The sequence below is a fragment of the Burkholderia pyrrocinia genome (genome assembly GCF_001028665.1).
GTDB classification, from domain to species: Bacteria; Pseudomonadota; Gammaproteobacteria; order Burkholderiales; family Burkholderiaceae; genus Burkholderia; species Burkholderia pyrrocinia.
The window spans coordinates 2,817,947-2,873,632 of record NZ_CP011504.1 but is presented as its reverse complement, the minus strand read 5'-3'; the positions used below and the strand labels follow the sequence as shown (position 1 = coordinate 2,873,632).

Annotated in this window: 53 protein-coding genes and 2 pseudogenes (1 of these 55 running past the window's edge); 31 read left to right on the top strand and 24 right to left on the bottom strand. The window is 67.8% G+C overall.

Features of this window, described 5'->3' with window-relative positions; genetic code table 11:
• Together ABD05_RS28870 and ABD05_RS28865 are read left to right on the top strand one after the other, a co-directional pair.
• Window positions 1-1,127, top strand: the 3' portion of a protein-coding gene (locus ABD05_RS28870; RefSeq protein ID WP_047903350.1) for an APC family permease. Its footprint begins 280 nt before the window's first position; the window shows 1,127 of its 1,407 coding nt (coding positions 281-1,407); the start codon falls outside the window, past its left edge; it ends in the stop codon at window positions 1,125-1,127.
• A 64-nt stretch (window positions 1,128-1,191) separates the two neighbouring features.
• Entirely contained in the window at window positions 1,192-2,301 is a 1,110-nt protein-coding gene (locus tag ABD05_RS28865; protein WP_047903349.1) for a DmpA family aminopeptidase, read from the top strand.
• A 129-nt stretch (window positions 2,302-2,430) separates the two neighbouring features.
• On the opposite strand, the gene ABD05_RS28860 is transcribed toward ABD05_RS28865, so the two are convergent.
• Together ABD05_RS28860 and ABD05_RS28855 are read right to left on the bottom strand one after the other, a co-directional pair.
• Entirely contained in the window at window positions 2,431-2,643 is a 213-nt protein-coding gene (locus ABD05_RS28860) for a hypothetical protein (RefSeq protein ID WP_047903348.1), read from the bottom strand.
• Window positions 2,644-2,779: 136 nt separating this feature from the next.
• Entirely contained in the window at window positions 2,780-4,963 is a 2,184-nt protein-coding gene (locus ABD05_RS28855; RefSeq protein WP_047903347.1) for an FUSC family protein, read from the bottom strand.
• Between the two features lie 201 nt (window positions 4,964-5,164).
• On the opposite strand from ABD05_RS28855, the gene ABD05_RS28850 reads away from it, so the two are divergent.
• Window positions 5,165-6,112: a LysR family transcriptional regulator gene (locus tag ABD05_RS28850; protein WP_047903346.1), complete on the top strand. Its 948-nt coding sequence runs from the start codon at window positions 5,165-5,167 to the stop codon at window positions 6,110-6,112.
• Between the two features lie 132 nt (window positions 6,113-6,244).
• Here ABD05_RS28850 and ABD05_RS28845 read toward each other — a convergent pair whose 3' ends face one another.
• Window positions 6,245-6,547 (bottom strand): DUF4148 domain-containing protein, encoded by a 303-nt coding sequence (locus tag ABD05_RS28845; RefSeq protein ID WP_047903345.1) that lies wholly within the window; start codon window positions 6,545-6,547, stop codon window positions 6,245-6,247.
• A 215-nt stretch (window positions 6,548-6,762) separates the two neighbouring features.
• Complete coding sequence (locus ABD05_RS28840) at window positions 6,763-7,905, bottom strand: porin (protein ID WP_047903344.1); 1,143 nt, start codon at window positions 7,903-7,905, stop codon at window positions 6,763-6,765.
• A 309-nt stretch (window positions 7,906-8,214) separates the two neighbouring features.
• Between ABD05_RS28840 and ABD05_RS28835 the strand changes: the two genes are divergently transcribed.
• Window positions 8,215-8,676 (top strand): VOC family protein, encoded by a 462-nt coding sequence (locus tag ABD05_RS28835; protein ID WP_047903343.1) that lies wholly within the window; start codon window positions 8,215-8,217, stop codon window positions 8,674-8,676.
• Window positions 8,677-8,924: 248 nt separating this feature from the next.
• Window positions 8,925-10,259 (top strand): chloride channel protein, encoded by a 1,335-nt coding sequence (locus tag ABD05_RS28830; RefSeq protein WP_047903342.1) that lies wholly within the window; start codon window positions 8,925-8,927, stop codon window positions 10,257-10,259.
• A 313-nt stretch (window positions 10,260-10,572) separates the two neighbouring features.
• Here ABD05_RS28830 and ABD05_RS28825 read toward each other — a convergent pair whose 3' ends face one another.
• The 5 genes from ABD05_RS28825 to ABD05_RS28805 all read right to left on the bottom strand — a co-directional run bounded on the left by ABD05_RS28825 (window position 10,573) and on the right by ABD05_RS28805 (window position 15,717).
• The gene (locus ABD05_RS28825) at window positions 10,573-11,901 is read right to left on the bottom strand and encodes an MFS transporter (RefSeq protein WP_047903341.1); all 1,329 of its coding nucleotides are present in this window, start codon (window positions 11,899-11,901) and stop codon (window positions 10,573-10,575) included.
• A 225-nt stretch (window positions 11,902-12,126) separates the two neighbouring features.
• The gene (gene kce, locus ABD05_RS28820; protein WP_047903340.1) at window positions 12,127-13,059 is read right to left on the bottom strand and encodes a 3,5-dioxohexanoate:acetyl-CoA acetone transferase; all 933 of its coding nucleotides are present in this window, start codon (window positions 13,057-13,059) and stop codon (window positions 12,127-12,129) included.
• A gap of 36 nt (window positions 13,060-13,095) precedes the next feature.
• Window positions 13,096-13,902: an SDR family oxidoreductase gene (locus tag ABD05_RS28815; protein ID WP_047903339.1), complete on the bottom strand. Its 807-nt coding sequence runs from the start codon at window positions 13,900-13,902 to the stop codon at window positions 13,096-13,098.
• Window positions 13,903-13,973: 71 nt separating this feature from the next.
• Entirely contained in the window at window positions 13,974-14,684 is a 711-nt protein-coding gene (locus tag ABD05_RS28810) for a GntR family transcriptional regulator (RefSeq protein ID WP_047903338.1), read from the bottom strand.
• Between the two features lie 241 nt (window positions 14,685-14,925).
• Window positions 14,926-15,717 carry an IclR family transcriptional regulator gene (locus ABD05_RS28805; protein ID WP_047903337.1) on the bottom strand — a complete coding sequence of 264 codons (792 nt, stop codon included), beginning with the start codon at window positions 15,715-15,717 and terminating at the stop codon, window positions 14,926-14,928.
• A 164-nt stretch (window positions 15,718-15,881) separates the two neighbouring features.
• Here ABD05_RS28805 and ABD05_RS28800 point away from each other — a divergent pair, with 164 nt between their 5' ends.
• The 5 genes and pseudogenes from ABD05_RS28800 to ABD05_RS39565 all read left to right on the top strand — a co-directional run.
• Window positions 15,882-16,658 (top strand): ABC transporter substrate-binding protein, encoded by a 777-nt coding sequence (locus tag ABD05_RS28800; protein ID WP_047903336.1) that lies wholly within the window; start codon window positions 15,882-15,884, stop codon window positions 16,656-16,658.
• An 88-nt stretch (window positions 16,659-16,746) separates the two neighbouring features.
• A complete protein-coding gene (locus tag ABD05_RS28795) occupies window positions 16,747-17,403 on the top strand; it encodes an amino acid ABC transporter permease (protein WP_047903335.1) in 657 nt (218 codons plus the stop codon).
• Entirely contained in the window at window positions 17,400-18,155 is a 756-nt protein-coding gene (locus ABD05_RS28790) for an amino acid ABC transporter ATP-binding protein (RefSeq protein ID WP_047903334.1), read from the top strand. Before ABD05_RS28795 ends, ABD05_RS28790 begins: the two co-directional genes overlap by 4 nt.
• The gene (locus ABD05_RS28785; protein WP_047903333.1) at window positions 18,152-19,462 is read left to right on the top strand and encodes an NAD(P)/FAD-dependent oxidoreductase; all 1,311 of its coding nucleotides are present in this window, start codon (window positions 18,152-18,154) and stop codon (window positions 19,460-19,462) included. The genes ABD05_RS28790 and ABD05_RS28785 overlap by 4 nt, the downstream gene beginning before the upstream one ends.
• A 9-nt stretch (window positions 19,463-19,471) precedes the next feature.
• Window positions 19,472-19,555 (top strand): annotated as a pseudogene (locus ABD05_RS39565) (SAM-dependent methyltransferase); the annotation flags it as partial.
• A 57-nt stretch (window positions 19,556-19,612) separates the two neighbouring features.
• On the opposite strand, the gene ABD05_RS28780 reads toward ABD05_RS39565, so the two are convergent.
• The gene (locus ABD05_RS28780; RefSeq protein ID WP_047903332.1) at window positions 19,613-21,034 is read right to left on the bottom strand and encodes a cytochrome-c peroxidase; all 1,422 of its coding nucleotides are present in this window, start codon (window positions 21,032-21,034) and stop codon (window positions 19,613-19,615) included.
• 93 nt (window positions 21,035-21,127) lie between these two features.
• A complete protein-coding gene (locus ABD05_RS28775; RefSeq protein WP_047903331.1) occupies window positions 21,128-22,801 on the bottom strand; it encodes a phospholipase C in 1,674 nt (557 codons plus the stop codon).
• 348 nt (window positions 22,802-23,149) lie between these two features.
• On the opposite strand from ABD05_RS28775, the gene ABD05_RS28770 reads away from it, so the two are divergent.
• Window positions 23,150-24,061 carry an EamA family transporter gene (locus tag ABD05_RS28770; RefSeq protein WP_082146250.1) on the top strand — a complete coding sequence of 304 codons (912 nt, stop codon included), beginning with the start codon at window positions 23,150-23,152 and terminating at the stop codon, window positions 24,059-24,061.
• 39 nt (window positions 24,062-24,100) lie between these two features.
• On the opposite strand, the gene ABD05_RS28765 is transcribed toward ABD05_RS28770, so the two are convergent.
• Complete coding sequence (locus ABD05_RS28765) at window positions 24,101-24,574, bottom strand: Lrp/AsnC family transcriptional regulator (RefSeq protein WP_047903329.1); 474 nt, start codon at window positions 24,572-24,574, stop codon at window positions 24,101-24,103.
• A gap of 319 nt (window positions 24,575-24,893) precedes the next feature.
• Between ABD05_RS28765 and ABD05_RS28760 the strand changes: the two genes are divergently transcribed.
• The 6 genes from ABD05_RS28760 (at window position 24,894) to ABD05_RS28735 (ending at window position 29,262) form a co-directional block, all read left to right on the top strand.
• Complete coding sequence (locus ABD05_RS28760) at window positions 24,894-26,279, top strand: amino acid permease (RefSeq protein ID WP_047903328.1); 1,386 nt, start codon at window positions 24,894-24,896, stop codon at window positions 26,277-26,279.
• Window positions 26,280-26,325: 46 nt separating this feature from the next.
• Complete coding sequence (locus ABD05_RS28755) at window positions 26,326-27,528, top strand: amino acid aminotransferase (protein WP_047903327.1); 1,203 nt, start codon at window positions 26,326-26,328, stop codon at window positions 27,526-27,528.
• Between the two features lie 162 nt (window positions 27,529-27,690).
• The gene (locus ABD05_RS28750; RefSeq protein WP_047903326.1) at window positions 27,691-28,089 is read left to right on the top strand and encodes a DUF488 domain-containing protein; all 399 of its coding nucleotides are present in this window, start codon (window positions 27,691-27,693) and stop codon (window positions 28,087-28,089) included.
• A gap of 111 nt (window positions 28,090-28,200) precedes the next feature.
• Window positions 28,201-28,491: a DUF1488 family protein gene (locus ABD05_RS28745; RefSeq protein WP_039367343.1), complete on the top strand. Its 291-nt coding sequence runs from the start codon at window positions 28,201-28,203 to the stop codon at window positions 28,489-28,491.
• A 16-nt stretch (window positions 28,492-28,507) separates the two neighbouring features.
• Window positions 28,508-28,747: a hypothetical protein gene (locus tag ABD05_RS28740; protein WP_034191426.1), complete on the top strand. Its 240-nt coding sequence runs from the start codon at window positions 28,508-28,510 to the stop codon at window positions 28,745-28,747.
• A gap of 164 nt (window positions 28,748-28,911) precedes the next feature.
• Complete coding sequence (locus ABD05_RS28735; protein ID WP_047903325.1) at window positions 28,912-29,262, top strand: hypothetical protein; 351 nt, start codon at window positions 28,912-28,914, stop codon at window positions 29,260-29,262.
• Window positions 29,263-29,352: 90 nt separating this feature from the next.
• Here the strand turns inward: ABD05_RS28735 and ABD05_RS28730 are convergent, their stop codons facing one another.
• From ABD05_RS28730 to lhpI, 3 genes are all read right to left on the bottom strand, one after another.
• Window positions 29,353-30,132 (bottom strand): helix-turn-helix domain-containing protein, encoded by a 780-nt coding sequence (locus ABD05_RS28730; protein WP_047903324.1) that lies wholly within the window; start codon window positions 30,130-30,132, stop codon window positions 29,353-29,355.
• 16 nt (window positions 30,133-30,148) lie between these two features.
• Complete coding sequence (locus ABD05_RS28725; RefSeq protein ID WP_047903323.1) at window positions 30,149-30,553, bottom strand: response regulator; 405 nt, start codon at window positions 30,551-30,553, stop codon at window positions 30,149-30,151.
• 179 nt (window positions 30,554-30,732) lie between these two features.
• The gene (gene lhpI / locus ABD05_RS28720) at window positions 30,733-31,668 is read right to left on the bottom strand and encodes a bifunctional Delta(1)-pyrroline-2-carboxylate/Delta(1)-piperideine-2-carboxylate reductase (RefSeq protein ID WP_047903322.1); all 936 of its coding nucleotides are present in this window, start codon (window positions 31,666-31,668) and stop codon (window positions 30,733-30,735) included.
• A 264-nt stretch (window positions 31,669-31,932) separates the two neighbouring features.
• On the opposite strand from lhpI, the gene ABD05_RS28715 reads away from it, so the two are divergent.
• From ABD05_RS28715 to ABD05_RS28690, 6 genes are all read left to right on the top strand, one after another.
• Complete coding sequence (locus ABD05_RS28715; RefSeq protein ID WP_047903321.1) at window positions 31,933-32,670, top strand: FadR/GntR family transcriptional regulator; 738 nt, start codon at window positions 31,933-31,935, stop codon at window positions 32,668-32,670.
• 121 nt (window positions 32,671-32,791) lie between these two features.
• Window positions 32,792-33,913 (top strand): branched-chain amino acid ABC transporter substrate-binding protein, encoded by a 1,122-nt coding sequence (locus ABD05_RS28710; RefSeq protein WP_047903320.1) that lies wholly within the window; start codon window positions 32,792-32,794, stop codon window positions 33,911-33,913.
• 65 nt (window positions 33,914-33,978) lie between these two features.
• A complete protein-coding gene (gene lhpH, locus ABD05_RS28705) occupies window positions 33,979-34,986 on the top strand; it encodes a trans-3-hydroxy-L-proline dehydratase (RefSeq protein ID WP_047903319.1) in 1,008 nt (335 codons plus the stop codon).
• Between the two features lie 174 nt (window positions 34,987-35,160).
• Window positions 35,161-37,752 (top strand): penicillin-binding protein 1A, encoded by a 2,592-nt coding sequence (locus tag ABD05_RS28700; protein ID WP_047903876.1) that lies wholly within the window; start codon window positions 35,161-35,163, stop codon window positions 37,750-37,752.
• An 81-nt stretch (window positions 37,753-37,833) separates the two neighbouring features.
• Window positions 37,834-38,709: a PilZ domain-containing protein gene (locus ABD05_RS28695; RefSeq protein WP_047903318.1), complete on the top strand. Its 876-nt coding sequence runs from the start codon at window positions 37,834-37,836 to the stop codon at window positions 38,707-38,709.
• 224 nt (window positions 38,710-38,933) lie between these two features.
• A complete protein-coding gene (locus ABD05_RS28690; protein ID WP_047903317.1) occupies window positions 38,934-39,263 on the top strand; it encodes a DUF4148 domain-containing protein in 330 nt (109 codons plus the stop codon).
• Between the two features lie 128 nt (window positions 39,264-39,391).
• On the opposite strand, the gene ABD05_RS28685 is transcribed toward ABD05_RS28690, so the two are convergent.
• Genes ABD05_RS28685 through ABD05_RS28675 form a run of 3 tightly spaced genes read right to left on the bottom strand, consistent with a single transcriptional unit; the run spans window position 39,392 to window position 41,708 of the window.
• A complete protein-coding gene (locus ABD05_RS28685) occupies window positions 39,392-40,285 on the bottom strand; it encodes a DMT family transporter (protein WP_047903316.1) in 894 nt (297 codons plus the stop codon).
• An 8-nt stretch (window positions 40,286-40,293) separates the two neighbouring features.
• A complete protein-coding gene (locus ABD05_RS28680; RefSeq protein WP_047903315.1) occupies window positions 40,294-41,082 on the bottom strand; it encodes a DUF2182 domain-containing protein in 789 nt (262 codons plus the stop codon).
• A gap of 23 nt (window positions 41,083-41,105) precedes the next feature.
• On the bottom strand, window positions 41,106-41,708 hold the full coding sequence (locus tag ABD05_RS28675) for a DUF1326 domain-containing protein (RefSeq protein ID WP_047903314.1): 603 nt from the start codon (window positions 41,706-41,708) through the stop codon (window positions 41,106-41,108).
• Between the two features lie 341 nt (window positions 41,709-42,049).
• Between ABD05_RS28675 and ABD05_RS28670 the strand changes: the two genes are divergently transcribed.
• Window positions 42,050-42,454: a lysozyme inhibitor LprI family protein gene (locus ABD05_RS28670; RefSeq protein WP_047903313.1), complete on the top strand. Its 405-nt coding sequence runs from the start codon at window positions 42,050-42,052 to the stop codon at window positions 42,452-42,454.
• A gap of 73 nt (window positions 42,455-42,527) precedes the next feature.
• On the opposite strand, the gene ABD05_RS28665 is transcribed toward ABD05_RS28670, so the two are convergent.
• On the bottom strand, window positions 42,528-43,175 hold the full coding sequence (locus tag ABD05_RS28665) for a response regulator (RefSeq protein ID WP_047903312.1): 648 nt from the start codon (window positions 43,173-43,175) through the stop codon (window positions 42,528-42,530).
• Complete coding sequence (locus ABD05_RS28660) at window positions 43,172-45,286, bottom strand: PAS domain S-box protein (RefSeq protein ID WP_047903311.1); 2,115 nt, start codon at window positions 45,284-45,286, stop codon at window positions 43,172-43,174. The genes ABD05_RS28665 and ABD05_RS28660 overlap by 4 nt, the downstream gene beginning before the upstream one ends.
• Before the next feature lie 317 nt (window positions 45,287-45,603).
• Here ABD05_RS28660 and ABD05_RS28655 point away from each other — a divergent pair, with 317 nt between their 5' ends.
• From ABD05_RS28655 to ABD05_RS28635, 5 genes are all read left to right on the top strand, one after another.
• The gene (locus tag ABD05_RS28655; protein WP_047903310.1) at window positions 45,604-46,074 is read left to right on the top strand and encodes a universal stress protein; all 471 of its coding nucleotides are present in this window, start codon (window positions 45,604-45,606) and stop codon (window positions 46,072-46,074) included.
• Between the two features lie 385 nt (window positions 46,075-46,459).
• Entirely contained in the window at window positions 46,460-46,966 is a 507-nt protein-coding gene (locus ABD05_RS28650; protein WP_047903309.1) for a cupin domain-containing protein, read from the top strand.
• A gap of 187 nt (window positions 46,967-47,153) precedes the next feature.
• Window positions 47,154-48,179: a DedA family protein/thiosulfate sulfurtransferase GlpE gene (locus ABD05_RS28645; protein WP_047903308.1), complete on the top strand. Its 1,026-nt coding sequence runs from the start codon at window positions 47,154-47,156 to the stop codon at window positions 48,177-48,179.
• A gap of 442 nt (window positions 48,180-48,621) precedes the next feature.
• Window positions 48,622-50,004: an amino acid permease gene (locus tag ABD05_RS28640; protein ID WP_047903307.1), complete on the top strand. Its 1,383-nt coding sequence runs from the start codon at window positions 48,622-48,624 to the stop codon at window positions 50,002-50,004.
• 207 nt (window positions 50,005-50,211) lie between these two features.
• The gene (locus ABD05_RS28635) at window positions 50,212-51,147 is read left to right on the top strand and encodes a universal stress protein (RefSeq protein WP_047903306.1); all 936 of its coding nucleotides are present in this window, start codon (window positions 50,212-50,214) and stop codon (window positions 51,145-51,147) included.
• A 530-nt stretch (window positions 51,148-51,677) separates the two neighbouring features.
• Here the strand turns inward: ABD05_RS28635 and ABD05_RS28630 are convergent.
• Both ABD05_RS28630 and ABD05_RS38000 read right to left on the bottom strand, forming a co-directional pair.
• Window positions 51,678-52,112: a hypothetical protein gene (locus tag ABD05_RS28630; RefSeq protein ID WP_047903305.1), complete on the bottom strand. Its 435-nt coding sequence runs from the start codon at window positions 52,110-52,112 to the stop codon at window positions 51,678-51,680.
• A gap of 83 nt (window positions 52,113-52,195) precedes the next feature.
• On the bottom strand, window positions 52,196-52,684 hold the full coding sequence (locus ABD05_RS38000; RefSeq protein ID WP_148669157.1) for a hypothetical protein: 489 nt from the start codon (window positions 52,682-52,684) through the stop codon (window positions 52,196-52,198).
• Here ABD05_RS38000 and ABD05_RS28625 point away from each other — a divergent pair.
• Both ABD05_RS28625 and ABD05_RS28620 read left to right on the top strand, forming a co-directional pair.
• A complete protein-coding gene (locus ABD05_RS28625) occupies window positions 52,677-52,931 on the top strand; it encodes a DUF3562 domain-containing protein (protein ID WP_047903304.1) in 255 nt (84 codons plus the stop codon). The two genes, ABD05_RS38000 and ABD05_RS28625, sit on opposite strands and share 8 nt — an antisense overlap.
• A gap of 237 nt (window positions 52,932-53,168) precedes the next feature.
• Window positions 53,169-54,968, top strand: coding sequence for a methyl-accepting chemotaxis protein (locus ABD05_RS28620; protein WP_047903303.1), 1,800 nt, complete (start codon window positions 53,169-53,171; stop codon window positions 54,966-54,968).
• 30 nt (window positions 54,969-54,998) lie between these two features.
• On the opposite strand, the pseudogene ABD05_RS39080 reads toward ABD05_RS28620, so the two are convergent.
• A pseudogene (locus ABD05_RS39080) lies at window positions 54,999-55,103 on the bottom strand (helix-turn-helix domain-containing protein); the annotation flags it as partial.
• A 250-nt stretch (window positions 55,104-55,353) separates the two neighbouring features.
• Window positions 55,354-55,602 carry a hypothetical protein gene (locus tag ABD05_RS28615; RefSeq protein WP_047903302.1) on the bottom strand — a complete coding sequence of 83 codons (249 nt, stop codon included), beginning with the start codon at window positions 55,600-55,602 and terminating at the stop codon, window positions 55,354-55,356.
• Window positions 55,603-55,686 lie beyond the last annotated feature (84 nt).

The window sequence follows — 55,686 nt, the reverse complement described above, 5'->3', positions numbered from 1 at the left end:
ACGTGATGGCCAAGCGCGTGTTCGGCACGCTGCCCGGCTACCTGACCTTCATCACGGTGCTGTCCGTCAGCGTGTTCATCCCGGCCGTACTCGCGAGCGGCGCCGCGCCGTATCTGAACAACGCGCTCGGCACGCACTTCAGCAACCAGTCCGTCGCGCTGACGATCGTGCTGCTCAGCTACCTGCTCGGCATGCTGAACATCAAGACGAATGCGTGGATCACCGGCGCGTTCCTCGTCGTCGAGATCGGCGTGCTGATGCTGATCGCGGGCCTCGGTTTCGGCTCGCTGCATCGCGGCGCCGACGTGCTGGTCGCGCCGGTCGTCGCGAGCGGCAATGCGCTCGTGCCGGCGACGCTCGCGGCCATCGTGCCCGCGATCGGCACGGCGATCTTCTGCTACAACGGCTTCGGCTCCGCCGCTTACCTCGCCGAAGACCTGCGCGGCGGCAACCGCAACGTCGCGAAGGCGGTGATCTATTCGCTGCTCGTGATCCTCGTCGTCGAACTGGTGCCGCTCACTGCGATCGTGCTCGGCGCGCCTTCGCTGACCGAACTCACGAAGAGTGCCGACCCGATCGGTTATGTCGTGCGTTCGCTGAGCAATCCGGCCGTGTCGCGCGTGGTCAGCGCCGGGATCTTCCTGTCGGTGTTCAACGCGATCATCGCGATCGTGATCACGATGGGCCGCCTGCTGTACAGCAGCGGCCGGCACGCGCTCTGGTCGCGCACCTGCAACCGTGCATTCTCGACGATCCATCCGCGCCTCGAATCGCCGTGGCTCGCGACGATCGCGCTCGCGGTGCCGTCGGCGGGGCTCGTGTTCGTGTCGAGCCTCGACGAACTGACCGCGTTCACGGTCGACCTGCTGCTGCTGATCTACCTGGTCGTCGGGCTGGCCGCACTGGCGAGCCGGTTCGTGCGTCGCGACGTCGAACATCATTACCGGATGCCGCTGTGGCCCGTGACGCCGCTCGTCGCGGTAGCGGGCGCTGCATACACGCTCTACACGACGCTGGCGACGGCGACGAAGCCGACCGACCTGATCATCATCGCCGGGCTGCTGGTCGCCGCACTCGTGATGTATGTCGTCTGGGCGCGCCACAGCGAAGCATTCCGCGCGCTCTGAACGCCGGATCGCCACCTTGCAACACCGAAACACCGAACCATTGAAAGACTGGAGGAATTGCATCATGCGCACGAGGGATCTCGGCATCCGCATCGGACTCGGCACGCCGGGCCGCTTCAATGCGATCACGGACGTTCCGGGCGTGCGGGTCGGACATTGCACGCTGAACGTCGAGAACGGCGACGCATCGATCCGCACCGGCGTCACCGTCATCGAACCGCGTACGGGCGCCGCGCACGATTCGCCGTGTTTCGCGGGCGTGCACGTGCTGAACGGCAACGGCGACGCGACGGGGCTCGAATGGATCCGCGAGGCCGGCCTGCTGACGACACCGATCGCCTATACGAACACGCACAGCGTCGGCGCGGTGCGCGACGCGCTCGTCGCGAACGAGCGGGAAGCGGCGGCCGGCCGCGTGTACTGGTGCATGCCGGTCGTGATGGAAACCTACGACGGGCTGCTGAACGACATCTGGGGGCAACACGTCAACGCCGCGCACGTGTTGCGCGCGCTGGCCGCCGCGCAGTCGGGGCCGGTCGCCGAAGGCGGCGTGGGCGGCGGCACGGGCATGATCTGCCACGAGTTCAAGGGCGGCATCGGCACCGCGTCGCGTGTGCTCGCGGCCGATGCGGGCGGCTGGACCGTCGGCGCGCTCGTGCAGGCCAACTACGGCGTGCGCGAGATGCTGCGCGTGGCCGGCTATCCGGTCGGCGAAGTGCTGCGGCACGTGCATTCGCCGTTCCGCGTGCCCGACGCGACAGGCGAGGCCGGCATGGGTTCGATCGTCGTCACGATCGCGACCGACGCGCCGCTGTTGCCGCATCAGTGCACGCGCCTCGCGCAGCGCGCGAGCGTCGGGCTCGCACGCGTCGGCGGCGGCACCGAGGATTCGAGCGGCGACATCTTCCTTGCATTTGCAACCGGCAATGACGGGCTGCCGACAGCGAACTACGGCAGCAAGGGCGCGCCGACCACCGGCGTGAAGATGGTCAACAACGACCATATTTCCGCGCTGTTCGTCGCGGCGGCGGAGGCAGTGGAGGAAGCGATCGTGAACGCGCTCGTCGCGGGTGGCGACGTCGAATCGCGCGGTGCGCGGGTCGAGGGGCTCGGGCAGGCGCGCTTGCTGGATGCGTTGCGCGAAGTGGGGTGGCGGCCGGGGCGCGGCGCCTGAAACGGCATGCGCCGCTTCAATCGAAGCGGCGTGGAGCGGGGCGGCGATGCGGCGATCGGCCGGTGCGCCGCCCGCCCGCGGATTCGATGCGGGCGATGCGGGCCTTGCCGTGACGACGCAGCGTCATGCTCAGCTGCCGAAGTAGATGTTGCAGAAGCTGACGGGGCCGACACAGGCGTTCGGATCTTCCTGCTTCGATTGCGCACGATCGACGCGGCCTGCGGCCTTGACGGCTTCGGCGCGGTTCGCCTGTTGCTGTGCGACGTCGGCCGGCGCGGGCTGTGCATGGGCGACAGCAGCGGTGAGCGACAGGGCAACGAGGGCGAGGTGCAGCGGCTTCATTTTGTTTCTCCTGGGTGAGTGCCAGTCTCGCTGGCAGTGATGAAACTATAGGCTCGCACTGCTTAAAGATTAATCACCACGCCTGTAGAGCTTATTTCCATCCGGAACAAGGATCCCGTTGCGTGCGCACCGATGTTCAATGGCGATGCCGGTTGAACGGCGCATCCTTGTCGAGTAGCGCGCTGCGCATGAAGTGCAGGCAGCCGACGATCCGCTGCATGCGCCGGCGCGCGTCGGGCACCGCGTACCACGCCTGCAGCGTGTGCTGCGCCGCGCGGATCGCGAGATTCACCGATTTCAGCGTGCGCGCATGGTGGCCGGGCGTCGGATCGTCGAAGAAGCGCGGCAGCTCGTGCAGCACCGCATCGATCGAACCGGTCCAGCGCAGCGTCTGCGGCGGCTTGGATTCGCAGAACGCGTGCAGTTCGTCGCGCAGGTCGATCACCGCATGACCGACCTCGAGCGTGGACAGCATCCAGCGCAGCGCGTCGCGATGCTGCCGCGTGCGTCGCACGAGCAGCGTGCGCAACTGCGCCATCAGGTCGTGCGTGCTCGACTGGAAGCGCTGCGCGAGGCCGTCCGGCGCGCCTTCGCATGCAAGCGTGACCTGGCGGCGCAGGTCGTGCGCGATGCGGCCCGTGAGCCACGGCATGTGGGTGGGGAACACGACCGCGAACACGATCGAGCACGCGAGCATCGCGACGACGATGGCCAGCCCGTTGTTGACCAGGATTTCGGGCGTGTACGCGATCGCATTGTCGGGGCCCGCGAGCAGACAGAAGAACACCGCGAAGCCGATTCCGTAGCCCGACAGGCCCGGCCGCATCGCGAGAAACGCGCCGAGGCCGAGCACCGGCGCGAGCGTCGCACACAGCAGCGGGAAGCCGTCGATGTTCGGATACACGTAGCACAGGAACAGGTAGCCGACGGCGGTCGCGAATGCCGCGCCGACGCCCATCTGCGCGACGAACTTCGGCGCGCGCGGCGACGTCGAGCTGAGCGCGCACGCGATCGCGGTGGCGATTACCGCGAGCGAGCCGCTCGGCCATTCGGACGCGATCCAGAACGCGCTCATCGCGCCGACGGCGACGACCGTGCGCAGGAACGCGAAGCCGACGAAGAACGAATTGGTCTTCACCGCGTAATGCGTGACCGTGCGCTCGAATGCGTGATCGTCCTGGTCGAGCGACGCGTAGGTGTCCGCGTAGCCGAGATATTCGCCGATGAAACGGTACAGCAGCTCGATCGCCGTATCGAAGTCGAGCAGGCCGCCGGCCGCGTGTTCCTCGATGATCCGCCGCGACTCGCGCGCGGCCTTCGGCAACGCACTGTGGAAACGGCGCAGTTCGAGCATCGCACCGGTGGCCGGCGCGATGCCGCGCTGCCGCTCGTCGCGCAATGCGGCGAACCGCTGCGCGAGCGCGTCGATGTGTGGCGCCAGCGCATCGAGCACCGCGTCCGAGCCGTTCGCGCGCAGGCGCTTGACGAGCTGGTGCAGCGCATGCAGCCGTGTGCATGCGTTCATGAACTCGCTGTTCAGACGCGCGAGCCGGCGGCTGCGTGCGCGAATGTGCGGATCCTCGAACGACGCGAACGCGCGGTTCGCTTCGAAGCCGACGATGTCGTCGACGAAATCGGCAAAGCGCCGCTCGAAATCGCCGCGTGCGACGTCGCCCGCGAGCGCGCCGGCCGTGAAGGCCGCGAACGTCGTATGGCGTGTGCTCAGCGAACGCATCAGCGCTTTCGCGGAACTGAGCGGCAGGATCAAAGCGCTGACGGCGCCCGAACACGCGATGCCGAGCGCGACTTCCGCGGCGCGTGTGAGCGCGGACTGGAACAGCGTCTGCTGCGTCATCACGGCAGGCAGACCGATCAGCGCGGCCGTGTAGCCGGCGAGCACGAAACCGTACCAGCGGAAGTGGCGGTTGCGCACCGCGAGCGCGATGCAGCCGCCGATCCACAGCGTGATGCCGGCCATGTACAACTCGGGCTGCTGCGCGAACAGCCCGCCGAGCGCGAGCGCGGCGACGAGGCCGGCCGCCGTGCCGAGCACGCGGTAGAAACTCTTCGCGAACACCATCCCCGACAGCGGCTGCATCAGCACGAACACGGTCGTCATCGCCGTACGCGGCTGCGACATCTCCAGACGCATCGCGATGCCCATCGCAAGGAGCGCCGCGAACACGGTTTTCGCGAGGTGCAGCCAGATCAGCCCGTCGCTGGCGGCCCAGTCGCGTGCCGCGTCGCCGAGCGGATCGAGCCATGATCGCCATCGTGCCGGTTCGATGGAAGGTCGCTCGATCGCAGGTTGTGGCTTCATGAAAAGAGGGGACCGGTGCGGGGCCCGGCACGGTGCCGCGGCGCATCCGAACGGGTCCGTTCGACTGGTGAGGCGCCGATTGTAGGAGTGCGGCGCCCGCGCATTAACGCAGTTGCGGGGAAACGATAGTTGCAGCCGGAGCAACAATCTGTCGCATCACGTGGAGGAAAATAGCGGCTCCGCTACAGGTTGCTCACAGGAATGGATACCCTACAAAACATGCGGGTGTTTTCGCGCGTCGTCGAGACCGGCAGCTTCACCGCGGCCGCGCAATCGCTGAATTCGACGACGGGCGCGATGTCGCGCGCGGTGTCGGAACTCGAGGCGCGCCTGCGCACGCGTCTGATGAATCGCTCGACCCGCCGCCTCGCGCTGACGTCGGCCGGCGAAAGTTATCTGCGGCGTTGCCGCCAGATCCTCGCCGACGTCGACCGCGCGGAAGAAGAGGCGAGCTGCGCGCACGAACGGCCGGCCGGCGTGCTGCGCATGCACAGCTTCGCGAGTGTCGGGCATCACTATGTATTGCCCGCGCTGACGCGCTATCACGCGCAGTTCCCGGACGTGTCGATCGAACTGTCGCTGTCGCAGCGCATGCCCGACCTGTTCGACGGCACGAACGACATGGCCGTCGTGACCGCGTCGTCGCTGCCCGATTCGGAACTCGTGTCGCACCTGCTCGGTTCGACGTTCAGCATCCTGTGCGCGTCGCCCGACTATGTGAAACGACACGGCGCGCCGGGCCGTCCGCAGGATCTCGCCGCGCACGCGTGCCTGACGCTGTGTACGCCCGCGTTCCCGACGCACGAATGGGTACTCGAAGGGCCGGAAGGCGTCGAGCAGATCCACGTGGCTGGGCCGGTGCAGACCAATACGGCCGAATCGCTCGCACTCGCGATCCGCGACGGCATCGGGCTCGGCATGCTGCCGCTGTACTCGGCGATCGACGCGCTGCGCGACGGCACGCTCGTGCGCGTGCTGCCCGCGCATATCCTGCAGAAGATGAACGTGTATGCGCTGTATCCGTCGCGCCGCTTCGTCGACGCGAAGGTGCGAACCTGGGTCGAGATGCTGCGCGCGCAGGTGCCGGGGATGATCGCGCGCGACGTCGAGATGCTGAACGCGATCGGCCGAGAGCCGCAGGCCGCCTGAGCGCTGGGCGCGCACCGGCACGTCGATATATTGCGTTGGCCGGTGATCGCGCGACAGGCTTCGTCATGCACACGCGACATGCGCGTCGCCCGCGGGACACGATTCATGCGGGCGACGCGCTTCGTCATGTCGTCACAGCGCGGGTTTCGCCGCCGCGCCCGATTCGGTTGCCGGCGCGCCGGCCGGGCCGTATGCGGCCTGAGCGGCTTTCCGTTCCGCGAGACGCTTTGCCTGCAGTCGTTCCTGTGCCGCCATGATGTCTTCCGGATAGTTGCCGACTTCACCGCGCGCCGGGTTGTAGCCGACCGACTCGAGATCGATCAGTTCCTGCAGCACCTGCGCACGCGTGACGGGCGACTTCGCCGACTGGGCGAACGACAGGGCCGGTGCGGCAAGCAGGACGGCAGCGGCGGCGGTAACGACGAGCGATTTCACGAGGTTTTCCTGAGCAAGGGGTAGGTGGCCGGTTCGACGCGCGATGCGCGACCCGGAGCTTCGATACGAGTCTACGCAGCGCTTGCACCGGCAAAAACCCCGATTCCAGGCAGGCTGCCTTCCAGATGGAACAACATTGGCGCACGTCGCCCGCGGCAACGAACCCGTATGCGAACACGGGTTCGTCGCTGGCGGGCGACGTTGCCTCACGCCGGTCAGAAGCGCGTGCGCATGCCGATCGTGCCGACCACCTGGTTCGCCGTGCTCGATGCGCCGCCCGACGTGTTGATGAACGCCTGGTAGCCGCGGCCGGACGCATGCTGGACCATCGCTTCCGCGTACAGGTCGGTGCGGCGCGACAGCTTGTACACGGCCTGCAGGTCGACCTGGTGCCACTTCGGATCGGTACCGTGCTTGCTGTCCGGGTTCGACACGCTGGCATCCGTGTACACGTAAGCCGCACCGAGGCTGACCGCCGGCGTCACCGCATAGCGCACGTTCACGTCGTAGTTGTTGAACGCGACCTGGCCGGTCGAGCCGAACGAGCCCGTGTTGTCGTACTGCGAGCGCGTATAGACGAAGCCGACGGTCGCCGGGCCGAACACGTAGCTGACGCCGCCGCCGTACGTGCGCATGCGGTCCGAGCCGATCGACCAGCCGCCCTGGCTCACGCTCTTCGCTTCGGCCGAATCGGTCGCGCCGGGGCTCGCGCTCGTCGAGCCCTTCGTGCCGTTCATCTGCAGGTACGCGCCGGCCACCTTCAACGGGCCATTCGTGTAGCTCGCCGCGACGCTGTATGCGCGGTTGGCGCTGAAGTTCGTCGAGTTGGAGAACGCGTACATCGCGCCGACCTTGAAGCCCGCGAGCGAATCGCTCGTGTACTTGACCGCGTTGTTGATGCGCAGCGAGTGGTTCAGGTTGTCGTTGTCGAACGGATGCGCGAAGCCCGCGTCGCCGAAGTCGCCGGCCGTCGCGGACAGCGGCGCGACGAAGTCGACCATCGTGTCGTACTGGCGGCCGAGCGTCAGCGTGCCGTAGCCGGCCTGGCTCAGGCCGACATACGCATGGCGGCCGAACAGCTTGCCGTCCTGGCCGAGCCCGCCGTTGTTCGCGTTGAAGCCGTTTTCGAGCACGAACAGCGCCTTCAGGCCGCCGCCGAGATCCTCGCTGCCGCGCAGGCCGAAGCGGCTGCCGTTGATCGTGCCGCTGGCCATGCGCCACTGCGACGCGCCATTCACGTTGTTGGTGTATGCGATGCCGGCGTCGATCAGGCCGTACAGCGTGACCGAGCTCTGTGCGTGAGCGAGCGGTGCGAACAGCGCGGCCGTGCATGCGCCGGCGATGAGGGTTTTTTTCATGGTGACGCTCCTGCGTGTGGGACTGGAAACAAAAGTTCGGCGCAAGTATAGGAATGCACGGCGCGCGCAAGGCCGTTGGGGCCGCGAGCGCACCTTTCCGGATCCGGCAAGAGTCCTTCACAAAACTGACACGACGGGCCGCGCGCGCCCGACGCAGGTCGTTCATGCGCGATGGCCCGAACGCTGCATCTGTTCGGCGCGACTCGGCTGTCGCGCCGTTGCAACATGCGCGGGGCGCGGCACGACGGTTGATCGGTACGGGCGACGCGCGGAGAATGAGTCGCTCGTGCCCACGACCGGAGACATACGATGCGCCAGCCCGACCGCCATCCGCCGATCAGCGTCGCCGTGTATTACGGCGATCCGAACGCCGCGCTCGAATGGCTGGAGCGCGCGTTCGGCTTCGCACGCGGCATCGTCGTCCGTACGCCCGACTGCGACGTCACACATGCCGAGCTCACGCATCGCGGCGGCGTCGTGATGATCGGCGGACACTGGGCCGATTTCGTTGCGAGCCCGCAGGAGATCGGCGGCAGGAACACACAGAGCGTGCACGTGCAGCTTGCCGACGGCCTCGACGCGCATTGCGAACACGCGCGACAGGCCGGCGCGGAAATCCTGCAGGAACCGACCGACCAGTTCTATGGCGACCGCACCTATCGCGCGCGCGATCCGGAACAGCATGTGTGGACGTTCGGCCAGCACGTGCGCGACGTCACGCCCGAGCAAGCGGCTGCCGAAACCGGCCTGTCGTTCGAAGGCTGGTCCTGATGCGCGGTGCGCGCACGCATCGATGCTTTTCATCCATACATGCGGCGCAAACCGGAGCGCGTCACTTATCCGGATTGATCGGGTTGAGGCGGAAGGCGGTTACAAGCCATCCGTGCTTATGCATTCACAAAATGCATGAGTCGATTCGAAAAATACGTTTGTCTCATGAGGGGCGCAGGCCTACGATGCGGTCCTGATGACGGCACGCATGTTGCGCGCCGTCCTTTCGATCCCTGTTCGTCGACCTCATGCGCCTCGATCTCCCGTCCGCTCCCGCATCCGTTTCCCCGCCCGCCAGTCCGTTCGCACGCGTGGCTGCCGTCACGATCCTGACCGGCGTCGGCGCGGGGCTCGGCGGCATGCTGCTCGCGCTGCTGCTGCATGCGATCCAGCACGTCGCGTACGGCTACAGCGTCGCGCACGTGATCGGCACCGAGAGCTTCCTCACCGGCGTGACCGATGCCGATCCGCGGCGCAGGCTCGTGGTGCTGATCGTCTGCGGGATCGTTGCCGGCGGCGGCTGGTGGGCGCTTTACCGGTACGGCCGGCCGCTGGTCAGCATCCGCCGCGCGGTGCGCGCAGCCGATCCGCGGATGCCTTTCGTCAGCACGACGATTCACGCGCTGCTGCAGATCGTCACTGTCGCGCTCGGCTCGCCGCTCGGCCGCGAAGTCGCGCCGCGCGAGATTGGGTCGCTGCTCGCCGGACGGCTTGCGCATCGTGCGGGGCTTACGCCCGACGACTGCCGGCTGATGGTCGCGTGCGGTGCCGGCGCCGGCCTCGCGGCCGTCTACAACGTGCCGCTCGGCGGCGCGATCTTCGTGCTCGAAGTGCTGCTCGGCACGTTCGAACTGCGCGCGCTGATCGTCGCGGTCGTGACGTCGACGATCGCGGCGGCTGTCGCTTGGATCGGCCTCGGCAACGAACACCAGTACACGGTGCCTGCGTTCGCGCTGAGCACGCCGCTCGTCGCATGGTCGATCGTCTGCGGGCCGCTGTTCGGCTTCGCCGCGTACGGCTTCGTGCGGCTCACGGCCCGTGCGCGGGCGAACGCGCCGAAAGACTGGCGGCTGCCCGTGCTCGCGCTGGTCAACTTCGCGGCGATCGGCATGCTCGCGATGCGGTTTCCGCAATTGCTCGGCAACGGCAAGGGGCCGGCGTCGCTGAGTTTCGATGGCACGCTGACGATCGGTCTTGCAGCGGTGCTGCTCGTGCTGAAGGTGCTAATCGAGGCGGGCAGCCTGCGCGCGGGCGCAGAGGGCGGCCTGCTGACGCCTGGCCTCGCGAACGGCGCGCTGCTCGGCATCGTGCTCGGCGGGCTGTGGAGTCTCGTGTGGCCGGGCGCGTCGATTGGCGGATGCGCGCTCGTCGGTGCGACCGCGTTTCTTGCCGCGTCGATGCAGATGCCGATTACGGCGGTCGTGCTGTTGCTCGAATTCACGCGTGCGAATCACGACAGCCTCGTGCCGATGCTGCTTGCGGTGGCCGGGTCGCTCGTTGCGTACCGGTTCGCGCAGCGGCTGGCCGAGCGGCGGGCGAGTGCGGTCGATACAGTAAGCACGACGGCGACCGCAGCCCGCTAGCGCGCACATCCGTCATCTTTGCAGGCGGCGCCGATCGAGCCGCCTGTCGCTGTTTTCCTCCCGTTTTCCCGTCGTGCGGCCAAGCGAGCGCCACTGCGCGCTCCGGAGTGCGTTCATCCGTTCTGTGCAAGAATCCGCGCGTTTCCGCGCCGACCAACAACGAACGACACGCGCGCGGGCGTCCCTATCAGGAAACGAGGAGCACAACTTGATCTGCTGTTCTCGGGCGTGGTGTTCGTTGCGGGGATGTATCTGTTCTGACGAAGCCACGCGCGATACGGACGGGGTTCGGCGCCTGCATCGCGCGCGGCCGTCAACCGTGCGATTCCGCTTCGGAACGCTCGTGTCCGTGACGCAATGCGAGGCTCGCGAATGCCGCGACGACGAGCGCGGCTGCAAGCAGCGTCAGCCCGTTCTTCGCATTGCCGGTCGCCTGTTCAATCGCGCCGACGACGGTCGGGCCGACGAAGCCGCCGAGCAATCCGCACGTATTCACGAGCCCCAGCCCGCCGGCCAGTGTGCTGCCGGCGAGCCGCGACGCGGGAAACGTGAACACGATCGACTGCACGACGAAGAACATCGACGCAGCCACGCACACGCAGGCGAGCCCCGCGACAGGCGACGTATGCGCGGCGCCGACCATCCCGGCCGCCATCACGCCCAGCCCCGCGCACAGCATCCGGCGTGAATGACGCGACTTGCGCGCGAAGCGCGGCAGCGTCGCAGCCCCGAGCGCGGCGGCGAGCCAGGGCAGCGCAGTCAGCAACCCGACCGCGAACGGAGAGAAGCGCCCCGACGCGCCGATGATGCCCGGCAGGAAGAAGATCACCGTGTAGATCGTCAACTGGTGGCAGAAGTACACGAAGATCGCGAGCCAGATCTGCGGATCGCGCAGCGCGGCGCCGAACGTATGGCCGCCGTGCGTGGCGACGCCCGCATCCTGTTCGGCGGCCAGCGTGCGCTCGAGCGCGCGGCCGGTTTCGGGTGGGAGCCACGGTGCGGTGCTCGGGCGATCCGGCAAGCGCGTCCACACGACGAACGCGAGCAGGATCGCGGGGATTCCTTCGACGACGAACAGCCATTGCCAGCCGTGGAAGCCTAGCGTGCCGTCGAGTTCGATCAGCGCGCCGGCCAGCGGCCCGCCGACGATGTTTGCGATACACACGCCGAGCAGAAAAAAGCCGGTTGCGCGCGCACGCTCCTCGCGGCCGAACCAGTACGTCAGGTACAACATCACGCCGGGGAACAGGCCGGCTTCGGCGGCGCCGAGCAGCAGGCGCATCGCGTAGAACGACGTTTCGCCGCTGACGAACGCCATCGCGACCGATAGCGCGCCCCACGTAATCATGATCCGCGTGATCCAGAAGCGCGCGCCGACGCGATGCATGATCAGATTGCTCGGGATTTCGAAGAGCGCGTAGGTCAGGAAAAACAGGCCCGCGCCGAGCCCGTACGCAGCGGATGAAATGCCGAGATCGACGCCCATCGAGTGTTTGGCGAACGCGATGTTGGTGCGGTCGAGGAAGCTGATCACGTACGCGGCGATCAGCAGCGGCATGAGTTTGCGGAACAGCAGCCGGTTCAGCGACGCGCTCGCGTCGCCGGCGGCGGAAGGCAGGGCATGGGCGTGTTGAGTGGACATGCGGACGACTCCGGTAAGGGCGAACCGGCGCGCACGGCAAGCACGGTGCGCCGCGTTCGGCAGATGCCGCTGCGTGCATGCATGCAGCGGATGGGCAGACGACGGAGCCGCGCCGGCGGCGCTCGAACGGAGCGGGGCGATGATGGGCGTCCTGGCGCCGGCCGGCTCGGGCCGGCGCCTTGTCACTGCGCTTGCGGGTCCTGGTGTTGGGGCGCTACCCGGCGATCAGAAATTCACCGCGTCGCCGCCCTTGAGCGCGAGCATCGCGCGCGCCTCGGCCGGCGTCGCGATCTCCAGCGACAGGCCTTCGAGCACCTGTCGCATCTTCAGTACCTGCGCGGCGCTCGATTCCGCGAGCTTGCCGGGTGCGATCCACAGCGAATCCTCGAGCCCGACGCGCACGTTCGCGCCCTGCGCGGCGCCGATCGTCGCGAGCGGAATCTGGTTGCGGCCGGCGCCGAGGATCGACCACACGTAGTCGCCGCCGAACAGGCGGTCGGCCGTGCGGCGCATGTGCATCAGGTCTTCCGGGTGCGCGCCGATCCCGCCGAGCAGGCCGAACACGCTTTGCACGAAGAATGGCGGCTTCGCGAGCCCGCGGTCGACGAAATGCGCGAGGTTGTACAGGTGCGAGATGTCGTAGCACTCGAATTCGAAACGCGTGCCGTTCGCGCCGCAGCGCGTGAGGATCGTCTCGATGTCGGCGAACGTGTTCTTGAACACGAGGTCGCGGCTCTTATCGAGATGTTCGCGCTCCCACGGATGCTTCAGCTCGCGGAAGCGCTCGAGCATCGGGTACAGCCCGAAATTCATCGAGCCCATGTTCAGCGACGCGACCTCCGGCTGGAAATGCAGCGCGGGCTGCAACCGTTCGTCGACCGTCATATGCGGGCTGCCGCCCGACGTGAGGTTGATCACGGCGTCGGTCTGCGCCTTGATGTGCGGCAGGAATTCGGCGAACACGGCCGGATCCTGCGTTGGCTTGCCGTCGGACGGGTTGCGTGCGTGCAGGTGCAGGATCGCCGCGCCGGCCTGCGCGGCCGCGACGGCGGCCGTCTCGATTTCGTGCGGCGTCACGGGCAGGTACGGCGACATCGACGGCGTATGGATCGCGCCGGTCGGCGCGCAGGTGATGATGACTTTGCGAGCGTTTGCCACGGATGGATTCCTTTCGGTGAGCGATGCAGGGGGGCGTCAGAGCACTTCGACGTTGCCGCAGACGGAAATCGCCTGCCCGGTGATTCCGTGTCCGCCCGGCGAGCACAGGAACAGCGCGGTCGCGGCGATCTCGGCCGGATCGGTCATGCGCCGCAGCGAGATCTTCTCGAGATAGCGTTTTTCCATTTCGTCGTAACCGATGCCGAGCTGCTGCGCGCGTGCATCGATCACGCGGCGCATCCGCGGGCCGCGGACGATACCGGGCTGGATAGCGTTCACGCGGATGCCGAGCGGCCCGAGCTCGATCGCGAGGCTCTTCACGAGGCCAACCACGGCCCACTTGGTCGCCGCGTACGGTGTGCGGAACGCGTAGCCGAGCCGGCCCGCGACCGACGACAGCGCGATGATCGCGCCGCCGTGCTTCGATTCGCGCAGCAGCGGCACCGCGAGGCGCGCGAACTGGAATTGCGCATTCAGGTTGATCGCGACGGTTTGCTCCCACTGCGTGGGATCGATCTCGTCGATGCCACCCGTCGGGCCCGCGATGCCCGCGTTGTTGACCAGCACGTCCAGGCCGCCAAGCGTGGCCGATACATCGGCGAACACGCGCTCGACGGCGGCCGGATCGGATACGTCGGCCAGTGTCGCGCTGATCGCGCCGGCCCCGGCGCGCGACGGTCGGTCGGTGAGCGCCGCGATCGCGGCTTGCGATGCGTCACATACATGAACGTGCGCGCCGCACTCCGCGAACGCATCGGCGATCTCGAGGCCGATGCCCGCTGCGCCGCCTGTCACGAGAACACGCAGGCCGTCGTAGGGTTTCAGCAGTTCGGAAGCTGTCATGCCGGGTTGTCTCCATCGTTGGTGTTGTCGGATGCGGCCGCGTGCGATCGGGCAGCCGCGGAAAGCGGGCGCTACGGCTTCGCGTTCACTGACCGCGGCGTCTGTTCGGTCCGCAGCGTCTCGGCGAGATCGTGCGCGGCGCCGCCGATGTCGAGTGCGATGCCGGCCCGGACGCCCGCACCGTCACGCCGTTCGAGCGCGTCGACGATCGCGCGGTGCGCGTCCATCGAGCGCTGCATGTGGGGGATGTCGAGCGCGACCATGTTGAGAAACGGCCCGACACGCATCCACAGGTTCTCGACGATCGCGAGCGTGCTTTCGCTCGCGCCGTGCGCATAGATCGCGCTGTGGAATGCGAAGTTGCTTTGCAGGTAGGCGCGCGAGCGACCGGCCTCGACGTGCGCCTGCATCGTCTCGCACGTCTTGCGCACGGCGGCGATCTGCGTGCTGGTCATCCGCGCGCACGCGCGCTCGGCGATGCAGCCTTCGAGCGCGATCCGCACGTCGCGCAGTTCGTCGAGCATGCCGAGCGTCATCGGCGGCACGACGAGCGCGCGGTTCGGGCCGTCGACCAGCGCGCGTTCTGCGCGCAGCCGCGTGAGCGCGGCGCGCACCGGCATCGTCGACGAGCCGACCGCTTCGGCGACGCTGCGCAGGCTCAATGCCTGGCCGGGCGCGAAACGACCGCTCATCAGCGCTTCGCGCAGTTGTTGATAGACCTTGTCGGCCATCGTTTCCTGTTCGATGGCTTTCAGTGCGGGCGGGACGATACGAGGCGCCAAGGCGGGGTTCTCCAGGGTTTGATCTGCGATCTGTGATCACACTTGCGATGTGCGAAGTGTTGACGATCGGGCAAGCGGAGTCAAGGTGAACGGGATCGGGGAAAACGAGGGGTTTGCCGCGACGAAGGGACTCGTCTTGCGCCCGAACAGCACCTGTCGGATGGGGAATCCGCGGAAACCGCAGGAGGGATCGAACGCCGCTGCGCAAAGCAGCGGCGCTGCCGTTTCCCTATCGCAGACGCTATTCGAGCGTCCGGATCGAATTGCTGATGCCGCGCGCGCAGTCGATCACGGCCGGCGCGAGCTTGCGGCGCGCGTCGTCGAACGTCCAGCGGCTCGTCGGCGCGACCACATGCACGGCCGCGACGGGCTGCCCCTGACTGCCGAGCACGGGCGCCGCGATCGACATGTCGCCGATGAACAGTTCTTCCTGGTTGGTGGCGTAGCCTTCGTGCCGCGCGCTGTCGAGCAGCGCGACGAGCGCGTCGAGCGCTGTGACCGTGCGCGGCGTGTGCGGCGTGCGCGCCATGCCGTCGAGCCGCGCGCGCGCGTCGTCGGGCGGCAGCGCGCTCAGGAACGCGCGGCCGCTGCCGGTGCAGAACATCGGGATGCGGCTGCCGATCGGCATGTGGATCGGCACGAACTTCGTCGATACGAAACGCGCGACGTACACCATCTCGTCCTCGTCCGGCTCGGTGAGGTTGGTGGTTTCGCCGGTCACGTTCGTGAGCTCGGACAGGAACGGATTCGCGACGTCGATCAGCGTATCGGCCGCGAGGTAGTTGAAGCCGATCCGCATCACGTGCGGCGTGAGCTGGTAGCGCCGCGTGACCGGATGCTTGCGGATATAGCCGAGCTTCTCGAGCGTATAGACCATCCGCTGTGCCGAGCTCTTCGTCATCCCCGCCGCGTCGGCCACTTCCGCGAGCGTCATCGTGCGCCGCTTCGCGCTGAACGCGCGCAGCACGTTCAGCCCTTTCTCCAGCGACTGGTTGAACAGCAGGTCGTTTGACTGATCGGGCGATGTTTCCATGAGCAAGGGGGCTTGATCGATTCGATATCGAATCATAACGTATCGAATATCGATACGCAAAAATCTATTTGCGATATTTTTGATTCGTTTTAAGATCGGGTCATCGTCGCAATGCGTCGACCCGCGATCGCACGGCGTACTGGCTTATTCGAGAAGGAGACACCATGGTTTCGTTCATCAAGCGGTTCGGCGCACTGGCCGCCGGTTTCGCCACCTGTATCGCCATTTCCGCGGCATCGGCGGGCGCCGCCGCGGCCGAGCCGACGCTGAAGGTCGGCGCGACGGCCACCGGCGTGCCGTTCACGTTTCTCGACGTCAAGAGCAATTCGATCCAGGGGATGATGGTCGACGCGATCACCGCGGCCGGGAAATCGGCCGGTTTTCGCGTCGATGTGCAGCAGACCGTGTTCTCGGCGCTCATTCCGTCGCTCACCACGCAGAAGATCGACATCATCTCGGCCGCGATGCTGAAGACGCCGGCGCGCCAGCAGGTCGTCGATTTCTCCGACACGGTCTATTCGTTCGGCGAAGGCCTGATCGTGAAGGCGGACGACCCGGGCCGCTATACGTCGATGGACGATTTCAAGGGGCAGGTGGTCGGCGCGCAGGTCGGTACGGCGTTCGTCGACGCGCTCAACAAGAAGGGCATCTTCAAGGAAGTCCGGACCTACGATTCGATCGCCGACATCATGCGCGACGTCGCGCTCGGGCGCATCAAGGCCGGCTTCGCCGACCAGCCGATCGTCGCGTACCAGATCGAACACGGCGTCAACCGCGAGGTGCGGCTCGTGCCCGAATACCAGAGCGTCGTGAAGGGGCAGGTCTGCTTCATCGTGCGCAAGGGCGATACCGCGACGCTCGAGCAGCTCAACGGCGCGATCCGCAAGATGAAAGTCGACGGCACGCTGCAGCAGATCCTGCAGAAGTGGCACATGAGCTGAGCGCCGGCTCCCGATTCCAGACCGGTATCGCCCGCGCCTTGCGGGCACCCATTGCGGCGCGCCGTTCGGCCATCGCATAGGAGACCTCATGTTTTTTCAGAACGCGATCGATTTCCTGCCGATCCTGTTGAAGGGGGCAGTGGTCACGATCGAGATCACGGCATGCGCGTTCGTGCTCAGCTCGGTGCTCGGGCTGATCCTTGCGTTGCTGAAGGTGTCGCACAACCGCGCCGTGGCGACGGCCGGCAGCACGATCGTCAACGTGATCCGCGGGCTGCCGATCATCGTGCAGCTGTTCTACATGTACTTCGTGCTGCCCGATCTCGGCGTGCAACTGTCGGCGTTCCAGGCCGGCGTGCTCGGCCTCGGCATCGCGTACTCGGCCTACCAGGCGGAAAACTTCCGCGCCGGCATCGAGGCGATCGACCGCGGCCAGATCGAGGCCGCGCACGCGATCGGCATGCGCGGGCCGATGATCATGCGGCGCGTGGTGCTGCCGCAGGCGTTCCGCATCGCGCTGCCGCCGTACGGCAACACGCTCGTGATGCTGCTGAAGGATTCGTCGGTCGCGTCGACGATCACGGTCGCGGAGATCACGCGCGCCGGCCAGTTGATCGCGTCGTCGACGTTCCAGAACATGAGCGTCTATACGCTCGTCGCGCTGCTGTATCTCGCGCTCGGCCTGCCGCTGATGTTCGGCGTGAACCGGCTCGGCAAGCGGCTCGCGCTGAGGAGAGGCGCATGATCCGGATCGATTCGATACACAAGCGTTTCCATCAGCACGCCGTGCTGAAGGGCGTGAGTCTCGACGTGCAGCAGGGCGAAGTCGTATGCCTGATCGGGCCGTCCGGCTCGGGCAAATCGACCGTGCTGCGCTGTATCAACGGCTTCGAGACCTACGACGAAGGCTCGATCACGATCGACGGGGTGAAGGTCGATGCGCATTCGAAGCGTATCCACGAGCTGCGGATGCGGGTCGGCATGGTGTTCCAGCGCTTCAACCTGTTCTCGCACCGCACGGCGCTCGAGAACGTGATGGAAGGCCCCGTGCATGTGCGGCGGGTGCCGGCCGCGCAAGCGCGCGAGCAGGCCCGTGCGCTGCTCGACAAGGTCGGGCTCGCGCACCGGATGAATGCGTACCCGTCCGAGCTGTCGGGCGGCCAGCAGCAGCGCGTCGCGATCGCACGCGCGCTCGCGATGGAGCCGCAGGCGATCCTGTTCGACGAGCCGACGTCGGCGCTCGACCCCGAACTCGTCGGCGAAGTGCTCGGCGTGATGCGCGGGCTCGCGCGCGACGGGATGACCATGGTGGTCGTCACGCACGAGATGGGGTTCGCGCGCGAGGTGGCCGACCGTGTGTGCTTCCTGCACGACGGCACCATCTGCGAAAGCGGGCCCGCGCGCGACGTGCTCACGCAGCCGAAGCATCCCCGCACGCAGGAATTCCTGCGGCGCCTGCTGGCGTCGGACGGCGCCGCCAACCCGGATCGAACATGAGCGACAGGAAACCGGTACCCGCATGGTCCGACTCCCGGTGGCCGGATTCGCTGTGGGCGGCGACGGCCGCGCCGGCGCCCGACACCCCCGCGCTCGAGGCGTCCGCGTCGTGCGACGTCGCGATCGTCGGCGCCGGCTTCACGGGTCTGTCGACCGCGCTCCACCTGGCCGAACGCGGTGCGAACGTGTGCGTGATCGACGGCGCGCAGCCGGGCTGGGGTGCGTCGGGCCGCAACGGCGGGCAAGTGATTCCCGGGCTGAAATACGACCCCGACGAACTGGTCCGCCGGTTCGGCGACGAGGCCGGCGAGCAGCTTGCCGGCGTGGTCGGTGGCGCGGCAGATACGGTGTTCGACCTGATCGCGCGGCACGCGATCGACTGCGATGCGCGTCGCGACGGCTGGATCCAGCCGGCGCCGACCGCCGCGATGCTCGATACGGTCGCGCGCCGCGCGCAGCAGTGGGCCGCGCGCGGCGCACCGGTCGAAGTGCTGGGCCGCGACGACGTCGCGCGACGGCTCGGCACACATGCCTACGCGGGCGGCTGGATCGATCGCCGCGCAGGCAGCGTGCAGCCGCTCAGCTATACGCGCGGCCTCGTGCGCGCTGCGCAGGCGAGCGGGGTAGTCGTGCACGGGCTGACGCGCGCCGTCGGGCTGACGCGTGCCGACGGCCGCTGGCGGATCGCGACGGCCAGCGGCGCGACACTGACGGCGGATCGTGTCGTGATCGCGACCAACGGCTACACGGACGGGCTGTGGCCCGGCTTGCGCCAGTCGGTGATCGCCGCGAACAGTTTCATCGTCGCGACGCAGCCGCTCGCGCCGGAGCTCGGCCGCGACATTCTCGCCGGCGGCGAGGTCGCATCGGATGCGCGGCGCCTGCTGCTGTACTTCCGTCGCGACGCGGCCGGCCGTCTGCTGATGGGCGGCCGCGGCCCGTTCGCGGAACCGCGCGCGACGAGCGACTGGCGCCATCTCGAGCGCGCGACGACGCTGCTGTATCCGCAACTGAAGGGCGTCCGGTTCGAATACCGCTGGGCGGGGCGCGTCGCGATCACCGCGGATTTCATGCCGCACGTGCACGAGCCCGCGCCGGGCGTGACGATCGCGCTCGGCTACAACGGCCGCGGCATCGCGATGGCGACGACGCTCGGCAAGCACCTGGCCGCGCACCTGTCGGGCGATGCGCAACTGCCGCTGCCGTTCCGGGCCACGGCGATCCGGTCAATTCCGTTTCACGGGCTGCAGCGCTTCTATATCGCGGCCGGGGTGGCCTGGTATCGGCTGCTCGACAGCCTTTCCTGACGAGGCGCGGACGCGGATCGCGATCCCGCGCCGACGCCGCGCGAATTCCGGCGCGTCGCACGGCCGGGTACACCGCTCGTGTTCTCGTTGGCGCCGGCCTTCCCGTGCATCCGCGTGCGCCGCTGACGCGGCGCGGCGGTCAACCGGCGCTCACTGTTTCACCGGCTCGTCGTTCAACGTGCCGAGAAACGCTTCGATATCCTTGATATCCTGCGCCGTCATCGCGGGTTTGTCGCCCGGCTTGCGATCGAACGGCGCATCGGTCACGTCGACGTTCGCGCGATACTTCGGCGGAATATCGTCGTACTCGTCGACCTTGCCGTCCGCGCCGCGCGAATAGAACTTCTGCGGCGAGATGCTGCGCTCGTTGTAGAACGCCATCACCTGGTCGAGCGTGTGGAACACGCCGTTGTGGAAGAACACCTGGCGCGTCGCCGAGTTGCGCAGCGTCGGCGTGAGGAACATCCCGCAATACTGCGTCTGGTCCTTCAGGTCGTCGCGGAACGGCCCGCACACGCCGAGGTCGTAGAACGCCGGGTTGCGGTTCTGCGCAAGCTGCTTGTTGCGCGGCGCGCCGAGCGCCTCGTACTGGTAGTCGGTAAACATCGGCGGCAGTCCGTCCTTGCCGGGCTTCGACAGGTGGCAGCCCGCGCAATTCGCCTTGTCCGGATCGTTGAACAGGCGCAGCCCGCGCAGTTCGGCCTGCGACAGGCGCGCACGGCCTTCGAGCCAGCGATCGTACTTGCTGTTGTACGGATGGAACGACGGATCCTCGACCTGATACCGCGCGATCGCGAACATCGCCTCCGACACCGCGAGCTGCGGGCTGTCGAACACGCGCGCGCCGAACAGCTGCTCGAGCTGCGCGCGGTGCGACGACTGCGCGAGCTTGTGCGCGACGTCGTCGATGCTCGCGTTCGCCATCTCGACCGGATTCAGCAGCGGGCCGAACGCCTGCTGCTGCAGCGTATCGGCGCGGCCGTCCCAGAACATCCCGCCCTGCGGCACGAGCTGCGGCGCGGCCGACGTGCCGGCCACCTTCTGCGCCTTGACGACCCCGGCCGCCGACGCGGCCTGCTGCGCGACACTCGGTGCGGCGTCGTTTTCACCGGCATCGGGGCCGATGCTGAAGTTCGGTTGGCGGTACAGGTACATCAGCGACGGCGGCGGGCGATACCCGTGCTGCGTCATCGCGAGGCCGCCCGGCTGCACGTCGAGCGCGTTCGGCGGGCCATACGCATGATCGGGGCTGTGGCACGACGCGCACGACTGCTTGCCCGACGCGGACAGCGACGGATCGACGAACAGCGCGCGCCCGAGCTGCGCGACCGCCGATAGCGGCTGCGCGGCGGGCCGCTGCAGCACGACCGGATGCGGATTCGCGCCCGTCCAGGCGGCGACGACGGTGCCGATCGCCGCGGGCACCTGCGCGGGGAACGCGATCGCGAACGCGCCATAACCGAGCACGGCCGTGCCGAGCACGAACGCCGCGCGGCGCAGCAGGCGGGAAGGGGAACGCGGCGCGGGGGTGCCGGAGGCGTCGGGAGACGGGAACGCGGGGCGAGCTGTCATGCTGTCGGTCGGAAATCAGGCGCCGCGCGAAGCGGCGTGTTAAATGGAAACGGCCGGCGCGTGATGCGCCGGCCTGCGGTCAACCGATGCCGGTCAGATCGCCGGAGCCGCGCTCAATGCCGTGCCGAGCGTCGGGTCGAGGTACAGCGGCGTCGTGTTCGGCTTCGACGTGAAGTCGAACAGGCTGCGCAGGTCGCCCGCCGTCGCATCGAACGAACCGCCGCCGATGCGCTGGCCGCCGAGCCAGTTGTCTTCGATGAAGCGCACGACGGACGACTGGTCGAGCATCGTGTGGTCGACGTAGTTCTGCTTCGCATACGGCGAGATCACGATCAGCGGAATCCGCACGCCCGGGCCGCAGCGGCCGTTCACGGTCGCGCCGTTCACGCCGGTGGTGCCGCCCGTGCCGCACTTGCCGCTGCCGTTGAGCTGGTCGACCGGGTCGGACGACGCACGCGTCGGCGCCGTGTACACGTGGTCGTACCAGCCGTCCGAGTCGTCATACGTGACGATCACGGCCGTGTTCTGCCAGTCCGGCTGCTGCTGCAGGAAGTTGACGACCTTCGTCACGAACGCCTGCTCGTCGAGCGGATCCGAATAGCCTGCGTGCGCATCCTGCGCGGCCGGCGCCTTCAGGTAGCTGACCGACGGGAAGTTGCCGGCCTTCACGGCCGCGAAGAAATCGTCCGTGTCGTACTGGTGGTTCGCGGGTTCGGCCGTCTTGCCATCGGTCTGGACGCTCGAACCGATCGCGGCGATCGAGCTCGGGCGCGTGTGCTGCGGGTTCGACGTCGACGCGTAGTACTGGAACCAGTTGTGGTGCGGGATGTAGTCGGCTGTCGCGGCGTTCACGGCGGTGGCGACCGTGCTGCGGCTGCAGCCCGTCGTGCCGTTGCCGTTGGTCGTCGACAGGTTGAAGCCGCCCATGAAGCCGCCCCACGTGATCTTCGCGCCGTTCAGCAGGTCGCCGATGTTCTTGCCGCTCATCAAGGCCTGGTCGGTCGTGCTCGAGCACACGTCGTTGCCGGGGTCGACGTCGTTGATCATCGTGAAGCCGCCCTGGCCGTCATTGATGTAGTACGAGGTGGCGGCGAGCGTCGAAGGCTGCTTCGACGTCTTCACGATCTGCATCCCGTTGGTCTGCCCCGACACGACGTTCAGCGCGCCCGGCGTCGACGGGCCATAGACCGTCGTGTATGTGTTGTCGCTCATCGCGAAGCGCTGCGCGTAGTTCCACAGCGCCGTCACGGTGTTGCCGTCGAAGTAGCCCATCACCTGGCCCTTCGTGCCGAACGCGCCGGCGCCGCCGGACGAGCCCTTGCCGGTGTACTTCGGGAACAGGTCGGCGAGGCCGTTGTCCTCGGCCAGCTGCTCGGCCGTGTACGCGTGGTTCTGGTCGGCGGTCGCGGCCTGCGTGCGGTCGAGGCGGAACGGGTTCGCCGCGTCGGTGCCGTTGGCCGTGTTCGTGAAGTTCGGGTTCGCGGTGAGCAGCGTGCCCGTCAGGCCGTTCGGCGTCGGCGTGCCGGCCTTCGCGGTGAACGCCGGTTCGCCCGACGGGTTCGTCGCGTTCGGGTAGGTGCCGAAGTAGTGGTCGAACGAGATGTTTTCACCGTAGATCACGACCACGTGCTTGATCGGCGTGGCGGTCTGCAGCGCATCCTGCGACGACACCGCGGGCGTCGACGTCGGATCGTCGCTGCCGCCGCAGGCGAACAGCGCAAGCGCTGCGGCTGCGCAGGCGGTGACGAGCAAGGCTTGACGGAACATCGGGCAACTCCAGGTAAGGTCTTCGATGGTGGAGAGCGGCCCCGTCGCCGTGTCGGTTCGGCGCGGAGCTCGCAAGAGAGCACGCGCATTGGAACAGTCCCGTATGAAGATGTGGGGACGGAGCGGTTTCGCGAGGGTTGCGCTGTGGTATCGATTCCATTACGGCGCAACGCGGCGCGAAAGAGAACGGAAAGGGGCGGATCGCGTGCAACTTTGGGAGCCCGTTTCGCGGCGCGCGGGGCCGCTGCCGCGCAGGCCGCGCGGGGCGGGCGAAAGGGCGCGGTCAGCCGGTTCAGGCGAGAGGCGGCGCGCGCCGGGTTTTTGACAATCGGATGACGGATTCATACGATGGATGCCCCGCGGCGACGATTTCATGTTGCCGACCGTTACCGAGAATTCAGCGTGCCGATCCCGGTTCTGTTTGCCGTCCTGTGTGCGGCGTTCCTGCACGCGTCATGGAATGCGCTCGTCCGCAGCAGCGGCGACCGGCTGCGGTCGGCCACGGTGCTGCAGATCGCGATCGGGCTGTTCGCGCTGCTGTTCCTGCCGGCCGCCGCGCCGATCACGCCCGTGAGCTGGCTCTGCGTCGTCGCATCGGCCGTGATCCACGTCGTCTATACGCTGCTGCTGGTGCGCGCCTACGAGCACGACGACCTGACCGTCGCCTACCCGGTCGCGCGCGGCACCGCGCCGCTGCTCGTCACGCTCGGCGCGGCGGCGTTCGCGGGCGAGCGCCTGGACGCCGCCGCGCAAGGCGGGCTCGTGCTGATCTGCGCGGGCATCCTGGCGATCGGGCTGGAGGGCGGGCGCGGCGCGAAGCACCGGATGACGCAGGTGCTGCCGACCGCGTTTGCGACCGGCGTGTCGATCGCGGCCTATAGCGTGGTCGACGGGATCGGCGTGCGGGAAAGCGGCAGCACGGTCGGCTATACCGCGTGGATGTTCGTGTTGACGGGCGCGATGATGGCCGCGTACTACCGGCTGCGCGCGGGGCCGCTGCGGCTGACGCAGGATGTCGGCGAAACGGCGAAGGCTGCGTGCGGCGGCGTGTTCGCTGCGCTCGCGTACGGCATCGTGATCTGGGCGATGGATCGCGCGCCGATGGGCCCGGTGTCGGCGCTGCGCGAAACGAGCGTGGTGTTCGCGGCGCTGATCGCGCGCGTGTATCTCGGCGAGCGGCTGACGCCGCGCCGTGCGGCCGGTTGCTTGGTGATCGCGGCAGGTGCGTTGCTGATCAGTGCGTTCGAGGCGGTGCGGTGAAGGCGGCTGCCGAACGTGCAGGGCGTTTGCCCTCGTAAATCAGCTTTCCACCGGCATCGCACTCGTGCACTTGATCTCGTCGAGGCACACGCTCGAATGCACGCCGCTCACGCCTGGAATCCGCATCAGCGTTTCGAGCAGGAACTGCGACAGCCCCTTCAGATCGTGTGCGACGACCTTCAGCACGTAGTCGATGTCGCCCGTCACCGAGAAACATTCCTGGATCTGCGCGAGATCGGACACGAGTTTCTGGAACTTCGACAGGTCGCGGATATGCCCGCGCTCCATCGTCACGTGCACGAACGCTGTGACGCCGAAGCCGAGCGTGTCGGGACAGAGCCGGGTTTCGTAGCGGCGGATCGCGCCGATCTCTTCCAGCCGCCGGTGACGCCGCAATGTCTGCGCGGGCGACAGGCCGACGGCCTTCGCCAGATCGAGGTTCGACGCTCGGCCGTTCTCCTGCAGGATCGAAAGCAAGTGGCGATCGATGCGGTCGATAACCGGTTCAGGCATTTTTATTTCCTCATTTGTCTCCTGGATGCAATTTTATCTCATAATGTAGGGTTTGCATGAACGGGTTACGCAACCCGATTTCGCCGTCGCGACGCTAAACTGACGCCGGATTTTCGTGTGCGGCCGCAGCAATGCGGTGTGGGCGACAGTCGGCGGCCGGTCTGGCGGGCACGCCGACGCGAATCGGGCGTCGCCACGCGAAGATTGCAGTCCCCAACCCGGCGGCTCCACGAACGGCCGCCGGCACAGCAAAAACAGCGCCCGGCACACCGAGGCGCGCCGCACCGCTTCCGGCGGAGGCGGACAAAGTGGAGAAGACATGGTTTCTGGAAACGAGAGCGACGGCCTGAAGCGTGGGCTGAAGAACCGGCACATCCAGCTGATTGCGCTCGGCGGCGCGCTCGGCACGGGGCTGTTCCTCGGCATCGCGCAGACGATCAAGATGGCCGGCCCGTCCGTGCTGCTCGGCTATGCGGTAGCCGGCATCGTTGCGTTCTTCATCATGCGCCAGCTCGGCGAGATGGTCGTCGACGAGCCTGTCGCAGGTTCGTTCAGCTACTTCGCCAACAAGTATTTCGGCCACTTCACCGGCTTCCTGTCCGGCTGGAACTACTGGGTGCTGTACATCCTCGTCAGCATGGCCGAACTGTCGGCCGTCGGGATCTACGTGCAGTACTGGTGGCCGGGCGTGCCGACCTGGGTATCGGCGCTCGTGTTCTTCGTCGTGATCAACCTGATCAACCTGACCAGCGTGAAGTCGTACGGCGAGACGGAATTCTGGTTCTCGATCATCAAGGTCGCGGCGATCGTCGGGATGATCGGCTTCGGCGGCTGGCTGCTCGCGAGCGGGAATGCCGGGCCGGAAGCCAGCGTCCGGAACCTGTGGCAGCACGGCGGCTTCTTCCCGAACGGCGTGTCGGGCCTCGTGATGTCGATGGCGGCGATCATGTTCTCGTTCGGCGGGCTCGAGCTCGTCGGCATCACGGCGGCCGAGGCCGACGATCCGAAGCGCAGCATCCCGCGCGCGACCAACCAGGTCATCTACCGCATCCTGATTTTCTACATCGGCGCGCTCGCCGTGCTGCTGTCGCTGTATCCGTGGGAGAAGGTCGTCAGCGGCGGCAGCCCGTTCGTGCTGATTTTCCACGCGCTGAGCAGCAACCTGGTCGCGAATGTGCTGAACGTCGTCGTGCTGACGGCCGCGCTGTCGGTCTACAACAGCGGCGTGTACTGCAACAGCCGGATGCTGTTCGGCCTTGCGCAGCAGGGCAATGCGCCGAAGGTGCTGTGCTCGGTGAACAAGCGCGGCATTCCGCTCGCCGCGCTCGGCGCGTCGGCGCTCGCGACCGGCCTGTGCGTGCTGGTCAACTACTTCATGCCGGGCAAGGCGTTCGAGGTGCTGATGGGCCTCGTCGTGTCGGCGCTGATCATCAACTGGGCGATGATCAGCCTGATCCACCTGAAGTTCCGCCAGGCCAAGCGCGCAGCCGGGGAGAAGACTTCCTTCCGCAGTCTGGGCTATCCTTTCACGAATTACCTGTGCCTGGCATTCATGGCCGGCATTCTCGTCGTGATGTACCTGACGCCGGATCTCCGCCTGTCGGTGTACCTGATCCCGGTATGGCTCGCGGTGCTTGCGATCGGGTATCGCTTCCGTCAGAAGAATGCAGGCTATGCGATGCGCGACAGCGCGTCCGCACGCTGACGCAGGCCACGACCGACCATTCTTCCAAACGAGACCGACTCAAGCCATGTTCGAACACATCGACGCGTACCCGGGCGACCCGATCCTGACGCTCAACGAGAACTTCCAGAAAGATCCGCGCGACCAGAAGGTCAACCTGAGCATCGGCATCTACTTCGATGCCGAAGGCCGGATTCCGGTGATGGGTGCCGTGCGTGAAGCCGAAACCGCGCTGCAGCGCGAGAGCGGCCCGAAGCCGTACCTGCCGATGGTCGGCCTGGCCGCGTATCGCGACGCCGTGCAGGCGCTCGTGTTCGGCGCCGATCACCCGGCCCGCGTGGCCGGGCGCATCGCGACCCTGCAGACGCTCGGCGGTTCGGGTGCGCTGAAGGTGGGCGCCGATTTCCTGAAGCGCTACTTCCCGGACGCGCAGGTGTGGCTCAGCGATCCGAGCTGGGAAAACCACCGCTTCATCTTCGAGCGCGCCGGCTTCACGGTGAACACGTATCCGTACTACGATGAGGCGACCGGCGGCCTGAAGTTCGACGCGATGCTCGCGGCGATCGACGCGCTGCCGGCGCGCAGCATCGTGCTGCTGCACGCGTGCTGCCATAACCCGACCGGCGTCGACCTCGACGAAGGCCAGTGGGAAAAGCTGATCGACGTGATCGAGGCGCGCGGCCTGCTGCCGTTCGTCGACATGGCGTACCAGGGCTTCGGCGCGGGCCTCGACGCGGACGCATTCGCGGTGCGCGAGCTGGCCCGCCGCGGCGTGCCGGCGCTGGTCGCGAACTCGTTCTCGAAGAACTTCTCGCTGTACGGCGAGCGCGTGGGCGGCCTGAGCGTCGTCTGCGAGGATGCGGCCGCGGCCGACCGCGTGCTCGGCCAGCTGGCCGGCGCCGTGCGCTCGAACTACAGCAACCCGCAAACCTACGGCGCGAAGGTCGTCGCGGCCGTGCTCGGCACGCCGGCGCTGCGCAAGCAGTGGGAAGAGGAGCTGTCGGCGATGTGCCGCCGCATCGCGCGGATGCGCCAGTCGATTCACGACGGCCTGCGCGACCACGTCAGCGGCGAAGCGCTCACGCGCTACGTGAAGCAGCGCGGGATGTTCACGTACACGGGGCTGACCGAATCGCAGGTCGACGCGCTGCGCGAAGTGCACGGCGTGTACATCCTGCGTTCGGGGCGGATGTGCGTCGCGGGCCTGAACGACTCGAACGTCGGCATCGTCGCCGACGCAATCGGCAAGGTGCTGAAGAGCGGCGTCTGAGCGTCGCGCGCCCGGCGCGCAACGCGGCTGGCCGAACCGGCTGTCTCCCGTCGCGGAGGCAGCCGGTTTTTTGTTGCGCGGTCGCTATGTATGCTGCCCGGCTGACGCACGCGCAGTCTCGGCGGTACGATCACGGAATCGGACACAGGACAGAGGAGCGACATGGGCATCCGGATCATCCAGCTCGGCACGCCGCGCGCGGCCGGCGAGGGCCTGCGGATCGGGACGGTGCGGCGGCCGCCGCGCGGCGTGCCGAAGGCGGAATTCGCGTCGCGCAACTACTATGATGTATGGTTGCCGACGTTGTCGCCGAGCCCCGAACTCGTCGCGCAGGCGCAGGCGGCCGAAACGGACGCCGAATGGAACGCGTTCAAGCGCCACTTCCGCGCGGAGATGGCGCATGGCGATCCGGCGAAGGTGCTGGACCTGCTGGCGGCGCTGTCGGCGACCACCGCGTTCTCGATCGGCTGTTACTGCGACGACGAGCGCCATTGCCACCGCAGCGTGCTGCGCGAGCTGCTCGCGGCGCGCGGCGCGGCGATCGAGCCCGACGCGGGCTGACGCGGCGGCACGAAGCCGTATCGCGATCGTGCGGTGCGGCGAACCGGTTGACGTGGGTCAAGTGCGCGGCCGCGCGCGCCACTATGCTCTCGTCATGGAGCGATCACGACAATGACTGGCGGACAGATGCAGATTGCCTTCCCGCCCGAGCCGCCCGAATATTGCGCGCGCGACCTGGTCGTCGCGTTTTCGGCGCTGGTCGACGGACGTTGCGTGCAGTGCGCGGTCACGGCCGAGGCACTGGAAGACCATTTCGGCGCGCCGTCGCTGCTCGAACGCGACCTGCTGGCCGCATTCGACGCGCACCGTTCGGCGATCGAGGCGATGGCACGACGGATGCTCGAAGAAATCGGCGGCCGGCCGGTGCTGCTGCACAGCGGCCATTTCCGGCTCGGCGACTGACACAGCAGGAGGGCGCATGACACTGCAGGGCAACATTCACGAACGCGACTGGTCGGTCGAAGTCGAGACGCGCCCGTGCGAATCGGGCGAATTCCGCTGCCGCGTGTCGGTCGAGCACGGCGCCGGCGCCGCGCGCTTTCATCACACGTTCGAGCACAGCCACGCCTATCCGACCGAGCGCGAGGCAATGATCGAAGGGCTGCGGGCCGGCATGACGTGGATCGAGATGAAGACGTCGCAGGTCTTCAACGTATGAACGGTCCCGCGCCGATGGAGGCGCGGGCGGTCCCTATCGGCAGGCCAGCGATCGAAGAATCCGCGCATGCCACGGAAACCGCGTGCCGCCGCCTTTCGGTGCGGGCGGCGCATGCAAGGCGGGTCGACGAGCGGGCGGCGCCGTCAGGAGTCAGGAGAAACAACATGGGTGTGGGCATGCAGATCGCCTGCCTCGGATTCACGGGTTCCGCCGCGGTCGAAGCCGAAGCCGGCGCACAACTGGTGCGGCTCGAACGGTTTCGCGCACTGATCGGCGGATGCCACCTTGCAATCGAATCGCGCGTGGCGGCCGACGGCGCGCGCACATACGACGTACGGCTCGACCTGGTCTCGCACGATGCGGCGCTCAGGCCGCTGCCGCCGTGCATCGGCGACGACGTGGACGACGCGCTGCGCCGCGCGTTCGGTCAGGCCGAACAGGTGCTGATCGCGTGGCAGGCCGGTGGTGAAAGGGCCAGGCTGAGCGATGCCGCAACCGATGGCACGGCTCGGTGACGCACGGCGCGACGCATGACGCCGCGCGGACGATCCTTGCGCGTACTTCAGACCTGATCAGACCCGTATCAGCCCCGTATCAGCCCCGTATCAGACCCGCGCGAGCGCCTGCGCGTCGATGATGCGTACGCGCTTGCCGCGCGTTTCGACCACCGCATCGCGATGGAACCGCGAGAACATCCGGCTGACCGTTTCGAGCTTCATTCCGAGATAACAACCGATTTCCTCGCGCGTCATCCGCAGGTTGAATTCGGTCGCGGAATAACCGCGCGCCTCGAAGCGCGACGACAGGTTCAGCAGGAAATGCGCAACGCGCTGTTCGGCCGACATCGTGCCGAGCAGCAGCATCTGGCTCGATTCGCGCACGATTTCGCTGCTCAGCATCTGGTAGAGGAAATGCTGCATCGGCTTGATCTCGCGGCACGCCGCTTCGAGTGCGCCGAACGGGATGATGCACACGACGCTGTCTTCCAGCGCGATCGCGTCGCAGCAGTGCTGGCCGCCGCCGATACCGTCCATCCCGAGCGTTTCACCGGCGATCTGGAAGCCCGTCACGTGTTCGCGGCCGTCGCGATGCATCATCACCGTCTTGAACGAACCCGCGCGCACCGCATAGATGCTCTGGAACGGATCGTCGGTGCGGAACAGCGCATCGCCCTGGCGAACGTGCCGGGTCGTGCAGATGATCGCGTCGAGACGGCCGTATTCGGCGGCCGTCAGGTGCGGCGGCAGGCACATCGAACGCATCGCGCAGACCGAGCAGCGCGCGGCGGGATGTTTGGTGGCGTCGGCGCGCGTCACCGCTCGAAGCGGAATCGTCGGGCGGGGCGCGATAGGTACGTCGGCGGCGCAGGCGGTGGCTGTGGACATGAGTCACTCCGGCTCGTCAGGGGTGGTGCACGCGAGCGTGCACCAGGGATTCGATGACACGGCACGCGGCGTCGAATTCGACGGTCTTGTCGAAGAAGTAGTCGGCTCCGGCCGTCGCGCATGCCTCTCTGAATGCCGGTGCCGAATGATTCGTCAGCACGATCGTGACGATGCGCGGTGTGGCCTTCGACAGCATCCCGATCAGGTCGAGGCCGCTGCCGTCCGCGAGCCGCAGGTCGACGATCACCACGTCCGCCCGGCTGCTGCGGATCTGCGTCCACGCGTCCTGGCCGTCTTCCGCCTCGCCCACGACGGCGACGCCGCGGATCGCGCCGACGAGCAGCGCGATCCGCTGCCGGACGGCAACGGCGTGATCGACGAGAAACACCCTGAGCGGGGCGGGTGACAGGCTGGCATTCATGCCGGCAGTATCGTGTTGCGCCGCCAAAAATGAAATCGGCCGAATTGGAAGTTGGTGTAGGCCGCTTCGACGTGTTGTAGGGCGTTTCCTACAACGCGTACGGGAAAGTACCGGCGCGCTCCGGATGTTGCGATGCCGCACCGGCGGCGCACCCGCGGCCGGCGGGCTTTGCTGCCGGGTCAGCCGGCCTGGCGCGCGTCCAGCGCATCGCGTGCGGTACGGCACGCGGCGAGATCCCACGCGGCGCAGCCGACGCTCTTGAACAGCAGCGGTCCGCCGAGGGCGAATGCGCCGCTCAGCACGTCGGCGAGCGACGCGACCTGCTGCCAGTCGACCTGCGCGACGATCAGGTCGCCGGCCTCGTGGCGCGCGCCGGCCGGATCGTCGACGACGAGCCGGCTGCCACGCACCGTGTTCGCGTCGATCTCGGCCGCATCCGCGGTGAACGCGCCGACGCCGACCACGAGCCGGCCTTCGCGCGCGGCGTCGCGGTAGACGGGCGTGCGGCTCGTCGTCAGCGTGACGACGACGTCGATCGCATCGGGAATCGCGTCGCCGTCGAGCGGTGCGAGCCGCGGCGCTTGCGCGCGGTGCGCGGCGCAGAAGGCGGCCGCGCTGTCGGCGCGGGTACCGCGCACGTGAAGGCGCGCATCGGGAAAGATCGCCGCGAGCGCTTCCGCATGATTGGCCGACTGCTTGCCGGTGCCGATCAGCAGGATGTCGCGCGGCGCGGCGCCATGCAGCGCGTCGATGCCGAGCGCGGTGACGGCCGCCGTGCGGCGTCCGGTGACCGTCGGGCCGTCGAGCGCGAAGCGCATCTCGCCGGTGGTCGCGTCGTACGCGGTCACCTGGCCGAGGATCGTCGGCAGCCCGCGCGCGCCGTTGCCGGGGCATACGTTCACGAGCTTGTGGGTGGCAAGGTCACGCGCGCTCGACGGCATCGACAGCATCACGCCGCCGGCCTGCAGCGGCACGACCAGGCGCTCGGGGCTGACGATCTCGCCCGCCGCATACTCGGCGACGGCTTGCCTGAGCGTGGCGAGCAGCGCCGGGTAGTCGAGCAGCGCGGCCGTGTCGGCCGCATCGAAAACGGGAATCCGGGAAAGGGCGGTCATCGTGTACGTCGCAGGCGTCGGTGAGCGTGGGCGACGGGCGCATGACGCGCCCGCCAAGGGGCTGCCGGGTACCGTGATACAGGGCAGCGTGGATCGAATCTATACCACTTTCAGCCACATCTGCAACCCGGGAAATGAAGCAAAGGGGCAGTTTTGGTTCTAATATCTGTCCAGAAGGGTCGCCGTGGTCTCGATGCCCGCGCCGCTCCGGTATAGTGCGAACCCATTCCAAGTCCACGCCCTCGACCGGGCAGGAGCCATACGATGATGTCCGCGCGTCCCGAATCACTCGAAGGCGGTTTCAGGCCGCTGCAGATCTACGAGCAGGTTGCCGAGAAGATTCGCGACGAGATTCGCGCGGGGCGCTACGCGGCCGATTCGCGGCTGCCGTCCGAGCGCGAGCTCGCGGTGCTGTTCCAGGTCGGCCGGCCGGCCGTGCGCGAGGCGCTCGGCGCGCTGCAGAATGAAGGGCTCGTGTTCACGAAGCGCAATTCCGGCACCTATGTCGTCGCGTCGCCGCTCGACGTGCTCGCGGAGCGCGGCGACATGCGCGCGGCGTCCGAGGCCGACTTCAGCCCGACGTCGACGCTCGACGTGCGGCTGATCCTGGAACCCGCGATCGCGCGCCTCGCGGCGTCGCATGGCCGCACCGACCCGGGCGCCGAGCGCTATCTCGCGCAGATGGAAACCATCACCGACGTCGACGATCCGCACCAGCGCGCGCTGTGGAACGAGAGCGACCGACTGTTCCACCGGCAACTCGCGCTGATGACCGGCGACCCGCTGATCGTGAAGATCGCGGACGAGGTCGCGAAGACGATGGACCAGCCGTTATGGAAGCGGCTGAAGGACGACGGCATCTACGATGCGGGTCGGATCCGGCTCTACGTGTCCGAACACCGGCTGATCTACGAGGCGATCGTGTCCGGCGACGCCGATGCGGCCGCGTTCTACGTCGAGCAGCATATCCGCCGCGTGCGGCGCGACATCGCGCCGAAGTGATCGGTGTGGCCTCGTTCTGGTCTGAATTATGACCAGAATCGCGAAAATTATTTTGAAATTGCTTGCGATGTGACCACGCGTGTCCTACATTGGTTTCACACAAAACCAATCAGGAGACATCATGCGACACCTCGTTACCGCGCTCTCGGTGGCCGTTGCCGCCGGCGCGCTGACTTCCGCGCACGCGCAGGAAGTCGTGATGATCGGTCATTCGGCGCCGCTGACGGGCCCGCAGGCCGCGAACGGCAAGGACAATGAAAACGGCGCGCGCCTTGCCATCGACGAACTCAACAAGGCCGGCGTGAAGGTTGCCGGCAAGACCGTCACCTTCAAGCTGATTTCGGACGACGACCAGGCCGACCCCAAGGCCGGCGTGCAGGTCGCGCAGAACCTCGTCGACAAGGGCGTCGTCGCCGTGCTCGGCCCGTACAACTCGGGCGTCGCGATCCCGGCGTCACGCGTGTACTCGAATGCCGGCGTGCCGATGCTGCCGGTGGCGTCGAATCCGGCGCTCACGAAGCAGGGCTTCAAGAACATCTTCCGGATCGGCGCGAGCGACGAACAGCTCGGCGGCACGATGGGCACGTTCGCTGCGAAGACGCTGAACGCGAAAACCGCGGCCGTCATCGACGATCGCACCGCGTACGGGCAGGGCGTCGCCGAGCAGTTCATGAACGTCGCGAAAGCGAACGGCATCAAGATCGTCGACCAGGAATTCACGAGCTCGTCGGCTACCGATTTCCTCGGCATTCTCACCAAGATCAAGGCCAGCAACCCCGACGTGATCTTCTTCGGCGGCTATGCGGCGCAGGGCGCGCCGATGGCCAAGCAGATGAAGCAGCGCGGGCTGCGCGCGAAGCTGCTCGGCGGCGACGGCATCTGCTCGGCCGACATGGGCAAGGTCGCGGGCGAAGCGGCGTCGATCGTCTACTGCGCGCAGGGCGGCGTCGCGCTCGAGAAGACGCCGGCCGGGCGCGAATTCCTGAAGAAGTACCACGACACCTATCACACGGATCCGCAGGTCTACGGCGTCAACTACTACGACGGCGCGAAGCTGCTCGCCGACGCGATGGTCAAGGCCGGCACGACCACCGACAAGGCGAAGCTGATCGCGCAACTCGCGAAGTCGAACCATGCGGGCGTCGCGGGCACCTATTCGTTCGACGCGAACGGCGACCTGAAGGGTGCGCCGACGACCGTCTACGTGATCCGCAACGGCCTGCCCGAGCCGTACGCGAAGTAACCGGCCAATCTGCCATCGGACGGCGGCCTGGCCGCCGTCCTTCGTTTCAACGCATTCGATCGACCATGAAAATTTCCCGATCCCTTTCCACCGTCGAAGTCCATACGGGCGGCGAAGCGTTCCGCATCGTCACGAGCGGGCTGCCGCGTCTGCCGGGCGACACGATCGTCCAGCGCCGCGCATGGCTCAAGGAGAACGCCGACGAGATTCGCCGCGCGTTGATGTTCGAACCGCGCGGCCACGCCGACATGTACGGCGGCTACCTGACCGAGCCCGTGTCGCCGAACGCCGATTTCGGCGTGATCTTCGTGCACAACGAAGGCTACAGCGACCATTGCGGGCACGGCGTGATCGCGCTGTCGACCGCCGCGGTCGAACTCGGCTGGGTACAGCGCACGGCGCCGGAAACGCGGGTCGGCATCGACGCGCCGTGCGGCTTCATCGAGGCCTTCGTCAAGTGGGACGGCGAGCATGCGGGGCCCGTGCGCTTCGTCAACGTGCCGTCGTTCATCTGGCGGCGCGACGTGTCGGTCGACACGCCGTCGTTCGGCACCGTGACCGGCGACATCGCGTATGGCGGCGCGTTCTACTTCTACGTCGACGGCGCGCCGTTCGACCTGCCGGTGCGCGAAGCGGCGGTGGAAAGGCTGATTCGCTTCGGCGCGGAAGTGAAGGCTGCCGCGAACGCGAAGTACCCGGTCGTGCATCCGGAGATTCCGGAAATCAACCATATCTACGGCACGATCATCGCGAACGCGCCGCGCCATCCGGGCTCGACGCAGGCGAACTGCTGCGTGTTCGCGGATCGCGAGGTCGACCGCTCGCCGACCGGCTCCGGCACCGGCGGGCGCGTCGCGCAGCTGTACCAGCGCGGGTTGCTCGCGGCCGGCGACACGCTCGTCAACGAATCGATCGTCGGCACGATCTTCAAGGGGCGCGTGCTGCGCGAGACGACGGTCGGCGACATCCCGGCCGTGATCCCGGAAGTGGAGGGCAGCGCGCATATCTGCGGGTTCGCGAACTGGATCGTCGACGAGCGCGATCCGCTGACCTACGGTTTTCTCGTGCGCTGAGCATCGGCGCCGATCGGCCGCCGTCGCGCGGCTTCCCGTTTGTTGTACCAGGCTTGGCGCGTCGCTCCCGTTGCGGGGCACGCGCCTTTTTTGCATGTGAACGGTCGCGACACCGCGCCGCGCATGCCGACGCAAGGCCGCCACGGACCGGCGGGCCGCGCGAGTTTTGGTACGATGCACCCTTTTCAGCCGAGCCCCACCCGCGTGAATCGCCGAAACGTGTCGTCAGTGCGTGATTTCTGTGCCAGATGGATCGCGCGCGCCCAACCCGTCGCGGCTGCCGCCGTCGCGAGGGTCAAGCCTCTCGCCGCCGCCGCGTGGCACCATCTCCGTCATCCGACGCGCCGCGGCGTGCTGCTCACGGCCGCCGCCGTGCCGGCGCTGTTCGTGCTCTACGTGATCGTACTGATCCCGTTCACGCCGGGCATCGGCGACATCCGCAAGGCGCGCGTCGACCAGCCCGCACAGGTGCTGTCCGCCGACGGCAAGCTGCTGGCCGAATTCAAGCCGTCGAACCGCGAGTGGGTGCCGCTCAAGCAGATCTCGCCGCACATGGTCGACGCACTGATCGCGACCGAGGACCATCGCTTCTACGAGCATCACGGCCTCGACTGGAAACGCACCGCATCGGCCGCGCTCCATACGTTCTCGGGTAGCCGCCAGGGCGGCTCGACGATCACCCAGCAGCTCGCGCGCAACCTGTATCCGGACGAGATCGGCCGCGCGCCGACGCTCACGCGCAAGGTGAAGGAAGCGATCACCGCGCTGAAGATCGAGGCCGTCTACAGCAAGGACCAGATCCTCGAGACCTACCTGAACACGGTGCCGTTCCTGTACAACGCGTACGGCGTCGAGATGGCCGCACGCACCTATTTCGACAAGTCGGCCGACGAGCTCGACGTGCTCGACAGCGCGACGCTCGTCGGGATGCTGAAGGGCAACAGCTACTACAACCCGGTGCTGAATCCCGAGCGCGCGCTGCAGCGGCGCAACACGGTGCTCGGCCAGATGGTGAAGTACGGCAAGCTGTCGGCGGCGCAGTTCGCGCAGTTGCAGCGCAGGCCGCTGCGTATCGATTTCGAGCGCCAGAAGGAGCCGCCGGGGCCGGCGCCGCATTTCGCGCAGCAGTTGCGCAAATGGCTGATCGCGTGGGCCGACCGTAACGACTACAACATCTATTCGGACGGGCTGATCGTGCGCACGACGATCGACTCGCGGCTGCAGCAGATGGCGACGCAGGCGCTCACGCTGCAGGGCAATCAGCTGCAGGGCATTGCGAACAACGCATGGAGCGGCCGCGACGGCTGCGGTACCGACAACGAGGTGTTCCGCACCTTCATGCGCGAGTCGCCCGAGTACAAGGCCGCGCAGGACGCCGGCAAGGACGACGCGGCCGCGATGAAGCTGCTCGCGGCCGACCGCGGCTTCATGCGCGCGCTGTGCAAGACGAAGACCGACGTGCAGGCCGGCTTCCTCGCGATCGATCCGCGCGACGGGCAGATCCGCGCCTGGGTCGGCAGCCGCGACTTTACCAACGAGCCGTTCGATCACGTCGCGCAGGCGCGGCGCCAGCCGGGCTCGACGTTCAAGCCGTTCGTCTATGGCGCCGCGTTCGCGAGCGGGATGAAGCCGGAAGACACGTTCATCGACCAGCCGGTCGAGATCCCGCTGAAGGGCGGCGAGATCTGGCGGCCGAACGACGACGTGCCGCCCACCGGCAAACCGATGACGCTGCGCGACGCGGTCGCGCTGTCGCGCAACCGGATCACCGCGCAGGTGATGGAGAAGGTCGGGCCCGCGGCCGTCGCACGGCTCGCGCGCGACATGGGCGTGCGCGAAAGCCCGCTCGAGCGCGTGCCGTCGCTCGCGCTCGGCACGAGCCCGGTCACGCTGAAGGAGATGGTCGCGTCGTACGCGACGATCGCGAACGGCGGGCTGTACGTCGAGCCGCAAATGGTGACGCGCATCGAAAACCGCCAGGGCGACGTGCTCGCCGAATACGCGCCGGGGCCGCCCGAGCGCGCGTTCGACGCCGAAACCGACAAGACGCTGCTCGACGTGATGCGCGATGTCGTGACGCGCGGCACAGGCGGCAGCATCCGCACGCGCTTCGGGATCCGTGGCGACGTGGCCGGCAAGACGGGCACGACGCAGGACAACGCGGACGGCTGGTTCATCCTGATGCAGCCGGGCCTCGTCGCCGGTGCGTGGGTCGGTTTCGACGACGGCCGCGTGACGCTGCGCAGCGATTACTGGGGGCAGGGCGCGCACAGCGCGCTGCCGATCGTCGGCGATTTCTTCCAGCGCGCGCAGCGCGCCCGGATCGTCGACACGAAGGCGAAATTCGATACCGAGCCGTCGCCAGGCTGGTTCGCATCGCTGCGCGAGCGTGCGTCGGACCTGTTCGACACGTGGTTCAGGACCGAGCCGAAGAAGACGCCCACGCCCGTCAGGACGCAGCGTGTCGAGCCTCCATCGGAAGCCGACGAAGGCGCAGCATCGGCCGCGTCGACGGCATCGGCGCCCGAAGCGGCGTCCGGCGGCATCGTCGAGGAATGGATACCGGCGTCCGAAGTGGCCGCATCGGCCGCGGCGCTGTCGGCGGGCGCATCGCAACCGCAGCCGGCACCGCAGCCGGCAGCCGGCGCAAGTACGACGAGCGGTGTCGGCACGGGCACCGGCGCCGCACCGGCAGCCGCACCTCCCGCCACGCCGGCCCAGCCGACCGCGCCGGTCGCTCCCGACACGACCGGCGCCTCACAGTAACGAAGCCGTTCAGATTTCGCGCGAAGCTGCCGTAATCAGGTTGTCACGACAGTTCGCGCGGTCGCTCCGCGCGCCTCTCCGATGCGGCTTCCCACCGACTACGTCGCGCTCGTGCGCGACGATCTCTCCGCCGGCGTTCCGCTCGGCTTCGATCTCTACGATGCCGACGGCGCCGCGCTGCTGCCGGCCGGCACGACACTGCGCGATGCCGCGCAGCATGCTTTCCTGTTCGATCATTTCCGGCCCATGCGCGTGCGCGAAAACGCCGATGCCGATCCGCGCGTGCATGGCGCGGTGCCGCCCGCCAAGCGCATGGGGTTGGCGGCCGGCGCCGCGATCGGCATCCGCCGCCGGGTCGGCACGACACGCGCGCTGCAGCGCTGCCGGCTGATCGGCATCGCCGCGTCGGGCGCGCTGTTCGTCGAACCTCAGCCGGCGGCCGTGCTCGAATTCGCGCGCGGCGACGACATCGAAGCGGTGGCGATCGGCCGGGCCGCGGTGTCCCGTTTCGGCGCGACGGTCGAGTCGGTGCAGGTGTCGGGCGCCGCGCCGTTCATGATCCTGTCGCCGCCGGGCTTCGTCGACCGGCTGCGCACGCGCGCGGAGCCGCGCGTGCCGGCACGGGTCGCGGCCTGCTGCACGGGTGGCGCGGATGGCACGGAAAGCATCGGAATGGTGCACGACATCAGCCTGAGCGGGCTGTCGGTCGCGTTCGACCGGACCATCGCCGCGGCCGGCGAGCCGTTGCGCGTGCTGCTGCCGTACGCGGCGGGCGACCGCGTCGAATGGCTGGCGCTCGACGGCACGGTGCGGGCCGTGCATGCCGATCCGTCGGCGCCGGCGCTGACGCTTCATCACGCCGCATTCGGCGAGATCGGCGCCGACGACCTGGTCCGCCTCAAGGCACTGTTGTTCGACAGGCTGATGGCGGCGGCGGACATCGACCAATCGCGCTGAAGCGCGGGCAGCACGCGCCGGATGCCGTATCGCAGCATTCGGCGTATGAATGCCGATAATCATCTGATGAATGGCGTTATTCCCGCGCGATTGTGCTCTTCCCGTCAATAGTGAATTCGCGATTTAAGTATTTACCCTGATAGTCGCGCCTCCTAGACTTCTACTCATGCGCAACGACCCCGAGTCCGAAGCGCCTGACAAAACAATCCTGGAGGTAACGCATCATGAAATCGCTGATCAAGGCAGTTGCACTGGCCGCTCTGGTGGCCGCACCGGTTGTCTCGTTCGCCCAGTCGAACCAGCAGCCGCTGACGCGCGCGCAAGTGCGCGCCGAACTGGTCCAGCTCGAAAAGGCCGGCTACAACCCGAACGACTGGATCAATTACCCGGAAAACATCCAGGCCGCCCAGGCAAAGATCGCCGCCGCGCAGAACACCGGCGCGCAAGCCGACGCAACGGGCTACGGCGCGAATGCCGCCGCGACGTCGCAGTCGGGCCAGCGCGTGGTCGTGCCGGCCGCCGCCGATCGCACGTCGGTGTACTTCGGCCACTAAGCCGGCCGGCGCCGCCATGGCGCCCGGTTTGCCGCTTCCCCCGAAACCCGTGCACGGTATCCGTGGACGGGTTTTGCGTTTCTGCATGCACGAACGAGCCGGGGCGAGTGCGGTGCGCCCGCCGGCCGTCACGGCGCGGCGCCCGCGTGGCGGGCACGGGTCGCGAGCACCGCCGCGACGCCACCGAGGATGGCGGCCGATGCGAGCGCGAGCCGCCAGGTCGGCTGTTCCGACAGGAACAGCACGGCGCCGCACGCGGCGATCGGCGGCACGGACAACTGGATCGCCGCGGCGCGCATGGCCGTGAGGTGCCGCAGCGCGGCATACCAGACGACGTAGCCGAGGCCCGATGTGAGCGCACCGGAAAGCACCGCAAGCGCGATGCCGGCCGGTGTCACGTGCATGCGGGCGGCGAGCGCGACGCTCAACGCGAGCGCGAGCGGTGCGGCACGCAGGAAGTTGCCGGCGGTCGCCGCGACCGGATCGGCAGGCTTCCGGCCGCGTATCGAATAGATGCCCCATGCAACGCCGGCGACAGTCATCAGCGCGGCGCCTTGTGGCGTCGGCGCCGCGAGCCCCGGCGACACGAGATACAGCAGCCCGCCGAGCGCGACGCCGAACCCGGCCCAGCCGGCCGGGGCGAACCGTTCGCCGGCGCGCCATCCCGCCGCGAACATCGTCAGTTGCACCGCGCCGAACAGGATCAGCGCGCCGGTTGCGGCACTGACGGTCAGGTACGCGAACGAGAAGCACGCGACATAGGCGAACAGCATCGCCGCCGCGGGCCAGTCCGCGGGCGGGGCGGGCCGTCGCGCACCCGCGCGGGCAACGATCGCGAGCATCAGCGCGCCCGACACGAGGCGCAGGCTGCCGAAGCTGGCCGCGTCGATTCGCCCGGCCTGCAGCGCGAGCCGGCACAGCAGCGAATTCGATGCGAATGCGAGCATCGCGACTGACGTCAGCGCGGCAACCCGCACGCCTGGTCGCACGTGCAGCGCGAATGCGGAGGCGGGCGGACGCATCGCGGGCCTCACGCGTGGTTCGCGACGATCAGCACGGCCACGCCGAACAGCGCGACGCCGAGCGGCGCCGTGAGCTGCCGTCCCCACACCGCATTCTTTTCGATGGCCATCAGCGCGGCGAGCGACAGCATCCAGCCGAGACTGCCGGCGCCGACGACGAACATCAGCAGCATCAGCGCCCAGCAGCACCCGACGCAGAAGAGCCCGTGGCTTGCGCCCAGCGCAAACGCATGCCGCAACGGCGTGCGGCCGCGCCAGCGGCTGATCACGAAACCGAAAGGGGTGCGGCAACGGTCCAGACAGTGTTCCTTCAGCCGGCTGAACTGAAATGCGCCGGCGAGCGCGAACACGGCCGCGCCGATCAGCCAGCCGCGCCACGCGAGTGCCGGCACATGCGCGACGCCCATCAGCAGCAGCGCATGCAGGCCGTGCGCGACGAGGCCGAATCCGCTCCACGCGACGACGTAGCCGACACCAACGAGCGCGAGCAGGTGCGTCTGGTCCGGGCGGTTCGAGACGACGCGCGCGAACGCATCGAACAGCGACAGCGTCGTCGGCAGCATCATCGCCAGGATCATCAGCGTCCAGGCGGCCGCGTCGAGCACGGCCGGCAGCCATAGCGAGCCACCCGGCAGCGCGCGACACAGTGCGTTGAACGGTTCGGAGGCGGCACCGTCGCCGTGCTCGAGATAACGCCCGTACGGACTGCGTGTCCACGCCCACAGCGTGACCCACGCGAATGCGACGAGGCTCGCGAACACGAGCGGGAACAGGCGCCGGTGCAGCGACGCTGCCATGGCCGTTTCCGTGCGACCGCGATTCACGCGTCGAACAGGAACGTGCTCTGCAACGCGTTGTGATTCTTCAGATCGAGGTCGATGCCGATCGCCGCATTCTTCGACCGGTAGACAGGCGCCTTGCCGACGAACACGGGTGCGCCGGGCACCGTCGAGAACACGGTGTCGGTCAGCGTCGTCTGCGCGCCGCTCGGGCCCAGGTACGGCTCGAGTTCCGCGTGATAGTCGGTGCCGATCGACAGCGTGCCGCGCGCGCCCTCGACGTCGAACCGGATCGGTGCGCGCTCGATCGACACGACCTTGCCGATCAGTTTCGCGAGTTCGGCGATCGGGCCGCCGGCCTGTCCCGTATAGACCTTGAGGAGCGCCTTCTCCTGCTCGTCGGACGCCGTGTCGCTGACGTAGATCGCAGCCGTCCAGTTGCCTTGCAGGATATTGCCCGGCACACGGCACACCGCGGCGATCGTATTGCCGCCGACGTCGACGCCGTCGACCGTGCCCTTGTCGACATGCCAGGCGACGATGGTGTCGCACACGCCGAAATCCGGATCCTCGCCGATCCAGCAGGGGCACAGTACGCGGCAGTTGCAGACCTCGAGCAGACGGCCTTCCAGGTGATAGCTCATGATTTCCTCCAGGGAGCGACGGCGATTGCGCGGTGCGCAGGGCAGAGGAAACCGGCTGACGAAACGTCATGCCCGCTCGACGGCACGAACGCGAAATGCGCTGAAGAATGCGCGGAAGCGGGACGGGATGGATGCGATAGCGCGGGCCTGAAGCGGCGTATCGATTTTCCAGTGTAGGCGCGCGTGGACGATATGCAAGCCGGCACGGGGGCACGATGCCGGCTGACAAGCGAACGCGCGTGCGCTAGCATCGCGGACGGTGTCGCCGCGCGCCGAGGCGCGGCAGGGGCATCAGGCTCCGCACCGGCTTCCACGACTTCAACGAACAACAAGGAGCATCCATGCGTGTCTTGACCGGTCTGCTGTGCTCGCTGGCGCTGGCGGCGAGCGTTGCCCATGCACAGGCGAATTGTGCGGACGCAACGGATCAGGCGACGATGACGGCATGTGCCGATCGTGCGTACAAGAAATCCGACGGGGAGCTGAACCGGACCTACCAGGCCGTCACCGCACGCCTGCGCGATGCACGGCCGCTTGCCGACAAACTCGTGAACGTGCAGCGCGCGTGGATCGCGTACCGCGATGCCGAATGCAGTTTCTCCAGCGCGAATGCAGAGGGCGGCAGCGTATACCCGATGGTCGTATCGACCTGCCTCGACGATCTGACGAAAGCGCGTACCGAAACGCTGAAGGGCTATCTGTCCTGCGAGGAAGGCGATCTCGCGTGCCCGGTGCCCGGCAAGTAAAGTCATGCACCGCTTGACCGGCCGCATGCCGCGCAGCCGGTCGAACCCGCCATCCGCCGCCGGACGTCGTCCGTTACACGTCGTCCGTTTCGTCGAGCAGCTTGTGCCGCATCGCGTAACGCACCAGCGCCGCTTCGTGCGGCATCTGCATCTTTTCCAGGATCCGTGTCTTGTAGGTGCTGACCGTCTTCGCGCTCACGCACAGCGCCTGTGCGATCTCGGTCAGCGTCTGGCCGGCGGCGATCCGCCGGAATACGTCGAATTCGCGATCGGACAGCCGCTGGTGCGGCAGCGTCTCGGCCGGCTCGTTCAGGCTCTGCGCGAACTGCTCGGCCATCGCGAGGCTCACGTAGACGCCGCCCGACGCCACCTTCGTGACCGCGCCGACCAGCTCGGCGCTGGCGCTTTCCTTCGTCAGATAGCCTGACGCGCCCGCGCGGAACGCACGCACCGCGTATTGCTGCTCCGCGTGCATCGTCAGCACGAGCACGCGCAGCGCGGGTTTCTCGTCCTTGATCTGCTTGATCAGTTCGACGCCGTTGCGGCCGGGCATCGACAGGTCGAGCACGAGCACCTGCGCGGGCGTCGAGCGCACGAGCGCGATCGTCGACGGGCCGTCGCAGGCTTCGCCGGCCACCTCGAATCCGGTGGCGTTCTGGAGAATGTGCCGCAGACCATCGCGCACGAGCGTATGGTCGTCGGCAATGAGCACCGTGATCATGTGATGAGGGTTTCCTGTTGAACGGTACTGAGCGGGAACGCGACGGTAATCGAGAAACCGCGCGCGAGCGCGGTATCGATCGTCACGGTACCACCGAGCATGTGTGCGCGTTCGCGAATGCCGATCAGGCCGAACGATTTGTCCTCGTGAGCCGGGCCGCCGGGCGCCGCGCCGCGGCCGTTGTCCGCGACGCGCAGCACGCAGAAGCCGTCCTCGATATCGAGCCGCAACGCGACGCGCGTCGCATCCGCGTGGCGCGCGACGTTCGTCAGCGCTTCCTGGACGATGCGGAACAGCGTGGTCGCGCCCGCGCTGGTGAACGTGAGGCCGCCCGTTTCGACGTGACGCTCGACATCGATCCCGTAGCGGTTCGTGAAATCGTTCGCGAGCCATTCGATCGCGGGCACGAGGCCGAGATCGTCGAGCATCACGGGGCGCAGGTCGGCCGCGATGCGCCGCACCGATGCGACTGTCGCATCGATCAGCCGCCGCATGCCCTGCAGGTGCGACAGCATGCCCGCGTCGGGCTGCGCGCGGCCGGGCACGCGCAACTGCTGCTCGACGACCGACAGGTCCATCTTCAGCGCGGTGAGCTGCTGGCCGAGGTCGTCGTGCAGTTCGCGCGCGATGCGCGTCTTTTCCTCTTCGCGCACGTTCTGCAGGTTCGCCGACAGTTCACGCAATTCCTGGCGTGACTGCTTCAGCGCGTTCTCGGCGCGCAGCCGCTCGGTGATGTCGCGCAGCATCACCGTATAGAGCTTGCCCGACGCGTCGCGGATCTGCGAGATCGACGCCTCGATCGGGAATTCCTCGCCGTTGGCGCGCAGCCCGAACAGCACGCGCTGGCGGCCCATCTGGCGCTCCGAAACCCCCGTCACGCCGAACTGGTCGACGTGCTTCGCGTGCGCGGCACGGAACCGTTCGGGGATGAAGCGCGACAACGGCGCGCCGATCGCCTCCATCGCGGACACGCCGAACACCTGCTCGGCCATCGGATTGAAGATCACGACCGTCTGCTTTTCGTCGATCGTGATGATCGCTTCCATCGACGAACGGATAATGCCCATCATCCGCGCTTCGTTGAGGATGCCGCGGCTGCTCGCGCCGGAATCGGCCGCGGCGCCGGACCGGCCGCGCACCAGCGCATGGACGAGCGCCGCGAATGCGAACGACGCGATCAGCCCGGCGGCCAGCACGGTGCCGGCCGCGCGTTGCGCACCGGTTGCACTCGGGCGGCCGTCGGCGGAATAGGCGAGCGTCAGCATGGTGCCGCCGAAATTCAGCACGTCGGTGCGCCGCAGCAGGTCGGGCGAAGCCGACGCCTCGTCGGTCGTCGTTTCGACACTGGCGATCGCGCGTGAATCGCCGCCGGCGGTCATCCACAGGTCGATCCCGCGTTCCGCGTCGAGCGCACGCTCGACCAGGCGCCGCGGGCTCAGCGCAGCGAACAGCACGCCGTCGGCGCCGGCTTCGCGCGTGCCGGACGGGGTGGCGGCCGCATGCCGCGACGCGGTCACGGGCAGGAACAGCGTGAGGGTGCGTGCGTCGCGGGACGCGTCGTCGTCGGCCGGGTGGACGCCAAGTGCGATATCGCCGGTCTGAAGCGCGCGGGAGAGTGGCGCGGCGTCGGAAGCAGCGAAGCGCACGACGGGCGAGTTCGATGCGGGCGCGCTGAGCGTTGCGGCCGCGAGCGGGCTGGCCGGCATCGGGTTCGCGCCGGCGAGGGCGCTGCGTGTGGCAGGCGGCAACGGCGCATAGCCGAGCTGCCGGATCGGCGAGCGGCCGTTGTCGAGACCGAGCGTCTCCGCATAACGACGCCATTGTTCCGGCGTCATGTCCGGCACGAGGCCGAACGCGCCGCGCGCACTTTCGAGCACGGCGACGCCGGACTGCAGTTCGTGGCGCAGCATCGCGGTCACGTGCGCCGTGCGGCGTTCGAAGCGCGTATGGACGGCGCTTTGCCACTGCCCGCGCACCAGCAGCGCGACGCCGAGCGACAGCACCGCGCCGGCGAACAGCGCAACGACGCCGGCCGCGAGCGGCTGGCGTAACATGGTCTGGAGGCGCGTGTGCCCTCGGGCGTCACGCGTCGGGGTTCCACCGGCGGTCATTCAATGGCCATTCAGTTGTCGGGGCCCTTGGCACTCGGGCGGCGCGGCAAAACCGGGCAAAACTCGCACCGGCTGCGTGCAACGTCTATTTTCAAGATGAAATTGTGCGCGTTTTACACGTTTTATGTAATAGGGTCACCTGAAAATGCGGCAAACGGCGCGGAGCAGCGGGCACGCCGGCCGCGCTTGACGCGCGTCAACGAGCGCGTCGACACGTGGAGCAGACTGTTCGGCAGGCAAGCCGGCACCGGGCCGGTTTGCGGTAACGGGCCGCCGTTGCGCGATGCGCGGCGCGTGCCCGGTCGGAGGGACGGACCATGTACAAGCGGATTTTCGTCGGGCTAGACGGCAGCCCGAATGCGCGTCTCGCGCTGAACGAGGCGATCCGGATCGCGGCAGCGTCCGGCGGCGAGGTCACCTGCGCGTATGTCGTCGAGCATCGGCCGCAGCTCGTCGACGTCGATGCGGGCTTCGCGGCCGAGCGCGACGGCGATGCGGCCGCGACCGCTGCCGCGACGCCAGTGCTCGACGACGCGAAAGCGGTGCTCGCGCAGCAACACGTGCCGGGCACCGTGCGCGCGCTCGATGCGTACGGCGAGGACATCGCGACGGTACTGATGCGTACGGCGGCCGAAACCGACGCCGACCTGATCGTGATGGGCACGAGCGGGCGGCACGGCCTGCGCCGCCTGCTGCTCGGCAGTGTCGCGGAATCGCTGCTGCGCGCGGCCGACCGGCCCGTGCTGCTGGTGCGGCACAGCGAGCCGGGCACGCCGGCGGCCGCGTGATGCACGCGGTGCCGCGCTGACGCTCGAGCGGTTGAGCGGTTGCGGTTGCGGTTGCCGGCAGGAGACTGCCGCGCGCCTTTGCCGGATGTCTGCCTGATGGAACGTGCGACGCGCTGATCGGCGCGGCGCGCGTGAGTTCGCCTGTCGCGTTCGCCGCATGCGTCGTCCGGACGAGGGCGCCCGGGACGGCCTCCGCAGGTCCGTTATTGCATGCCCGCGGTTGCATCCCGACACGCAGTTCTGGCAGCATCGACCGTGTCCGCTTCCTCGCCGCGCGCATGGCCCGGCGATCGACGCAGCGGTATCCGGCGGCACCCGGTCGCATCCGCGATGAACCGAGCCGTACGCCGGATGCCGGTTTCTCACCTTATCGACGTCATCCGCCATGCCGATTTCCGCCACCGACCTGATCCGCCAGTTCGACCTGCAGCCGCACCCCGAAGGCGGCTATTTCCGCGAAACCTATCGCGCGACCGATTCGGTCGTGCGTCCGGCCGACGGCGCGCCGCGCGCCGCATCGACCGCGATCTACTACCTGCTGTGCGATGGCGCCTATTCGTCGTGGCACCGGATCCGGTCCGACGAGGTCTGGCATTTCTACGCGGGCGATCCGCTCGAGGTGTGGGTGCTCGACGAGCGCGACGGGCTGACGATCCACCGGCTCGGCAACCCGCTCACGCATCCGGGCACCGTGTTCCAGACGGTCGTGCCGGCCGGACGCTGGTTCGGCGCGCGCTGCGCGTCGCCGGAGCACGTCGCGCTCGTCGGGTGCACGGTTGCACCGGGCTTCGAGTTCGCGGAATTCGAGCTGGCCGACGCGGCCATGCTGACTGCCGCGTTTCCCGACTACGCGGAACACGTCGCAAAGCTCGCGCAGCGCCCTGACGCGTGATTGTCACGGCGGTGCAACCGTCGGCCCGAAGCCCGCGCCGGCGGCGTGTGTTCCGCGCGATCCCGGCCAAACCCGTTTAGAATGCCCGTGATGCACAAGGCCTGCTGCGGACGCGCCGCAGCGGCCGTTGCACAGCCGGTCCGACGGTCCCCGTCGCGCGGCCCGCATGTCTTCCAGGAGCGCCGCCGTGTGGCACTTTCCCATTGCAATTCCATCGTCGCTCGGCCCGTGGGCCGTGTTCGCGAGCGTGTTGATCACGCAGCTCGGCGTGCCGGTGCCGGCCGTGCCGATGCTGATTCTCGGCGGCACGATGGCGGCAATGGGGCAAGCGTCGTGGGCCAGCATGTTCGCGGCGGCGATCGGCGCGACGATGCTCGCCGATTCGCTGTGGTTCTTCATGGGCCGCACGCGCGGCCGGCGCCTGCTGAACGGCCTCGTACGCTTCTCGCTGTCGCTCGACACGACGTTGCGCTTCGCGCGTAACGTATTCGAAAGATACGGCGCGCCGCTGCTCGTGCTGTCCAAGTTCCTGCCGGGCCTCGGCCTCGTGTCGGCGCCGCTGCTCGGCACGACTGCAATCGGCGTGGGCGTATTCCTGTTCTGGGATCTGGCCGGCGCGTCGCTGTGGGCCGCGTTCTGGCTCGTCGGCGGCGCGGCCATTCACGACCAGATCGTCCAGTTCGTGCTGTGGGTGCGCGCGAGCGGCGGCACGATCCTCGACGCGTTCCTCGCGATCTTTATCACGTTCCTGCTGTACCGCTGGGTGCGCCGCGTGCAGTTCCGCCGCTATCTTGCGCAGGTGCGCATCTCACCGCCGCAACTCGTCGAGATGATGACGTCGGACGAACCGCCGCTGATCTTCGACGCGCGGCCAAAAGCGATTCGCGAGCGCGAGCCGTACCGGATCGCCGGCGCGGTGCCGGTCGATCTCGATTCGCCGGACCTGCTCGACCCGGAAATGCTGAAACGGCCGATCGTCGTCTATTGCGTGTGCCCGAACGAGGCGACCGCGAAGCGCCTGATCGCGAAGATGCAGCGCAAGAAGATGATCCACAACATCCGGGCGCTGAAGGGCGGCCTCGATGCGTGGGAGAAGCACGGCTATCCGGTCGAGCCGATGCCGGCCGATCTCGATTCGTCGCGCTATTTCGTGCGGCCGGAACACGGTGCGCTCGAAGGCGAATATACGGTGCGCGCGACGCTGTCCAAATAAATGTGCGCGCGGCACCGCGCGCATTCGAATTCCACCGCCGGTTTCACGCATTCCGATTTTTCGAAAATCGGCTGGCGTGAAACGTCTGATCATTCTTATAATCCCGCCTGCGTATTGCGTGCGCGTGATCGCACACATTCGACGCGCGTTCGTTCGCGCCGAAAGCGATTGATCCCGTTGCCGTCCGTCACGCGCACAGCCGCGTCGTACGGTCCGCACGGGTGTATTCCGTGAAAGGCCCGATCCGTTTTCCGGATTGTTCCGGGGAATACGGATAATCCGCGGCGATTCCAATCGGATTGACGCAGTATTCGTGTCGTTTCTCATTTTGAAATCGACCGCGGAGATTATTTCGTTTTCGGCTGCCGGTATCGGCATGAACGGTCGCGCATTGACATCGACACAATGACGGCGGCCCGCGCGCGGCTGCCAGGAGACGGACTTGAAACAACCAGAAGACCAGTTGCACCGCGGGCTGGAAGAACGGCACATCAACCTGATGGCGCTCGGCGCGACGATCGGCGTCGGCCTGTTCCTCGGCTCGGCCACCGCGATCCGCACGGCCGGCCCGGCCATCCTGCTGACCTACCTGCTGGGCGGCATCGCGATCTTCCTGATCATGCGCGCGCTCGGCGAAATGGCGATCACCAATCCGGTCGCCGGCGCGTTCAGCCGCTACGCGCGCGACTATCTCGGCCCGCTCGCCGGCTACCTGACCGGCTGGACCTACTGGTTCGTGTGGATCGTCACCTGCATGGCGGAAATCACGGCGGTCGGCGTCTACATGCACATGTGGTTCCCCGGCGTGCCGAACTGGATCTGGGCGCTCGCGGCGCTCATGGCGATGGGCTCGGTGAACTTCATCGCGGTCAAGCTATACGGCGAATTCGAGTTCTGGTTCGCGCTGATCAAGATCGTCACGATCGTGCTGATGATCATCGGCGGCGGGCTGATGATCGGGTTCGGCATCGGCAACGGCGGTGTCGCGACCGGCATCTCGAACCTGTGGGCGCACGGCGGCTTCATGCCGAACGGCATCGGCGGCGTGATCGCCGCGCTGCCGATCGTGATGTTCGCGTATCTCGGCGTCGAAATGCTCGGCCTCACGGCCGGCGAGGCGCGCAACCCGGAAAAGTCGCTGACGAAGGCCGTGAACTCGGTGTTCTGGCGCGTGCTGATCTTCTACATCGGCGCGCTGTTCGTGATCATGTCGCTCTATCCGTGGGACCAGATCGGCACGCAGGGCAGCCCGTTCGTGATGACGTTCTCGCGGCTCGGCATTCCGGCCGCTGCCGGCATCATCAACTTCGTCGTGCTGACCGCGGCGCTGTCGTCGTGCAACAGCGGCCTGTTCAGCACCGCGCGGATGCTCTACAACCTCGCGCATCAGGGCCAGGCGCCGGCCCAGCTCGGCCGCGTGAACCGCAACGGCGTGCCGGTGTATGGCGTGATCGTGTCGGTCGCGCTGCTGCTGATCGGCGTGCTGCTCAACTATCTCGCGCCGCAGCACGTGTTCACGTGGCTCACGTCGGTGTCGACGTTCGGCGCGATCTGGACCTGGTGCGTGATCCTGATCGCGCAGATGCGCTTTCGCCGCACGCTGTCGGCCGACAAGATCGCGCGCCTGCCGATCCGCGTGCCGTTCTATCCGGTCGGTTCGTTCGTCGCGCTCGGCTTTCTCGCGCTGGTCGTCGTGCTGATGGCGTTCACGCCCGACACACGCGTCGCGCTCGTGATCGGGCCCGTATGGATCGTGCTGCTCGGCATCGCGTATGCGCTGTTCTACGCGAACCGTCCGGCGGCATCGGTACCGACGAAGTCGTAAACGGTAAGGGCAGGGCTGCGCGATCGTTGATCGCGATCATGCGGGCGCGGGCCGGACGACCTATGCTGAACCCATTGCTAGTCCGCGCTTCGCGTGGCTACCCGCCGATCCCAGCGATCGCGGCGGCTGTCCGGCCGCCGCGCGCCGCTTCCGCGCGAAGCTCCCGTCGTCGTTCCGCGGCGACGCGCACGCACGGAGACCTTCGCCATGCAGCCTGTCCAGTCCATCCCGCCGCTCGCCCGGATCGTGCTGGCCGTCGATCCGACGCCCGAATCGCTGTCCGCCGCGCGCTATGCGCGCACGCTGCTGCATGCCGGCATGCGGTTGCGCATCGTCTGCGCAATCAACAATCCGCGCCTCGTCCTGCCCGACATTCCGCGTATCGACGCGCTGCTGACGTCTGCGCGCGAGGACATGATCCGCGAAGCGCAAGCCATCAACGCGCGGATCGCGGCGCTGTTCGCCGACAGCGGCATCGACGTCGAGCAGGCCATCGTCGATACGTCGGTCACCGGCGGCACGGTCGCCGATGCGCTGGTGAACGACACGCTGGCGTGGCGCGCGGACGTGCTCGTAGTCGGCGCGAATCCGCATCACGGGCTGCTGCGGCTCGTCGAAGGCGCGATCTCGGACACGCTGACGACGCGCGCGAGGTGCGCGCTGCTGATCGTGCCGGTCGGCTATGCGCGCCCGTCGGACGGCACGCTGCAACGTCTGATGTTTGCGGTCGACGGCAGCGAGCCGTCGCTGCACGCGGTGCGCGTCGGGCTCGGCTTCGCGGCGCCGACGACGTTGCTGTATGCAGCGTACGTGATCGATCGTGCGATTCGCCTGACGGATATCGTGCCGGTGCGCGCGCTGGAGGACGCGTACCGCGCGGAGGGCGAGGATGCGCTTGCGAAGATCGGCCCGCTATTCCAGGCGACCGGCAACCCGACCAAGCGCGGTGTCGTCGAAACGCGCCCGACCAGCGACGACGTGGCGCATGCGCTGATGCGCGACGCCGTGCACTGGCGTGCAGAACTGCTGGTGGTCGGCACGCATGGCCGGCGCGGCATTGCCGCGTGGTTGATCGGCAGCGTCGCGCGCCGCGTTGCGCACCTCGCGCAAGTCCCCGTTTTGCTCGTGCGTGGCGCGGAGTGAATGGCGCGGTGTCGGGCACGAAGCGGGCTTGGGTTGACCTGCATCAGAAACGGTATGCGCATCGCATGAGACATTCACGGAGCATCCGGCGACGCGGCCGGTCTCTCGCGCATGCGCGATGACGAGCGCGCATGAACGCGAGCATGGATCGACTGCGCATGCGTCGCCGTTACATCATTTTCAGGAGCCGCGCCACGCGTTGCATGGCGCGTCATCCGCCGGGAACTCTCTGGCACGAGGGTAGGCAGCCGATGGCTGCCTTGGAGGACGGGCGGGGTGCAAGTCACCCCGTCCGCTTTCCGCGTTGTTGGCCCCGTCTGATTTCTTTTCCCCGCAGGAATCGTCGTGAATGCTGCCGTGTGGAACGGCGCGTGATGGCCCGGAATGGCGCGCGGTCGCGCCAATGCGGATCGGTGATGGTCGCGGCATGCGCGGCGTCGCAATACACGCGCGGCCACTGCACGCCCTGCAGACGCTTCTGTCGCGCGCAGTCATGACACGGCCCCGTGCCGTGCCGGCTGCGTGCGCGTTCAGAAGGTGCGAAGCATCGACCGCAGATCGTGCCGGCGGCCGGCGCCGCGGCGTACACGCGGACGTTGACGCCCGACATGCATCGGCCCGCGCGCGACGGACGTGCGACTGCGCTGCCGGTTCGCATGCGGCCAGCCGGGGCGCGCCTTGCGGCGTGGCTCGGCAACGGCGGGAGCGTCGAGGGCGGCCCGCGCGCAGAGGGCTGCGGCGAACCGTTGCAGCGCGAGTAGCGACCCCGCGACGCTCTGGTATTTTTCGCGGCCGATCTGCCCGTCGAGCGTGACGAGCAGCCCGGCTTCGCGTGCGAGCGCGAGCAAGGTGTCGAGGTCGTCGGACGGACGATTGCCGGCCGACACGCCTTGGGCGGGCAGGGTACGCGTGTCGCCCGACGCGCGCCGCTGGGCGTCCCTGCCCTGGAAGTTGCGATGTTTCATGGTTGGTCTCCTGCGCCGGACCCCGTATGCCGGCTCGACGGCCGACTGTGCGATGACCCGGTATGAACGCTTCGTCCATGCAATCAGTATCGGGTGGCGAAAACGCGCTGCCAAGCAGCGTGCGCTGAAGTCGCTGTCAGGCATTGCGCGCACGTATCGGAATCCGCTGACACGCGCGGCGGCCGATCGGCGGGTGCGGTGGTATCGGTGGTGATCCGGCGCGTTCGTTCCGACGAATGGACAGGGTGCGGCGGACGTCGCTTGACGCATGATTTCGGCCGGTCTAAGTTGCCCACTGCATCGGCGTCGCGCGGCGTTCCACCGTCCGCCCGTTTGCCGGTGCCGCGCGCCGGGGTGGCGTGGCAGGGCTTCCAGTCTCGTTCGCGGGCAGTTTGCGCCGCGAACCAAGCGCGGCCGGTCCGGAAGCGGATCGACGCGGCGGCACGCAACGTGCCGTTGATCGCGCGCAAATATGCTCCGGCGCATCGTACGCCGCGCAGCCGTCCAGTCTTTAATCTTCCAGTACCGTCATCTTTTCGTACCTCGACCGTCAGGAGTTCGTCGATGTCCAAGGACAATTTGCTCGATTCACTCAAGGAAGCCGCCGAACAGCGTGCGATCGGCGCGGATCAGCTGCGCGCGATGCTCGACGACGAAGTGCGCGTGCTGTCGTCCGGCGCACGCGTGCACGACTACATCCACGTGTTCGCGATCCGGCACCTGCGCGAACGGATGCGCCAGCAGGACGATCTCGACAGCGACACGCGGGCCGGTGCGCCGCCCGCGGAATCCGGTCCGCGCACGAGCCACCGTCTATGACGGGCGGTCGCCGCGACGGACGCTACGGGCGGTTAGCCGCCCAGTCGCCGCGCCCGGCAACCCGCGCACGGGTGGCCGGGCGGGCGCGTCAGTCCTGACGATCCGCTGACATTCGGCGGCGCCTTCCGCCTTACATTTCACTGAATTGTCACAACGGCCTCAAGTAAGCCGCGCGATTGCCGTTTACCCGGTGAATTCGTCCATCGGGCGTTCGCGCTCCCTTACCGAGTCGTTGCCATGCTCTCGTCCATCCGCGCCCGCATCCTTGCCGCGTGCGTCGCCATCGTTGTATTCGCGCTCGTCGCCACCACGCTGATCAACTACGTCATCGCACGCTCGTACAACGACGACGCGATCGACCGCAACCTGACCTCCGTCGCGAGCGGCCACGTGGTCGGGATCGCCGACTGGGTCGCCACCCGGAGCCGGATGATCGCGTCGCTGCAGGATGCCGCGCTGGCGCCCGATCCGCTGCCGGTGTTCAAGCAGATGGCCGCGGCCGGCGGTTTCACGAACGTCTACGCGGGTTACGCCGACAAGGCGTTCCGCTTCTCCGACGCGACCGGCATCCCGCCCGACTACGATCCGACCGGCCGCCCGTGGTACAAGCAGGCCGCGCAGGCCGGCAAGCCGGTTGTCACGCCGCCTTACGTCGATGCCGGCACCGGCAACCTGGTGGTTACGTTCGCGGTACCGATCCTGCGTGACGGCGCGCTGAAGGGCGTCGTCGCCGCGGACGTCGCGATGGACAGCGTGATCGCCAACGTGAAGTCGATCCGCCCGACCCCCGCCAGCTTCGGGATGTTGATCGACAGCAACGGCCACGTCGTTGCGCACCCGGACCCGAAGCTCACGCTGAAGCCGGTTGCCGACGTGTCGCCCGAACTCGGCGCGATGAGCGCCGCGTCGGTCGCGGCCGCGACCGCGCCCGTCGAGGTCAGCGTCGGCGGCGACGCGAAGCTGGTGCGCGCGCGGCCCGTGCCGGGCACCGACTGGTACGCGCTGGTGCTGCTCGACAAGACCGAGGCGACGGCCGGGATGCGCTCGCTGCTGACCGCGTCGCTGATCACGCTGGTCGTGATCGTCGGCGTCGCGTCGCTGATCATCGGCGCGATTACCGCGACCGCGTTCCGCCGCCTGTCGCAGGTGCGCCAGGCAATGGCCGCGATCGGCTCGGGCGCTGGCGACCTGACGCAGCGCCTGCCGGCCGACGGCCGCGACGAAGTCGCCGACATCGCGCGCTCGTTCAACAGCTTCGTCGACAAGCTGAACGACGTGATGCGCCAGATCCGCGACGCGAGCGAATCGGTGCGCACGGCCGCGAACGAAATCGCGGCGGGCAACCAGGACCTGTCGTCGCGCACCGAATCGGCGGCGGCGAGCCTCGAGGAAACGGCCGCATCGATGGAAGAGATCACGGCCACCGTCGGCCAGTCGGCGGCGGCGGCCGGCCAGGCCGACGAACGCGCGGCGGCCGCGTCGCGGATCGCATCGCACGGCGGCGTGGTCGTGTCGGAAGTCGTCGCGACGATGGGAAAGATCGAGGAAGCGTCGGGCCGGATCGGCGACATCATCGGCGTGATCGACGGGATCGCGTTCCAGACCAACATCCTCGCGTTGAACGCGGCCGTCGAAGCGGCGCGTGCGGGCGAGCAGGGCCGCGGTTTCGCGGTCGTCGCGCAGGAAGTGCGCAGCCTCGCGCAACGCAGCGCGCAGGCCGCGCGCGAAGTGAAGGTGCTGGTCGAATCGACGGTCGCGAGCGTGTCGGCCGGATCCGGCCAGGTGCGCCAGGCCGGCGACACGATGCGCGAGATCGTGTCGAACGTGTCGAACGTGACGACGATCATTTCCGAGATCACGCACGCGGCGAACGAGCAGACGCGCGGCATCCAGGAAGTGAATCGCGCGGTCACGCAGCTCGACGAAATGGTGCAGCAGAACGCGGCGCTCGTCGAACAGTCGACGGCCGCCGCAACCGCGCTGCAGTCGCAGGCGAACGCGCTGGCGACCACGGTCGGGCGGTTCAAGGTCGCGTGATGCGGCCAGCGGAATGCGCGGCCGCACCGATCAGGAGCGGTCGCGCATCGGCGCGAGCCGGTTGTAGCGCGTCTTCAGGCTGATCCCGAGCGCTTTCGCCGTGCGCGGCTGGTTGCCGTCGAAATGACGCCGCGTTCTCCGACGTTCGGTCGGACGTCGTCCGCCCGGGCCCGACCGCCGACGAGGCCGGGATGCTCGGCACCGTCGAACGACAGGCCAACCAATTCGCGCTCTACCGCTCGTCGACTTTCGATCGCGGCCAGCGGCGCAACGTCGGCGGGCACAGCCGATGTCACGTCATTGGCGTTCAAGGCGTTTCATCGGATCACTCCCGATTTCGCCAGCCCGCGATGCGCCGGTGCGCATCGCGGGCCGGACGCCGCCGTCAGCCGTGATCGCGGGGCGGGGAAGGGTCGTGCGGTGCGCGACGTTCGTGCTTGCCGGACGGCTTGGCCGGGTCGATACGCGTCGCGCCGCCGACGGCGGGCGGATCGCTGGCCGGGAACGATTCATCGAGCCCTTCGTCGATGCGCTCCTCCGTCTTGTCGTCGGATGGCGGGCGGGACGTGGCGAACCTGAGCAAGCCGGCAGCCGGCGACACGGCGTCGCGGCGGCCGGGGGCGTGAACGATCATGGTCGAACCTCCTTGGTCGTTGATGCAGGGGCAAGCGCCATACCTGCGCGGCACCGGCTTCCCCGCGCTTGCGCGCCGCGGAAG

Excerpts from the sequence above, each read along its gene's own strand:
- ABD05_RS28740 (WP_034191426.1), top strand. The coding sequence starts at position 28,508 with ATGACACTGCAGGGCAACATTCACGAACGCGACTGGTCGGTCGAAGTC.
- ABD05_RS28670 (WP_047903313.1), top strand. The coding sequence starts at position 42,050 with ATGCGTGTCTTGACCGGTCTGCTGTGCTCGCTGGCGCTGGCGGCGAGC.
- ABD05_RS28635 (WP_047903306.1), top strand. The coding sequence starts at position 50,212 with ATGCAGCCTGTCCAGTCCATCCCGCCGCTCGCCCGGATCGTGCTGGCC.
- ABD05_RS28805 (WP_047903337.1), bottom strand. The coding sequence starts at position 15,717 with ATGGAAACATCGCCCGATCAGTCAAACGACCTGCTGTTCAACCAGTCG.
- ABD05_RS28735 (WP_047903325.1), top strand. The coding sequence starts at position 28,912 with ATGGGTGTGGGCATGCAGATCGCCTGCCTCGGATTCACGGGTTCCGCC.
- ABD05_RS28665 (WP_047903312.1), bottom strand. The coding sequence starts at position 43,175 with ATGATCACGGTGCTCATTGCCGACGACCATACGCTCGTGCGCGATGGT.
- ABD05_RS28725 (WP_047903323.1), bottom strand. The coding sequence starts at position 30,553 with ATGAATGCCAGCCTGTCACCCGCCCCGCTCAGGGTGTTTCTCGTCGAT.
- lhpH (WP_047903319.1), top strand. The coding sequence starts at position 33,979 with ATGAAAATTTCCCGATCCCTTTCCACCGTCGAAGTCCATACGGGCGGC.
- ABD05_RS28685 (WP_047903316.1), bottom strand. The coding sequence starts at position 40,285 with ATGCGTCCGCCCGCCTCCGCATTCGCGCTGCACGTGCGACCAGGCGTG.
- ABD05_RS28710 (WP_047903320.1), top strand. The coding sequence starts at position 32,792 with ATGCGACACCTCGTTACCGCGCTCTCGGTGGCCGTTGCCGCCGGCGCG.
- ABD05_RS28745 (WP_039367343.1), top strand. The coding sequence starts at position 28,201 with ATGACTGGCGGACAGATGCAGATTGCCTTCCCGCCCGAGCCGCCCGAA.
- ABD05_RS28620 (WP_047903303.1), top strand. The coding sequence starts at position 53,169 with ATGCTCTCGTCCATCCGCGCCCGCATCCTTGCCGCGTGCGTCGCCATC.
- ABD05_RS28835 (WP_047903343.1), top strand. The coding sequence starts at position 8,215 with ATGCGCCAGCCCGACCGCCATCCGCCGATCAGCGTCGCCGTGTATTAC.
- ABD05_RS28800 (WP_047903336.1), top strand. The coding sequence starts at position 15,882 with ATGGTTTCGTTCATCAAGCGGTTCGGCGCACTGGCCGCCGGTTTCGCC.
- ABD05_RS28700 (WP_047903876.1), top strand. The coding sequence starts at position 35,161 with ATGCACCCTTTTCAGCCGAGCCCCACCCGCGTGAATCGCCGAAACGTG.
- ABD05_RS28625 (WP_047903304.1), top strand. The coding sequence starts at position 52,677 with ATGTCCAAGGACAATTTGCTCGATTCACTCAAGGAAGCCGCCGAACAG.
- ABD05_RS28770 (WP_082146250.1), top strand. The coding sequence starts at position 23,150 with ATGGATGCCCCGCGGCGACGATTTCATGTTGCCGACCGTTACCGAGAA.
- ABD05_RS28830 (WP_047903342.1), top strand. The coding sequence starts at position 8,925 with ATGCGCCTCGATCTCCCGTCCGCTCCCGCATCCGTTTCCCCGCCCGCC.
- ABD05_RS28630 (WP_047903305.1), bottom strand. The coding sequence starts at position 52,112 with ATGAAACATCGCAACTTCCAGGGCAGGGACGCCCAGCGGCGCGCGTCG.
- ABD05_RS28815 (WP_047903339.1), bottom strand. The coding sequence starts at position 13,902 with ATGACAGCTTCCGAACTGCTGAAACCCTACGACGGCCTGCGTGTTCTC.
- ABD05_RS28780 (WP_047903332.1), bottom strand. The coding sequence starts at position 21,034 with ATGACAGCTCGCCCCGCGTTCCCGTCTCCCGACGCCTCCGGCACCCCC.
- ABD05_RS28655 (WP_047903310.1), top strand. The coding sequence starts at position 45,604 with ATGTACAAGCGGATTTTCGTCGGGCTAGACGGCAGCCCGAATGCGCGT.
- ABD05_RS28730 (WP_047903324.1), bottom strand. The coding sequence starts at position 30,132 with ATGTCCACAGCCACCGCCTGCGCCGCCGACGTACCTATCGCGCCCCGC.
- lhpI (WP_047903322.1), bottom strand. The coding sequence starts at position 31,668 with ATGACCGCCCTTTCCCGGATTCCCGTTTTCGATGCGGCCGACACGGCC.
- ABD05_RS28650 (WP_047903309.1), top strand. The coding sequence starts at position 46,460 with ATGCCGATTTCCGCCACCGACCTGATCCGCCAGTTCGACCTGCAGCCG.
- ABD05_RS28795 (WP_047903335.1), top strand. The coding sequence starts at position 16,747 with ATGTTTTTTCAGAACGCGATCGATTTCCTGCCGATCCTGTTGAAGGGG.
- ABD05_RS28750 (WP_047903326.1), top strand. The coding sequence starts at position 27,691 with ATGGGCATCCGGATCATCCAGCTCGGCACGCCGCGCGCGGCCGGCGAG.
- ABD05_RS28790 (WP_047903334.1), top strand. The coding sequence starts at position 17,400 with ATGATCCGGATCGATTCGATACACAAGCGTTTCCATCAGCACGCCGTG.
- ABD05_RS28690 (WP_047903317.1), top strand. The coding sequence starts at position 38,934 with ATGAAATCGCTGATCAAGGCAGTTGCACTGGCCGCTCTGGTGGCCGCA.
- ABD05_RS28615 (WP_047903302.1), bottom strand. The coding sequence starts at position 55,602 with ATGATCGTTCACGCCCCCGGCCGCCGCGACGCCGTGTCGCCGGCTGCC.
- ABD05_RS28785 (WP_047903333.1), top strand. The coding sequence starts at position 18,152 with ATGAGCGACAGGAAACCGGTACCCGCATGGTCCGACTCCCGGTGGCCG.
- ABD05_RS28865 (WP_047903349.1), top strand. The coding sequence starts at position 1,192 with ATGCGCACGAGGGATCTCGGCATCCGCATCGGACTCGGCACGCCGGGC.
- ABD05_RS28660 (WP_047903311.1), bottom strand. The coding sequence starts at position 45,286 with ATGACCGCCGGTGGAACCCCGACGCGTGACGCCCGAGGGCACACGCGC.
- ABD05_RS28850 (WP_047903346.1), top strand. The coding sequence starts at position 5,165 with ATGGATACCCTACAAAACATGCGGGTGTTTTCGCGCGTCGTCGAGACC.
- ABD05_RS28695 (WP_047903318.1), top strand. The coding sequence starts at position 37,834 with ATGCGGCTTCCCACCGACTACGTCGCGCTCGTGCGCGACGATCTCTCC.
- ABD05_RS28680 (WP_047903315.1), bottom strand. The coding sequence starts at position 41,082 with ATGGCAGCGTCGCTGCACCGGCGCCTGTTCCCGCTCGTGTTCGCGAGC.
- ABD05_RS28765 (WP_047903329.1), bottom strand. The coding sequence starts at position 24,574 with ATGCCTGAACCGGTTATCGACCGCATCGATCGCCACTTGCTTTCGATC.
- ABD05_RS28860 (WP_047903348.1), bottom strand. The coding sequence starts at position 2,643 with ATGAAGCCGCTGCACCTCGCCCTCGTTGCCCTGTCGCTCACCGCTGCT.
- ABD05_RS28825 (WP_047903341.1), bottom strand. The coding sequence starts at position 11,901 with ATGTCCACTCAACACGCCCATGCCCTGCCTTCCGCCGCCGGCGACGCG.
- ABD05_RS28675 (WP_047903314.1), bottom strand. The coding sequence starts at position 41,708 with ATGAGCTATCACCTGGAAGGCCGTCTGCTCGAGGTCTGCAACTGCCGC.
- ABD05_RS28840 (WP_047903344.1), bottom strand. The coding sequence starts at position 7,905 with ATGAAAAAAACCCTCATCGCCGGCGCATGCACGGCCGCGCTGTTCGCA.
- ABD05_RS28760 (WP_047903328.1), top strand. The coding sequence starts at position 24,894 with ATGGTTTCTGGAAACGAGAGCGACGGCCTGAAGCGTGGGCTGAAGAAC.
- ABD05_RS28755 (WP_047903327.1), top strand. The coding sequence starts at position 26,326 with ATGTTCGAACACATCGACGCGTACCCGGGCGACCCGATCCTGACGCTC.
- ABD05_RS28855 (WP_047903347.1), bottom strand. The coding sequence starts at position 4,963 with ATGAAGCCACAACCTGCGATCGAGCGACCTTCCATCGAACCGGCACGA.
- ABD05_RS28715 (WP_047903321.1), top strand. The coding sequence starts at position 31,933 with ATGATGTCCGCGCGTCCCGAATCACTCGAAGGCGGTTTCAGGCCGCTG.
- ABD05_RS28775 (WP_047903331.1), bottom strand. The coding sequence starts at position 22,801 with ATGTTCCGTCAAGCCTTGCTCGTCACCGCCTGCGCAGCCGCAGCGCTT.